The sequence below is a fragment of the Microbacterium sp. R86528 genome (assembly GCF_044596335.1).
GTDB lineage: Bacteria > Actinomycetota > Actinomycetes > Actinomycetales > Microbacteriaceae > Microbacterium > Microbacterium marmarense.
The window spans coordinates 514,182-571,852 of the sequence record NZ_CP138996.1 but is presented as its reverse complement, the minus strand read 5'-3'; the positions used below and the strand labels follow the sequence as shown (position 1 = coordinate 571,852).

Below are 57,671 nucleotides of genomic sequence, written 5' to 3'. Positions count from 1 at the left end.
GGACCGTCTTGCGCGACATCGGCACCGGAAATCCCGATCCTGCGCTCATTCCCGATCTCTCCGCAGCACTCGCCGGTCTTGCGGGCAGGCCGGTGCTCTACGGCGAGCCAGTCATCGACCCTGACCTTGAGCGCTGGGCGCTGCCGTGGATGTCAGAAGCTGTCGGTGAGGCAAAGCCGATGCGGTTGACGATCACGGGCGGCGCGATCGATGCCCTGGAGCGCCTGCTCGCGCAAGCACTTCATCGTGATGATGCAGTGGCCCTCGAAGACCCCTGCTTCTTGTCAAGCCTTCACACCGTGCGATTGGGCGGCTACCGTGCAGTGCCCGTCGCCGTCGACGACGAGGGCATGACGGTCGCCGGTCTGCGTGCAGCTCTCGACGACGGGGTTCGAGCGGTCGTATGCACGCCCCGAGCTCAGAACCCGACCGGAACAAGCCTCACTGCTGAACGCGCGTCAGCGCTTCGCGAAGTGCTGGCCGAGCATCCCTACGTATTGATCATCGAAGACGACCATTTTTCAATGCTCTCGACGCAGCCGTACCACTCGCTCGTCTCAGCGGAGCACCAGCGATGGTCGCTCGTGCGATCCGTGTCGAAGTTTCTCGGCCCCGACATGTGTCTGGCCATCACCGCATCCGACCCGTACACCGCAGCCCAACTGGCGAAGCGGCTAAGTCCCGGTACGACCTGGGTCAGTCACCTGCTGCAACGACTCGCCCACGCACTCGTGACGAGTGATGAGGCACTCGCGATGGTTCGCAGTGCAGCGCAGCACTACGCGGCACGCAACGCGGCCTTCGCCAACATGATGACGGCTCGGGGGGTGCCAGCATCTGCCGGCGACGGACTCAGCCTCTGGGTTGCGCTGCCCGTTCCCGCGCGCGATGTCTCTGACCAGCTGATGCGGCGGGGGTGGTTGGCGCGCACAGGCGACGAGTTCGTGCTGGCGGATGCGGCGGCCAGACGACGCTTGCGGCTCACGGTGCACGACTTGACCGATGATGACGCCGAGCGCCTCGCGACAGACATCGCTGAGTCGATCACCGCGGTGACGGCGCGAAAAGTGGGATGATCGAACGGTGAAAATCCTCTCGATCCAGTCAGCCGTCGCCTACGGTCACGTCGGAAACTCAGCGGCGGTGTTCCCGTTGCAGCGTATTGGCGTTGAGGTGATGCCCGTCTATACCGTCAACTTCTCCAATCACACCGGATACGGACAATGGCGCGGCCCGATGATCAGCCCCGATGACGTGCGCGCTGTGATTACCGGCATTGAAGAGCGCGGCGTGTTCGAAGAGATCGATGTCGTGCTGTCGGGCTATCAGGGTGGCGAGGGCATCGCCGACGTGATCCTCGATGCGGTTTCTCGAGTCAAGCAGGCGAACCCCGAAGCGATCTATGCGTGTGATCCGGTGATGGGCAACGCGAAGTCTGGATGTTTCGTCGCCCCAGCCATCCCCGTGCTCCTGCGCGAGCGAGTAGTGCCCGCAGCTGACTTGATCACCCCGAATCAGTTCGAACTGGGGTACCTCACCGACACCGAGCCGGGCACGCTCGAGTCCACTCTGGCATCGGTCGATCTCGTCCGTGCACGCGGTCCTCGTGCTGTGCTGGTCACGAGCGTTGAGAGACCTGATCAGCCCGCCGACACTATCGAGATGCTTGCCGTTGATGAAAGTGGAGCGTGGATTGTGCAAACCCCGCGGCTGCCCTTGAAAGCGAACGGCTCCGGAGACGTTACGGCAGCCCTCTTCACCGCCCACTATGCGCGTACGAAGAGCGCATCAGACGCGCTTGCGCGCACAGTATCGAGTGTCTACGACCTGCTGGCTCGCACGCATGAGTCGGGCCAGCGCGAACTACAGCTCATCGAGTCGCAGGAGTTCTATGCCGATCCGCGCATGCAGTTCGAAGTGCAACAGGTGCGCTGAGCTCTCAGTCGTTCCACGCGGCGGCGACGGCCTCGCGCACGTCGCCGAGCAGTTGCGGTAGAGCTTTGGTCTTGGCGATGATCGGAAAGAAGTTCGCATCCGTAGCCCATCGCGGCACAATGTGCTGATGGAGGTGCTCATCAACCCCGGCGCCTGCGACGCTGCCCTGATTCATGCCGATGTTGAATCCGTCACACCGCGCTACCTTCCGAAGCACGTTCATCCCGCGCTGAGTGAGCGCGCCGATCTCGGCGACCTCTTCGGGCGTGGCCTGGTCGTAGGTGGCGATATGTCGGTACGGGCACACCAGTAGATGACCCGAGTTGTAGGGGAACAGGTTGAGTAGCACATACGCGGTCTCGCCGCGATGCACGATCAAGCCGTTCTCGTCGCTCTTGTCTGGTGCCGCGCAGAACGGACACTCCTTGCGGAGCACTTCTGGCCCGGCCTGAATGTAGGCCATGCGATGAGGTGTCCATAGCCGTTGGAACTCATCCGGCACACCCGCAAACTCCGCGGCATCCCGAATACCCTCGCCATCCGGTGTCGATTGTTCAGCGCCTTGGGTCACGCGAAATCCTCGGCGGTGTTGATCAGCGTCTTCGCATCGATGACCTCGTTGATGAGACGCACCGCATCAGCAATCGGCACGGCGTTCCGTTGTGTTCCGTCGCGGAAGCGGAATGAGACGGTACCGCCCACGCGGTCTTGCTCACCGGCGATCAGCATGAGCGGAACCTTCTGCGTGGTGTGAGTGCGAATCTTCTTCTGCATGCGGTCGTCGCTGTGATCGAGCTCAGCGCGCACGCCGCCCGTCTTGAGCGTCTCGACGACTTCTTGCAGATAGTCGGCGTACTCGTCGGCAACGGGAATTGCGACGACCTGGGTGGGGGCGAGCCACACCGGGAAGGCGCCAGCGTAGTGCTCGAGCAGGATCGCAAAGAAGCGCTCTACAGACCCGAACAACGCGCGGTGGATCATGATCGGGCGCTTCTTCTGGCCGTCACTGTCGGTGTACTCGAGGTCGAAACGCTCGGGCAGATTCGGGTCGACTTGAACGGTCGACAGCTGCCACGTGCGCCCGATGGCGTCTTTGGTCTTCAGGTCGATCTTCGGACCATAGAAAGCAGCTTCACCGGGAACCTCGGTGAGCTTCAGGCCGCTTGCAAGTGCCACATTGCGGAGAGCATTCGTGGAGTAGTCCCAGAACTCCTCGGTGCCGATCCACTTCTCTTTCTCTTCGTCGCGCATCGAGAGCTCGAGTTCGAAGTCGCTGAGGCCGAAGTCACGCAACATCGAAATGACGAACTCAAGCACACGCGCTGTCTCTGATTCAAGCTGCTCCGGGGTGACGAAGAGGTGTGAATCGTCCTGTGTGAAGCCACGCACGCGGGTGAGTCCGTGCAGAGCGCCAGAGAGCTCGTTGCGGTAAACGGTGCCGTTCTCGGCTAGCCGCATGGGCAGGTCACGGTAGCTTCGCGCACGCTCCTTGAAGATCAGAATGTGCATCGGGCAGTTCATCGGTTTGAGGTAGTAGTCCACCCCGACTTTGGTGATTGCGCCGTCGGCATCGCGCTCTTCATCCATATGGATGGGAGGGAACATCCCTTCCCGGTAAGTCACCAGGTGGTTCGAGGTGAGAAACAGATCTTCCTTGGAGATATGGGGGGTGTACACGTAGGTGTAGCCGCCCTCGATGTGCCTGCGGCGCGCATGCTGCTCCATCTCGCCGCGAATGATTCCGCCGCGCGGGTGCCACACCGATAGGCCAGAGCCGATCTCTTCGGGGAACGAGAACAGGTCGAGTTCTTTGCCGAGCTTGCGGTGGTCGCGCTTGGCTGCCTCTTCCAGCCGCTGCTGGTAGGCGCGCAGTTCGTCTTTGGTGGGCCATGCCGTGCCGTAGATGCGCTGCAGCTGGGGATTCTTCTCGCTGCCGCGCCAATATGCGCCCGCCGTGCGTGTGAGCGCCCAGCCGTTGCCAATCATGCGCGTGCTCGGCACGTGTGGTCCGCGGCAGAGATCCTTCCAGATCGTCTCGCCGGCGCGGTTCACGTTGTCATAGATTGTGAGCTCTGAGCCGCCCACCTCGACGTTCGCTCCTTCGGCCGCTTCTTTCGAGCCGCCCTTGAGTCCGATCAGTTCGAGCTTGAAGGGTTCGTGAGCAAGCTCCGCGCGTGCCTCGTCGTCGGTGACCACGCGACGGGTGAATCGTTGCGCTTCGCGCACGATGCGCTGCATCTCTTTGTCGATGGCCTTCACATCTTCGGGGGTGAAGGGCTGCTCGACGTCGAAGTCGTAGTAGAAGCCATCGGTGATGGGCGGACCGATACCGAGCTTGGCTTGCGGCTTGATGCGCTGCACGGCCTGGGCCAGCACATGCGCCGTTGAGTGGCGCAGGATGCTGAGGCCATCGGGAGTATCGATGGCAACCGGCTCTACTTCGTCTGTTGCTTCGACCGTCGCGGCGAGGTCTCTGAGCTCACCGTTGACGCGCATTGCGACGATAGAACGGTCAGGGAACAGGGCGAAACCATCCGCGGGGTAAGAAACATCAGCAGGAAGGGCGACGTCAGTCACAGGAGTTCTCCAAGGTAATTCGCGATAAAGGCCGCTCAGCTTCGGACACCGACTGTGTCCCGCCCGCTCAGGCCCGCGGTGTTCGCATGCGCGCACCCTGCACGACATCACGCGTGATAGCTGGGCACAACTTCATGGGTCCGATTCTAGTGGCGTGGCGTCCGTGGTGCCTGTCAGCCTCCGTTAAACACAAAAACCCCTGACGAATCAGGGGTTTTCTGCTGTGCGCGATACTGGGATCGAACCAGTGACCTCTTCCGTGTCAGGGAAGCGCGCTACCGCTGCGCCAATCGCGCCTATACAGGCTTTTCAGTTAGAAGCGAGGTGGCGACGGGATTCGAACCCGTGTAAACGGCTTTGCAGGCCGGTGCCTAGCCGCTCGGCCACGCCACCGTGTGGTTTGACCCCACGTGCTGTGATCTCTCCTAGGAGAAAATCTCTACACTCGAGCGGATGACGAGATTCGAACTCGCGACCCTAACCTTGGCAAGGTTATGCGCTACCACTGCGCCACATCCGCATTTTGCACCCTGATTCTCACCCGGGCACTTGGAAAACTTTAGCCCACAAATGCCCGTGCGCAAAACCAGGTGCACTCCGCGCGTGTCTGGCGTCGCGGTTCGGTCAACCCCGCAGCATCCGGTAGTATCGACTCCGGTCCTTTGGGGCTTTTGGGCGATTGGCGCAGTTGGTAGCGCGCTTCCTTCACACGGAAGAGGTCGTCGGTTCGAGTCCGGCATCGCCCACCAAAACGCTCCGCCTTGCGGGGCGTTTCGTGTTCACTCCCCCACCTGCCAGCCGTAACGCTTGCTCAGGGCATGGGCAACGCGCACGAATCTGTCGAGATCCAGTGCGGCGGCTTCTCGACGCATCCCAGCGTTGTGCACGCTGTACACCTGGTCGATGTCGACCCAGGAATCGCGTCCTTTGCTATCCCACGGCCCCGACCCGATGGGCAAATAATCGTGGTCGCCATCATGCGCGCGCGAGGTCAGCTTGACCACGAACACCCGGTTAGCACTCTGGCGGCCGATAACGAGCACTGGGCGATCTTTGCCTCGCCCGTCACGTTCTACGTAGGGAACCCAAGTCCAAACGATCTCGCCGGCGTCTGGGGCACCGTCGCGCGACGGTGCATAGGTGATTGTCAGCGCTTCGCGGCTGGGCACGTCGATCTCGATCGTCGCAGTCGACCCGCTTTGGGCGGGCCCCGCTTGATTGCTCTGAGTGGATGCCTGGCTGCGTGATCGAGATCGCGAAGGCGTCGAAGCGGCTGCGGACTGAAACAGGCGGCGCAGAGCGCGCATTACTCCGAGGCTTCTGCTCACAGCCCAACCCTAGCGAACACGGCGAAGGGCGCCACGGCCGAAGCCGGGACGCCCTTCGCTGTACGCGAGAGTTCGATCGATCAGACGCGCTCGTCGAGGAGGTAGCCCTCTTCGCCGTGCACGACGGTGTCGACGCCAGCGATCTCGTCTTCGTTCTTGATGCGGAAGCCGATGGTCTTGTTGATCGCGAAGCCGATGATGTAGGCAACAACGAACGAGTAGACCAGCACGCCAGCCGCGGCAACAACCTGAAGGATGAGCTGCTCTGTGCCGCCACCGAGGAACAGGCCGGTGTCGATTGCGAAGAAGCCGAGGTAGATCGTTCCGATGAGGCCACCGACAAGGTGGATGCCGACGACGTCGAGCGAGTCATCGAAGCCGAGCTTCCACTTGAGCTCGACGGCGAGTGCACAAACCGCACCAGCAACGACACCGAGTACGAGTGCCCAGCCGGGCGTCAGGTTGGCACATGCCGGGGTGATCGCAACAAGACCAGCAACTGCACCCGAGCCAGCGCCGACCGAGGTGGCCTTGCCGTCTTTGAGCTTCTCGACGACCAACCAGCCGAGGATTGCCGCAGCCGTCGCACCGAGGGTGTTGATGACGATCAGGCCGACAACGGTGTCTTCGGTCCCAAGGGCGCCCAGGCCCTCAGCGCCAGCGTTGAAGCCGAACCAGCCGAACCACAGCAGCGAAGCGCCGAGAAGTACGAGCGGCACGTTGTGGGGCTTCTGGATGCCCTTCTGGAAGCCAATGCGCTTTCCGAGGACGAGCGCCAGGGCGAGAGCTGCAGCACCCGCGTTGATGTGAACGGCGGTACCACCGGCGTAGTCAATGACTTCGGTGGAGAAGCCGAACGAGGTGCCGAGGTTGTAGATCCAGCCACCGCCCCAGACCCATGCGGCCACCGGGAAGTAGACGACCGTGGCGAAGATGCCAGCAAAGATCATCCATGCGCCGAACTTGGCGCGGTCTGCGATCGCACCCGAGATCAGGGCGACCGTGATGATCGCGAAGGTGGCACCGAAGAGTGCGCCTACGAGGTCATCGCTGCCGGCGCTTGCCAGACCGAAGTCTGAGAAGGGGTTGCCGGCGAAGCTCCAGGTGTCGGGGACTGCACTCATGTTGAATCCGTAGAGGATCCACAGCACGCTGATGAGGCCCATTGCACCGAAGCTCATCATCATCATGCTGACGACGCTCTTCGCCTTAACGAGGCCGCCGTAGAAGAACGCCACACCGGGTGTCATCAAAAGCACCAACGCCGACGCAGTGATCAACCACGCGAGATTTCCGCTATCCATCAAATTCCTCATCCATGTCGTTTACCCAAGGTCCTGCGGAAGCCACATAATCGGGTTGCGGTCTTCCAGGTACCCCTAGTGTTGCCAGCCGCGGTTACCAGCGTTGTGCTTGACGTGTTTCGGGTTTGTTACGCAACCCACGCTCAGGTAAACATCAGGTTTCCTCGCGGCGTGAGCGAACTTGGAGTTTTGTCCAGCGGCGTGGATTTCGGATCAAGCGAGAGTAGAAGCGACCAGACGTGAAATGGCTCTGAGGTACTTCTTGCGATACCCGCCTGCAAGCATTTCTTCGGGGAAGACGAGGTCCAAACTCACGCCCGTTGCGCGAATGGGAATCTGGGCATCGTAGACGCGGTCGATGAAGGCGACGAAGCGAAGTGCGGCGGATTGATCATCGAACGGATGCACATCGCGAAGCCCCACCACATCGACTGATTCGAGCAGTCGGATGTAGCGCGAAGGGTGAACGCGTGAGAGATGCGTGATCAACAGGTCGAAATCATCATCTGAAACGAGTGCATGATCGGCGGTTGACGCGATCGACGCGGCATAGCCTTCGGCATCGAGAACTTCGGCGTGCCCATCGACTGCCCGGTGGCGATAGTCGGTGCCGTCAATGCGAATGGTTTGAAAGCTTGCCGACATCGCGTGAATCTCGCGCAGAAAGTCCTGCGCAGCAAAGCGCCCCTCTCCCAGAGCGTTCGGGGGCGTGTTCGACGTCGCCGCGAGACGGGTGCCCGAAGCAACGAGTTCGCCGAGCAGTCTCGTCATAACCATGGTGTCGCCGGGATCGTCGAGCTCGAACTCATCAATACACAGCAGATCCGCGCCACGGAACAGTTCGACCGTGTTCTGGTATCCCATTGACCCGACCAGCGCGGTGTACTCGATGAATGAGCCGAAGTACTTTCTTCGCGCTGGCATCGCGTGATAAATAGCGGCCAACAGATGAGTCTTGCCGACTCCGAAGCCGCCGTCGAGGTAGACCCCGGGCTTCACCTCGGGGGCACGCTTGGCGCGGCGAAAGAACCCTGTCCGTTCGACCGTACGCGCGCCAGCGAAGAGCATCAGCAGATCTTTCGCTTCTTGTTGTGAGGCGAATTGCGCGTCAGCGCGGTACGACTCGAAGGTCGCGGCAGCGAACTGCGGCGGTGGCACGAGGGCCGCAACCATCTCTGCGCCGGAGAGTTCCGGCGACCGGTCTGTCAGTTGAATGGTGCCGGTCGCGGTCGTAGTCATCGTGCTACAACTCTACTTCGCGTGTCGGCTCAGCCATTCATTGATGCTCGACGTCCAGCGCTCTTGGTCGTAGTTCCACAGTTTTGTGTGCCGAGCAACGTCGAAAACCACCAAGTCGACAAGATCCGGGCGAAGGATCGCAAGATCGTGAGACGCATCAGACGGCACGAACCCGTCGTCGTCGCTGTGAAGAATCAGAATGGGATGCTGCAACTCCGAGGCCCGCGAGAGAATATCGAGCTTGTCGAACGGTATTGCTCCCCCGCTGCGTGTGATGGGAGAGGCCCACGGCGTCGAAAGCGCGCCGATCGCAAGATTGCTCACCGCAGTCGGCACGTTGAGCGCGGCGGACTGGTACTCGAGCACGAGTCGCCAGTCGACCACGGGCGACTCGAGAATCAGACCAATGATGTGTTCACGGTGCGCAGAGTTGAGCGACACTTGCAGCGCAATCGCGCCGCCCATCGACCACCCCATGAGCACAATTCGATTCGCGCCGCGGCGGCGCGCGAAGCCGATGGCGGCATCGACATCGCGCCATTCCGTTGCGCCAAGGGCGTAGGTGCCGGAGCGGCTTCGCGGCGCTTCGGAATCATTTCGATATGACACGAGCAAGCAGGAGATTCCGGCCGCAGCGAAAAGGGGGACGGCGCGCAGTCCCTCAGCGCGGGTGGTGCCGCGGCCATGAATCTGGATCACCCAGACGTCGCCGTCGCCGGCGGGGAACAGCCATGCCGGGCAGGGGCCGACCGACGTGCCGATGAGCTCTGGGGTGTAGGGAAGGTGCAGTTGATCGGGCGAGTCGAAGTACCAGCCGCTGAATGCAGCCCGCGGCTGGAGATGCGCGTCGGCGGCGATATGGGTGAGCAGCTTGCGAGTGACTTGCGTCTCTTCTTCGGCAAGCACGGAGCCGAGCTTGACGTAGGTTGCTGAACCGGTCGTGAAGAGACCGTAGCGGCCCGGCAGCTGCGTATCGGGCGTGCGCGCGAGCGTTATAGTCTGCGCCGCGGTATCGAGATCGAGAATTGTCGTATCAGGCACCCGTGCCGCAGGCGTCACCACCCGCCGTGCCATATGGATAGAGGCCACTGCCATCGCGGCGAGCACGCCGCTGAGAGCCATGCTGAGCACTGTCAGCGCGGCTCGGATTCCGGAAAGGAACGTGGGGGATGCGCGGCGCATCGCGGCGCGCCTGGAAGCGACCATCGAGGCATCAGCCTAGTCTGTCCGCGTGGCTGAGCAACGTTCTGGCGAAGGACCGTCGACGTTCGACGATGCGGCCGCGCAGGTTCGCTCGCTTTCATTCCGTGCAGATCTCAGTGTTCGAGAGATTGCTGCGCCCAGCGGATTGGCAACCGACGCACTCGCTATTGCGGGCGATGTGCGGCCCGAGACCGACGCCCTCGACTCGGCTTACGGCACCGGACGCCTCGTGCTTCTTCACGACGAGGAAGGCCCCTCTGCATGGAACGGCGCCTGGCGCATTGTCTGTTTTGCGCAGGCTCCGCTCGAAACGGATATCGGCATCGACCCGATGCTCGCCGACGTTGCGTGGGCATGGCTCACAGACGCACTCTCTTCCCGCGGGGCGGCGTTTCACTCCGAATCGGGCACGGCCACGAAGACACTGTCCAAAGGTTTCGGTTCACTCGCCGATGAAGGCGATGGGGCCCAGATCGAACTGCGCGCATCGTGGTCTCCCCAAGGTGAAGTGACGCCGCACGTGGAAGCATGGGCAGAATTGGTCTGCATGCTGGCGGGTCTGCCGCCGGGTTCTGAAGGGATAACGATGTTGGGATCGCGCAGGTTGCTCGGTGGCTGAGTATCACGTCATAAGCGACGCAGCGGGTCTCGTCGAGGCGTGTGATCTGCTCGCGGCGGGCAGCGGCCCGGTCGCTGTCGACGTCGAGCGCGCTTCGGGATTCCGGTATTCGCAGCGGGCGTACCTGATTCAGGTATACCGACGCGGCGCGGGAGTGTTTCTGTTTGATCCCCCGCCGATCGGCGACTTTGCGCCGTTGAAGCGCGCGATCGGGAGCGTGCTGTGGATTCTTCACGCCGCGAGCCAAGACCTCCCGTCATTGCGGGAACTCGACCTTGAGCCCGAAGAGATGTTTGACACCGAACTGGCAGCACGATTGCTTGGTCATGAGCGGGTTGGTCTCGGCGCGGTCGTTGAGCACACCCTCGGAATCACGCTGGCGAAGGCACACTCTGCGTCGGATTGGTCGACGAGACCGTTGCCGCAGTCGTGGCTGGAATACGCTGCGCTCGACGTTGAACATCTCGTTGACGTCTATGAGGCGCTGGCAGCCGAGCTGGTAGAACAAGACAAAACAGACTTCGCTGCCCAGGAATTCACGGCAGTGCTGCAGCGCCAGCCGAAACCGCCGCGGGATGACCCCTGGCGCCGCCTCAGTGGGCTGCACACGGTGCGCGGTCGAAAGGCATTGGCCGTTGCTCGTTCGCTGTGGACCGCACGTGAAGAATACGCTCGCGAACAAGACGTCTCGCCCGGACGCTTGGTACCCGATCGTGCATTGGTCGCGGCGATTAGAGCAAACCCGACCAGTAAGCAGGCACTCGCAGCGAACAAAGAATTCATGGGCCGCGCAAGCCGCACTCAGCTGGATCGCTGGTGGGCTGCGATCGAGGCGGGTCGTGCCGACGAGAACCCTCCTGCGGAACGGGCCGCTGGCGGCGACTCGCTGCCTCCTCCGCGCGCGTGGGTTGATCGCAACCCCGAAGCGGACGCCCGCCTTAAATGTGCGAGGCCAGCCGTCGAAGCGGTCGCAGAGGGCCTGAGCATGCCTACCGAGAATTTGCTGACGCCCGACACTCTTCGCAGAGTCGCGTGGTCGCCTCCGGAGGAGTTCAGCGCGGAAGCTATTGCGGAGTCGCTTCGCGCGCTCGGCGCACGCGAATGGCAGATTGACCACACTGCACAGACAATTGCGGATGCCTTTGTTGAATCCGTGCAACCAGTGCCAGAGGCTGAGTCACCTGTTTCGTAGGAATCCACTACGAGTTTCAGCACTAAACCGCGCTCGAACCTAGGCTGGCTGTATCCCAACTATTGGAGGCAGAGTGGCCGAGCTTTCGGACGTCTATTTCGTTGATGGAATGCGCACACCTTTTGGTCGTGCCGGCGAAAAGGGCATGTACTGGAATACCCGAGCGGACGATCTTGCCGTTAAGGCGACGATCGGGCTCATGGAGCGAAATGCTGAAGTTCCGGCAGATCGCATCGACGACGTGGCGATTGCCGCGACCTCACAGACCGGCGATCAGGGCCTGACACTTGGGCGTTCCGTCGCGTTGCTTGCGGGTCTGCCGCAGACCGTTCCCGGCTTCGCCATCGATCGCATGTGTGCCGGAGCGATGACAAGCGTGACGACGATGGGCGCTTCGATCGGCGTGGGGATGTACGACCTCGCCCTCGCTGGCGGTGTCGAGCACATGGGTCGTCACCCGCTGGATGGCAGCAACGTTGATCCCAACCCGCGCTTCGTGGCGGAGCAACTGGTCAGCGCCGATGCCCTGAACATGGGTATCACGGCTGAGCGACTGCACGATCGTTTCCCTCACATGACGAAGGAACGCGCCGACCGTTTCGGAATGCTCTCACAGCACAAGGTGCAGGCCGCATACGACGCGGGCAAGTTCCAGGATGACCTGGTCTCCGTCGCCATCAAGGATGCGTCCGGAGCGTGGGGCCTGGCATCTGAAGATGAAGGTCGTCGCCCTCAGACGACGATGGAAGGTCTCGCCGCGCTCAAGACCCCGTTTCGCCCCCACGGGCGTGTGACGGCTGGCACCTCGTCGCCGCTGACCGACGGTGCCACGATGAGCTTGCTCGCCGGTGGCGGAGCTGTCAAAGAGCTCGGCCTCAAGCCGAAGATGAAGCTGGTTTCATTCGCGTTCGCCGGAGTTCAGCCAGAGGTCATGGGTATCGGACCGATTCCCGCAACCGAAAAAGCGCTCAAGAAGGCAGGCCTCTCGATCACGGATATCGGCCTGTTCGAGTTGAATGAGGCATTCGCCATTCAGGTCATCTCGTTGCTCGACCACTTCGGAATCGACGACGAAGACCCGCGCGTGAACCAGTGGGGCGGCGCCATTGCGGTTGGCCACCCACTCGCTGCAACCGGAGTACGACTGATGATCCAGCTTGCGGCCCAGTTCGCCGAGCGCCCCGACGTCCGCTACGGACTGACTGCCATGTGCGTCGGCCTCGGACAGGGCGGCTCCGTTATCTGGGAGAACCCGAACTACAACGGCAAGAAGAAGTGAGCGGCGCAACGATGACCAATTACGCAGAGGTTGACTTTTCTCCGATTCTCGCCGACACCGACGACGAGGTGATCACGCACTCCCCCGTGCGAGACATTCGCCTCGCCTCCGGCAAGGTGCTCGCGCTCATCACGCTCGACAACGGACGCGACCACACTCGCCCGAACACGCTCGGGCCTGCGACGCTGCAAGAGCTGAACAACACGCTTGACGCGCTCAAGGTGCGCGCCGCGGCTGGTGAGATCAACGCCGTGGCCGTAACCGGTAAGCAGTACATTCTTGCCGCTGGCGCCGACCTGAGCGACATCAGCAAGGTGGGCTCGCGAGACAATGCCAAGATGGTTGCCCAGTTCGGCCACCACGTGCTCGGCAAGCTCGGCGATCTCGGGGTGCCTTCGTTCGCCTTCATCAATGGGCTGGCGCTCGGTGGCGGACTCGAGATCGCACTCAACTCGACCTATCGAACGGTGGACGCCTCGGCGGCCGCGATTGCATTGCCCGAGGTGTTCCTCGGGATCATTCCTGGTTGGGGCGGTGCGTATCTGCTGCCAAACCTGATCGGAATCGAGAATGCTCTTGAGGTCGTCATCTCGAACCCGCTGAAGCAGAACCGAATGCTCAAGCCGCAGCAGGCGTTTGAGTACGGCATCACAGATGCGATCTTCCCCGCGGCCAACTACCTTGAGAACTCGCTCTCATGGGCGGATGGTGTGCTCGCCGGCAAAATCAAGGTAGAGCGCAAGAACGAACCAGGAAAGATCGAGCGGCTCACCAAATGGCCGATCGCTATCAAGATGGCGCGCGGCATGCTCGAGTCGAAGATCGGTACCGTTCCGAAGTCACCGTATGCTGCACTCGAGCTGCTCGAAAAAGCTAAGTCGGGCACAAAGGCAGAAGGCTTTGCTCGCGAAGATGACGCACTCGCCGACCTCGTCGTCGGCGACCAGTTCGCAGCATCCATGTACGCCTTCGACCTCGTGCAGAAGCGCGCGAAGCGTCCAGTGGGGGCGCCCGACAAGTCGCTGGCGAAGAAGATCACCAAGGTGGGAGTCATCGGTGCTGGTCTGATGGCCAGCCAGTTTGCGCTGCTGTTCGTTCGTCGGCTGCAGGTTCCCGTGATTATCACTGACCTGGATCAGGCGCGTGTTGACAAGGGTGTGGCCTACATCCACGACGAGATCGGCAAGCTCGAGGCGAAGGGTCGGCTTGACTCCGACTCGGCGAACAAACTCCGCAGCCTCGTTAGCGGCACCACCGACAAATCACTCTACGCAGACTGCGACTTCGTAATCGAAGCCGTTTTTGAAGAGGTGGGCGTCAAGCAGCAGGTATTCGGCGAGATCGAGAAATTCATCGCCGACGATGCCATTCTGGCGACCAACACCTCGTCGCTGTCAGTGGAAGAGATCGGCTCAACTCTCGCTCACCCCGAGCGTCTGGTGGGCTTCCACTTCTTCAATCCGGTTGCCGTCATGCCGCTTATCGAGATTGTGAAGACGCCTCAGACCTCCGACGCTGCGCTCTCGACGGCTTTCGTCACTGCAAAGGGTCTTCGCAAGAACGCCGTGCTGACCGCTGATGCCCCCGGCTTCGTAGTGAATCGTCTGCTTGCCAAGGTGATGGGTGAAGCTGCTCGGGCGGTCTACGAGGGCACTCCCCTGCTCACGGTGGAGAAGGCCTTCGCTCCCATTGGGCTGCCGATGACGCCGTTCCAACTCATCGATCTTGTCGGGTGGAAGGTCGCCGCGCACGTCCAGGACACCATGGCGCATGCGTTCCCTGAGCGCTTCTTCGCCTCGGAGAACTTCCACAAGCTTGCGGAGCTTTCGGAAGTCGTCGACAAGGACAAAGCCGGACGGGTCACCGGCTGGAGCAAGTCAGCCGAAAAGGTACTCAAGGGTGCCGTGGGATCGACCCCCGCGACGGAAGCAGAGATTCTGCGCCGCGTGCAGGATGGACTTGCCCAGGAGATCAAGATCATGCTCGACGACAACGTCGTTGCAGCAGTCGAAGATATCGATCTGTGTTTGATTCTCGGCGCGGGCTGGCCGTTCATTGATGGTGGAGCTTCGCCATACCTCGACCGCGAAGGCGCATCCGAGCGTGTGTTCGGCGAGACCTTTCACACGCCGATGGTGAAGGGCATAGCCCACAGCTAGATCCTGATTGAAATATGGGTCAGTACTCTCGGACAGCAATCCGACAGTACTGACCCATATTCTCGTTTTAGGTCAGTGGCAGCTCAGCGCTTGCGGCCCGTGCAACCGGAATTCTGGTGCCCAGCACCTGCGCGATCACGTCTTGCGCGATCTTGGCGGGTGTGAGGCCAGCATCGTCGAGAATCTGCTCACGTGTGGCGTGGTCGATGAACTCATCTGGCACACCGAGTTCGTCTACGGCCGTATCGACTCCTGCCTCACGAAGAACCTGGCGCACGCGCGTGCCGATGCCCCCGACACGAATGCCGTCCTCGATCGTGATGACCAGCCGGTGGTTGGCTGCGAGTTCGATCAACGAAGCTTGAACGGGAATGACCCACCGCGGATCGACAACCGTTGCGCCGATTCCCTGGGCGCGCAGGCGCGCGGCGACGTCCATCGCGGTATGAGCCATCGGACCTATTCCCACTATCAGCACATCTTGGGCATCAGAGCGAGCGAGTACGTCAACGCCATCGTGCAGGCGTTCGATCGTCGGAATGTCGTTGCTCACCGTTCCCTTGGGAAAGCGAACCACAGTCGGTGCGTCGTTGACGGTCACGGCCTCGCGCAGCTCCTCCCGCAGCCGCTCAGCGTCGCGTGGCACCGCGATGCGAATGTGGGGCACGAGTTGAAGCATGGCGAGATCCCAGATGCCGTGGTGACTCGGGCCGTCGGGGCCGGTAACGCCAGCCCTGTCGAGCACAAACGTCACACCGGCTCGGTGCAGCGCGACATCCATCAGCACCTGGTCAAAGGCGCGATTCATGAAAGTGGCGTACATCGCCACCACCGGGTGCAGCCCACCGAATGCCAGACCCGCCGCCGATGCGACCGCGTGTTGCTCGGCGATACCCACATCGTACACACGGTCGGGGAACCGCTCCGCGAACGGCAGCAAGCCCGTCGGGCGAAGCATGGCAGCAGTCATCGCAATGACATCATGACGCTCGGTGCCCACAGCGAGAAGCTCGTCGGCGAAGACGTCGGTCCAGGCCTGGCTGGTGGATGCTCCGCCGACCGTCCGGCCCGTGATGGGATCGATCTTGCCGACAGCGTGAAACTGATCGGCATCGTCGTCGAGGGCAGGCTGGTAGCCGCGGCCCTTCTCGGTGATCGCATGAACGATGACCGGCGCACCGTAAGACTTCGCCAGCTCCAGAGTCTCGAGCAGCACGGGCAGGTCATGACCGTCGATCGGGCCGAGATACTTGATGTCGAGGTTCGAATAGAGCGCTTCGTTGTTGGTGAAGCGCGACAAGAATCCGTGTGTGCCACCTCTCACCCCACGGTAAACGGCACGCGCCGCAGGGCCGAGTGTGTGGAACAGGCTGTCAGAGCCGCGACGCAAGTTGCGATAGGTATCGGCCGTGCGTACGCGGTTGAGGTATCGCGCCATTCCCCCGATTGTCGGTGCGTAAGAGCGGCCGTTGTCGTTGACGACGATGACCAGATTGCGGTCGTTGTCGTCGGAGATGTTGTTCAGCGCTTCCCAGGTCATTCCACCGGTGAGCGATCCATCGCCCACAACGGTGACGACGTGTCGGTCCTTGCGCCCGGTTCGCACAAACGCACGAGAAACGCCATCAGCCCAACTCAGCGAGCTCGAGGCGTGCGATGACTCGACGACATCGTGTGGGCTCTCAGACCGCTGCGGGTACCCCGCCAGGCCGCCGCGCGAACGCAGCCCGGAGAAGTCCTGGCGACCGGTAAGCAGCTTGTGCACGTACGACTGGTGGCCGGTATCGAAGATGAATGGATCTTGCGGCGAGTCGAAGACCCGATGAAGTGCAATGGTGAGCTCAACCACGCCGAGATTGGGACCCAGGTGTCCGCCGGTGCGCGCCACGTTCTCGACGAGGAACTCTCGCACCTCGGAAGCAAGCTGTGACAGCTGTTCGGTCGACAACGAGTCAAGATCACGCGGCCCATGGATGGACGACAGCAACGACATCCTGGCTCCTCTCTTGGCCCTAAAGGGCGCAATTCAGTCTAACCGCGAGACAACGAAGAGGCCGGGACTTGCGTCCCGACCTCTTCGATGTGTGTTGGTTTGCTTAGACGAGCGAGCGCAGCACGTACTGCAGAATTCCACCGTTGCGGTAGTAGTCAGCTTCGCCGGGAGTATCGATGCGCACTACGGCATCGAACTCCACAGTCGGCTTGCCTTCGGCAGAGAATTCGCTTGGCTTCGCCGTTACGTGCACTGACTTCGGCGTGACGCCTTCGTTCAGCTGCTCAAGACCTGAGATCGAGACGATCTCTGTGCCGTCGAGTCCGAGCGAGGCCCAGCTTTCGCCCGCGGGGAACTGCAGCGGGACGACGCCCATTCCGATCAAGTTTGAGCGGTGGATGCGCTCGAAGCTCTCGGTGATGACCGCTTTCACCCCGAGCAGGCTGGTGCCCTTGGCCGCCCAGTCGCGCGAAGAACCAGAGCCATACTCCTTGCCGCCGAAGATCACGAGCGGCGTGCCCTGGGCCTGGTAGTTCTGGCTCGCGTCGTAGATGAACGACTGCGGACCACCAGCTTGCGTGAAGTCGCGAGTGAAGCCACCCTCTACCTCAGCGCCGTCATTCACTGAACGCACGAGCTGGTTTTTGAGGCGGATGTTCGCGAACGTGCCGCGGATCATGATCTCGTGGTTGCCACGACGTGAGCCGTAGGAGTTGAAGTCCTTGCGGTCAACGCCGTGCTCTGCCAGGTACTGACCGGCTGGGCTGTCTGCCTTGATGTTTCCGGCGGGGCTGATGTGGTCGGTGGTGACCGAGTCCAGCAGTGTCGCCATCACGCGCGCATCTTCGATGTCGGTGACCGGAGTCAGCTCCATCGTCATGCCATCGAAGTACGGGGGCTTGCGCACGTAGGTCGACTGCGCATCCCACTCGAAAACATCACCGGTCGGAGTGGGGAGGTTCTTCCAACGGTCATCGCCCTCGAACACGCTGGCGTACTGGGTATCGAACATCTCTTTGTTGATCGATGAGTCGATCGTTGACTGGACCTCGGCGGCGTCGGGCCAGATGTCCTTCAGGAAGACATCGTTGCCGTCGGAGTCCTTGCCGAGTGCGTCGGTTTCGAAGTCGAAGTTCATCGTTCCCGCGAGCGAGTACGCGATGACCAGTGGCGGGCTTGCCAGGTAGTTCATCTTCACGTCGGGGTTGATGCGGCCCTCGAAGTTGCGGTTTCCGGAAAGAACCGCAGTGACAGCGAGATCGTTCTCGTTGATCGCTGTCGATACTTCTTCGATCAGCGGGCCGGAGTTACCGATGCACGTCGTGCATCCATAACCCACCGTGTAGAAGCCCAGAGCCTCCAGGTCGTCGGTCAGGCCTGCCTTCTCGTAGTAGTCGGTGACGACCTTCGAGCCGGGCGCGAGCGTCGTCTTGACCCACGGCTTCGCCTTGAGGCCCTTCTTCACCGCATTGCGAGCGAGAAGTCCCGCGGCCAGCATGACCGAAGGGTTCGATGTGTTGGTGCACGAGGTGATAGCGGCGATCGTGACAGCGCCGTGATCGAGCGTGAACTTCTCACCATCTTCGAGCGTGACCGCAGACGGCTTCGACACCGACTTCGGTGCGTGGCTGTTGTGGTGGTGCTCGTGCGAGTTGTGCTCGTCTTCCGGCGTGTTGCCGGGCGGGTCGGATGCCGGGAACGATTCCGCACCTTCGAGGTCAACGAGGTCGTGGTCGACCTCGGCGTAATTCACGAGATCGAGTTCGAACTGCTCCTTCGAGCGCGACAACTCAATGCGGTCTTGCGGACGCTTCGGCCCGGCGATCGAGGGAACAACTGTCGACAGATCGAGTTCCATGTACTCGCTGAAGGTGGGCTCCACCGAAGCGTCGTGCCAAAGGCTCTGCTCTTTCGCATAGGCCTCGACGAGCGCGAGGGACTGTTCGCTGCGGCCGGTCAGTCGCAGGTAGTCCACGGTGACCGAGTCGATCGGGAACATGGCGGCCGTCGAACCGAATTCCGGGCTCATGTTTCCGATGGTGGCGCGGTTGGCCAGCGGCACCGAGGCGACGCCGTCGCCGTAGAACTCGACGAACTTTCCGACAACACCGTGCTGGCGAAGCATGTCAGTGATTGTGAGCACGACGTCAGTGGCGGTGACCGCAGCAGGGATCGTTCCGGTCAGTTTGAAGCCGACAACCTTCGGAATGAGCATCGACACGGGCTGCCCGAGCATGGCGGCCTCTGCCTCGATGCCGCCGACGCCCCAGCCGAGCACGCCGAGACCGTTCACCATGGTGGTGTGCGAGTCGGTACCGACGCAGGTGTCGGGGTATGCCTGCAGCACACCACTGTTCGTGCGGTCATAGATGACCTTTGCGAGGTGCTCGATGTTCACCTGGTGCACGATGCCGGTGCCAGGAGGAACGACCTTGAAGTCGTTGAACGCGGTCTGGCCCCAGCGCAAGAACTGGTACCGCTCGCCGTTGCGCTGGTACTCGATCTCTACGTTGCGCTCCAGTGCGTTCTCGCTGCCGAACAGGTCAGCGATCACCGAGTGGTCGATGACCATCTCGGCGGGCGAGAGCGGATTGATCTTGGTGGGATCGCCGCCTAGTTCAACGACCGCTTCGCGCATCGTGGCAAGGTCGACGATGCAGGGCACGCCCGTGAAGTCCTGCATGACGACGCGCGCGGGCGAGAACTGGATCTCGGTGTCGGGGTCTGCCGCAGCATCCCACGAACCAAGTGCCTCAATCTGCGCCTTCGTCACGTTCGCACCATCCTCGGTGCGAAGAAGGTTCTCCAGCAGCACCTTGAGGCTGAACGGGAGCTTCTCGTAACCGGGAACGGTATCGATGCGGAAGATCTCGTAGTCGGTGCTGCCGACCGTCAGGGTGCTCTTGGCACCGAAGCTGTCAACCGTGGACACGTGTGTCTCCTTCGTCGGCGGCGGGAGGCGCCGAAATGAGGCGCATCCCCATCATCCCGCGCTCCTGAGCCCTCGGCTAGTGAGGGTGACCTAAGCGAAGCGACGGATGAATTTATCTTGATGTCAAGATAAATCGTATCACTTGGGTTGCGGCGGATACAGAGCGCGCACGGCGAGCCACGTCACAGCGACCATCGGCGCGAAAAGCGGAAGACCCATAACGAGTTTGGCGGTTCCGAGCGCGGTCGTTGCGCCGGGGTCTCCCTCCAGACTCGCGAAGTAGAGGGGCAGCTGCACGAGCAGCCGTGCCGCAAACAAGCCGGCCCATGCGATGCCGAGCCAGAAGAATGCTCGCCGCTTGCGCTTGTCGGCACGCCATGAAGTGCCGTCTCCCATCAAGAACCCGATCGCAAGACCAATCAACGTCCAGCCGATGAGCGCCGAGACGAGCAACGCTGAGCCGTAGAGAACGTTGGTGATGAAGCCGGGAACGAAGTTGTTGCTGGCTTCGCCGGTAAACGCGGCGAACGCGGCCGCGACACCAGTGGTGACAAGCCCGCCCATTGCGGCGGTGATCGGCTGGCGCGAGACTAGACGCACGACAGTGAACACGCCGGCAGCACCGAGGGAGACGCCGAGCGACAGCCAGAGATTGCCCTTCTGCGTCTCAGGGTCGATGGTGACGGTGTAGAGCACGATGAACAGCAGTCCGGGCAGGACTGATTCGAGGATGCCGCGCCAGCCTCCCATCGCGCCCCACACGACATGGGAAGTGCTCTTGCCTTCGTTCGGGTCTAGACCGGCACGCCTGGCTGCTCCCCCAAGAGCGGCGCCGAAGATCTCCGACGCCGCGGGGGGTGAGGACGCTTCCGCCGACCCCCGATGCTCATCGCCCGATTCGGTGTCTGCGCCGTTCGCGTCACTCATGCGCTGCCGGGGGTCGCCGGCATGCGCAGGGGAATGAGATCTCGCGGCGGCATGGGTGTTCCACCTCGCACGACGACGATGGATCGGAACAGATCCTCGACTTTCGCCGCTGCTTCGACATCTGCCGTTGCCGCGCCTCCGATGACGCCTCGCAAGAACCAGCGAGGGCCGTCTACGCCCACGAAGCGCGCGAGACGCTTGCCACTGGCACCATCAGCACCAGCAACGACGGGGACTTCTGCCAGCAGCTCAGCCCCCAACGGTCCTTGGCGTTCCTCTACTCGCCCGCCCTGTTGACGCACCTGCGCGCGGATCTGTTCGCGCGTCTCGTCCCACAGCCCGGTGGAGCGGGGCGCCGCGAAGGGCTGCACCTGCAGTGTGGAGTCGGCGTAGTCGAGGCCGACGGCGACAATGCGCTTCGTCTGCTCTTCGACCTCGAGGCGCAGATTGAGGCCTTCGCGAGGGAGGATCTTGATGCCGCCGAGGTCGATGTAGGGCCGCACGGGATTGGCCTCAGTCTCGTCGAAAGGACCGTTTGCCGCGCGCAGGGCCGGGGTCAAACCCACGGGGGCGTTTTCGGCAGGTGTGGGATCGGTCATGCCGGGGTTCCCTCTTTCTGATAGCCGGTCGATCCGAAGCCACCTTCGCCACGGATGCTGTCGGGCAAGGTTTCGACCGGGATGAAGTGTGCGCGAGAGACGGGCATCACTATGAGTTGGGCAATGCGATCGCCGACGGCGACGTGAAAAGCGGTGCTGCTATCGGTGTTGAGAAGCGTCACCTTGATCTCGCCGCGGTATCCCGCGTCGACAGTGCCCGGCGAATTGACAACGGTGATGCCGTGCTTGGCCGCGAGGCCGCTTCGCGGCACGACGAATGCGGCATAGCCTTCTGGCAGAGCGATACGAACTCCGGTGCCGACAAGAGCACGAGCGCCGGGAGCAAGCGTCACGGCTTCAGACGCCACTAGGTCGGCCCCTGCGTCGCCGGGATGGGCATACACGGGTGCGTCGGGGGCGATAATGGGAATGTCCACCGTTTCAGTCACCCAACGAGGGTAATGCAGAACTCAACGAGCAGTGCAGGAGTCGGCGATTATCGCGAGCGACTCGGTCCATCTTTGTGGGTGCTGGTGAGCGCCGGAGTTGTCGCACCGATGGCAGCGCTCGTGTTTGCGCCGCTGAACACAACTCTCGCTCTTGTCATCGGAGCAGCGCTGGGATTGCTGACGGTCGTCTTGCTTGTAAGTCTCGCCCCAGTGGTCAGCGTCGAGAACGACGTCTTGCGGGCGGGACGTGCGCACATCTCCACCGAATTGCTCGGAGAACCAGAGGTGCACTCCGGCGAGTCGGCTCGGCATGCCCGAGGTACAGGACTCGATCCTCGAGCGTGGCACCTGATCCGAGGTGGAATAGACGCGGTCGTTGTTGTTCCCAATTTGGATCCTGAGGATCCCGCTCCGGCGTGGGTGATCTGCTCACGCACGCCAGAGCGACTGGCCGCGGCTATTCGCCGAGCACAGCTTACGCGGAGCACTCCAGGCAGATAGCGCCATCGGCGCCGGTGTGATCGAGCTGCGAACGGTGCTTCACAAGGAAGCAGCTCATGCAAGTGAACTCGTCGTCCTGTGCGGGAAGAACGACAACATCGAGTTCGAGGTCTGAAAGATCCGCTCCGGGCAGTTCAAAGCCTGAGGGATTATCAGCATCCTCAGCATCGACCGAACCGGAGAGCTTGTCGGGAACGCGCTCCTTGAGCGCCTCGATCGACTCGCTGTCGTCTTCGGTCTTGTTGCGTGGTGCGTCGTAATCGGTGGCCATGCCTGTACGTCTCAACTTCCGGGTGACTCGGTGTGTATCGGCCCCGTGGGGCGGCGACAGTTTGCACGAGTTTGAGCGAATACGCAAATACGCTTGGCTTTCGCGCCCTGTCACCCACCTAAACTCGCGGCGCACGCACGAAATTCCCGAGGATTTGGACGGCGTGTGTAAGCATTAGGGCGCATACGCAGGGATCGGAGAGGCGTCCGCATGGAACAGCTCAAGGTCATCGGAACAGAAGAGGACAAACTCGTCCTGGCAACCGAGTCAGGCGAAAGGTTTGTGCTCGCCATAGACGACGTTTTGCGCGTCGAATTGCGCAAGGTGCGTCGCGCCCGCGAAGACGAGAATTCCGTTCTGCGCGCCAGCCCGCGCGAGATTCAGTCGCATATTCGCGCCGGGCTTTCTGCTGCCGAGGTCGCTGAGCTTCTCGGCGCTCGCGTCGAGGACGTCGAGCGCTTTGAAGGGCCCGTGCTTGCTGAGCGTGAACACATCGTCGGGCAAGCGCTCGCTGTGCCCGTGTTGATGGGCGGCGACTTCGAACCGAGCGCTCAGCCGACTTTCGGATCCGCCGTGCGGGGCAAGCTTGCTGAAGCCGCCGCGATTGGCGAACGCTGGACCAGCTGGAAGGAGTCCACCGGGTGGATTCTGAAGCTTGAGTTCACCGCGAATGATGTCGATCACGATGCCCGCTGGAGCTTCGATCCGCGTCGCAGCACGCTGGCTCCTCTCAACTCTGACGCGGTGCAGCTCTCTCGCCAAGGATCGTTGCCTGAGGGTCTCATCCCCCGTCTACGTGCTCTAGACGTTGCTCCTGCGAAGGATGACACCCGGTTCGACAGTGGAGCGTTCGGGCCCCGCAAGATGCCCGAAGCAGACCTTGAGGCTCCCGACCTCAGCGAGCCGACGGCAGCCGCAGTTCAAGCCGCAGCGATCAAGCGTGCCGATTCTCCGGCTACCACGTCGGCCGAAACTGCAGACCTGCTTGAAGCTCTGCGTCGACGCCGTGGACAACGCGAACCGTTGCCCGGTGCTGACGAAGATGCTCCGGAGGATCCACCACGTTCGCACGCACCCGTCGCGCTCTTTGATGCGCTCGAGCCTGGCTACGAGGCGACAGTCGACGAAAACGACGACTCCGCGGCGGCGAAACCCTCACATTTCGAGTCTTCGTCTGCGGCAGCCGAGGGCGGACGCCGCAAGGGGCGGTCTTCAATGCCCTCATGGGACGAGATCGTTTTCGGCGCGAAGACCGACGACTAGCTAGCGGAATGCACCGAGCCTGATCAAGGGCACAATGCGCTCTTCGGCGGTCAACGATCCGTGCTGGCCGATCATACGTTGCGGACCTTTGTCACCCGTACGATCGTCGTAGTACGCGATTCCGGCGCGTGGGGCGATCAATACATCGCCGATTCGCTCAATGACTTCGTCGCTCACTGGGCCGAGCAAGCCCGACTCGATGATCTCGGCACGAGACAGCACCCACGAGCGCTCGCTCTCTGAGGCACGCCACCGGGCAAGGACGCTCTCTTGCTGGCCCACTTCGGCATAGACATGAAGCATGCGCGGTTCGCCTCCCACCAGTGAGACGCCGTCGACGAGATCGTCGCCAGCGCCCAGCAGAATGTGTCGGTGGCGAGGCACGTCGATCATGCCGTGGTCGGCCGTCACGACAGCACCAATACCCGGTCTCAGCTGCGCTGCCAGAGAAGCCGCGGCGGCATCCAAGGTCTCGAGAGTTCCCACCCATTCGTCGGACTGCCACCCGTGTTTGTGACCAGCGCCGTCAAGTTCCGGGGCATAGAGGTAAACCAGAGATCCGGGATGCTGATGAGCGATCCGTGCAGCTTCGGCCACTCGTTCGGTCAGGTCGTCGACACCGACGAACTGAGCGCCGGACTGGGTTGCGCGCGTATATCCGGTTGACTCATACTCGCTCTTCGAGACGACGAAGAACGCTCGACCGAGCGACGTCGCCAGCGGGATGGCGCGCTGCCACGACTCGGGTAGCCCGTCTGTCTCCCAACCCCGCAACTGGTTCGCGACCCGGTGCGTGCCGGGCACGCGAGCCTTGTAACCGACGATCCCATGCTCCCCCGGCAGCGTTCCGGTGAGCAGACTTGCCAGGGCGCTCGCTGTGGTCGAGGGAAAGACAGTGCGGGCAACATCTTTCTTGGTCGCCATCGACGCGAGAAACCGCGCGTGGCCAGACCGAGCGGCTAGATTGTGGCTCCCGAGACCATCGATGACGAAAACGATCGCGCTGGTGGCAGGGGCGAACCATGCGGAGTCTGCGCTCAGTGCGCGCGCCATCTCGGGCACAACACCGGTGAGGCTCCGGGCGTGCGGCGGGTCCACGGGTAGGCTGAGAGGCATCTGGGCCAGTCTCGCATATGCGTGCCGAGCCCTCGCCGCACCGCTGTTACCCCGAGGCCACATCGTCAATGCCTGCATCACGCCCTGAATCCGCCACCGCTGATCACGGACGCATCGAGGACGTCGATGTGTCCGCCGAAATGCAGGGTTCGTTCCTTGAATACGCCTATTCAGTGATCTACTCGCGGGCGCTTCCGGACGCCCGCGACGGACTGAAGCCGGTTCAGCGCCGCATTCTTTTTCAGATGGCCGACATGGGCCTTCGCCCAGATCGAGGCCATGTCAAAAGCGCGCGCGTCGTCGGTGAGGTCATGGGTAAGTTGCACCCGCACGGAGACAGCGCGATCTACGACGCGCTCGTGCGCCTGGCGCAGCCCTTCTCTCTGCGCGTGCCGTTGGTCGATGGCCACGGAAACTTCGGATCCCTCGATGACGGCCCGGCAGCCTCCAGATACACCGAGGCGCGGCTTGCGCCCCCGGCGCTCGCGCTGACCGAGAATCTCGACGAAGACGTCGTGGATTTCATCCCGAACTACGACGGCCAGTTTCAACAGCCCGAAGTGCTGCCCGCGGCATTCCCGAATCTGCTGGTGAACGGCGCATCGGGCATCGCGGTTGGCATGGCGACCAACATGGCGCCCCACAACCTGATCGAGGTTGTCGCTGCGGCCATTCATCTCCTTGAGCATCCCGAAGCCACCGTGGAAGAACTCATGGAGTTCGTCCCGGGGCCCGATCTGCCCTCCGGGGGCATCATCGTGGGCCTTGACGGAATCAAAGACGCGTACACGAACGGACGCGGCAGCTTCCGCACCCGCTCGAAGGTTTCGATCGAATCGGTCGGTCCGCGGCGCACGGGACTTGTCGTCACCGAACTTCCCTACCTCGTGGGTCCTGAGCGCATCATCGAGAAGATCAAAGATGCGGTCAACGCAAAGAAGCTGCAGGGCATCGCTGATGTCGCCGATCTCACGGATCGTCACCACGGGCTTCGTCTGATCATCACAATCAAGACCGGCTTTGACCCGCAGGCGGTGCTCGATCACCTTTACCGGCTGACGCCGCTCGAAGATTCATTCAGCATGAACAACGTCGCCTTGGTGGCCGGTCAGCCGGCAACGCTTGGTCTTCGTGAGATGTTGCGCGTTTACCTAGACCATCGCATCAGTGTCATCACGCGCAGAAGCCAGTATCGACTGCGCAAGCGCAAAGAGCGGTTGCATCTTGTCGAGGGCCTGCTGGTGGCCATTCTCGACATCGACGAGGTCATTCAAGTCATCCGCGCATCTGATGACACCGAGCAGGCTCGCGCGAGGCTGATGGATGTCTTTGACCTCTCACAGTTGCAGGCCGAGTACATCCTCGAGCTGCGGTTGCGCAGGTTGACCAAGTTCTCTCGTATCGAACTTGAAGCGGAGCGTGACAGCCTGCTTGCCGAGATCGCCGAGCTGGAGACGCTGCTCGGCAGCGATGCGCTGATTCGTGCTCAGGTCGCCCGCGAGCTTGAGGTCGCGGCAGACACGTATGGCACGCCGCGCCGAACCGTTCTTCTCAACGGCGGACCCGTACAGCCGCGCTCGCGCGCTGCGGCAGCAGCGGCGGAGCTGCAGATCGCTGACGCGCCGTGCCGAGTCTTCCTCTCGGCGAGCGGACGAATGGTGCGCGCCGAGCTCACCCCAGACGTGGCCGCGGGCGGAATCGTGCCACCAGCACGTCGGTCGAAGCACGACGCGATTCTTGCGAGTGTCGACACCACTGCACGCGGTGATATCGGCGCTATCACCACTCATGGTCGTCTGGTTCGCTTCACTCCCGTTGACCTGCCGTCGGTGCCCGGAAACTCTGTGCAGCTGAGCGCAGGAATGCGTGCAGACCAGTACTTGGGTCTGACGGGTGGCGAACGCATCGTATCGATCGTGCCGCTGGCCGACTCCCCCGCGATCGCCATCGGCACAGCTATGGGAACAGTCAAGCGAGTTGCTGCGACCGAACTCGGCGCCAAACACGACATCGAGATCATCTCGTTGCGCGACGGCGACCGTGTCGTCGGGGCTGCGCCCGCCTCTGACGGCGACGAACTGGTGTTCGTAGCCAGCGACGCGCAATTGCTGCGCTTCGACGCATCTTCGGTAAGACCCCAGGGCAAGGCTGCCGGAGGTATGGCAGGAATCCGTCTCAGCGACGGCGCATCCGTGATCATGTTCTCAGTGGTCGGCGCGTCGGCCTTCGATGCGGTGGTGGTCACCGTAGCTGGGGCGACCTCTGCTATCGCAGGCACCGATGCTGGCAGCGCCAAGGTGTCGGTCTTCAGCGAGTTTCCCGCGAAGGGACGCGCGACCGGTGGAGTGCGCGCCCAGCGTCTGCTGCGCGGCGAAGACGCCCTCACGCTCGCCTGGGTTGGATCAGACCCCCGTGCGATCGCCGCTGACGGAGCGACGCGTTCGCTGCCGGAGCCCGGCGCGAAGCGCGATGCCTCGGGCACACCGCTCGACGGCGTGATCGCCTACGTCGGCACCGGAGTTCGCTGACGCAGAGTCAGGCGTCGATTCTGCCGCGCTCCAGGCGGCCCGATGCGTCGATGATGAACTCACGGCGTGGTGCGACCTCGTTGCCCATCAATAGTTCGAACACCGTCGACGAGGCCTCAGCGTCGTCAACTCTCACGCGGCGCAGCAGTCGACCCGAGCGGTCCATGGTCGTAGTGGCCAACTGCTCAGCATCCATCTCACCGAGACCCTTGTAGCGCTGGATCGGTTCTTGCCAGCGCTTGTTGCTCTTGGTGAGCTTAGCCAGGAGCGTCTGCAACTCCTTTTCGGAGTAGGTGTAGATCGTCTCGTTGGGCTTCGAGCCGGGATGCATCACGATGACGCGGTGCAACGGCGGTACCGCGGCGAACACGCGTCCTTCTTCGATGAGTGGACGCATGTAGCGGAAGAACAGCGTGAGCAGAAGGGTGCGAATGTGTGCACCGTCGACATCGGCGTCGCTCATCAGGATGATCTTGCCGTAACGAGCGGCACTGAGATCGAACGAGCGCCCAGAACCGGCACCGATAACCTGGATGATCGACGCGCACTCCGCATTCGAGAGCATGTCGCTGACCGATGCCTTCTGCACGTTGAGGATTTTGCCTCGAATCGGCAGCAGCGCCTGATACTCGCTGTTTCGCGCCAACTTTGCCGTCCCGAGCGCCGAGTCACCCTCGACGATGAACAGTTCGGATTCCGCCACGTCACTTGAGCGGCAGTCCACGAGCTTCGCCGGCAGAGATGATGACTCGAGCGCGTTCTTGCGACGTTGCGTCTCTTTGTGCGCTCGTGCTGAAACACGGGCCTTCATCTCAGACACGACCTTCTCGAGCAGCTGAGAGGCCTGGGCCTTGTCATCACGTTTCGTCGAAGCGAACCGAGCGGTGAGCTCACGCGTCACCACGTTTGCGACGATCTGACGCACGGCGGGGGTGCCAAGAACCTCTTTGGTCTGGCCTTCAAACTGCGGTTCGGGAATGCGCACGGTGAGTACCGCACTGAGACCAGCGAGAATATCGTCCTTCTCGAGCTTGTCGTTGCCCACCTTCAGCTTGCGAGCGTTCTGCTCTACCTGGGTGCGCAGAACCTTCATCAGCCCGGCCTCAAACCCTTGTTGGTGAGTACCGCCCTTGGGTGTCGCGATGATGTTCACGAACGAGCGCGACGTGGTCTCGTAGCCGATACCCCATCGCACGGCGATGTCGACTTCGCATTCGCGTTCAACCTCAGTGGGGACCATTGCGCCGCTCGGTTGCAATACGGGCACTGTTTCTTTGAAGGTGCCAGTGCCGCTCAACCGCCACGTATCGGTCACCGCGGTGTCGGGAGCGAGAAACTCCGCAAACTCCGAAATACCGCCGTCGTAGCGATAGCTCGTCTCGATCGGCTCGTCGGTGCGCGCGTCACGGATGACGATCTCGAGGCCAGGTACAAGAAAAGCGGTCTGTCGTGCGCGCTGCTCTAGTTCAGTCAGCGTGAACGCTGCATCTTTAGTGAAGATCTGGCGGTCGGCCCAGTACCGAATCCGTGTGCCCGTCACGCCCTTGGGTGCACGCCCCTTCAGCTTCAGCTCCGACGCATTCTCGAACGGTGTGAAGGGAGAATCCGGTGCGTTGCCGTCGAAATTGCCGGGTTCGCCGCGGTGGAAAGACATCGCCCACGTCTTGCCGGCGCGATCCACCTCGACGTCAAGTCGTTCCGATAGTGCGTTCACGACTGATGCTCCGACGCCGTGCAATCCACCCGAGGCCGCGTAAGAGCCGCCGCCGAACTTGCCGCCGGCATGCAGCTTCGTGAAGACCACTTCCACGCCGCTCAGTCCGGTGCGTGGTTCGATATCCACGGGAATGCCTCGAGCGCGGTCGCGAACTTCTACGCTTCCGTCGTCATGCAGAATGATCTCGATATGAGACCCGTGGCCCCCGAGTGCCTCGTCTACTGAGTTGTCGATGATCTCCCACAGGCAGTGCATGAGCCCGCGCGAGTCGGTCGAGCCGATGTACATGCCCGGCCGTTTGCGGACGGCTTCAAGGCCTTCAAGTACCTGGAGGTGATGGGCGGAGTACTCGGAAGTCACAATCATCGAGCCTATCCGCGGTGTGCGCCAGGATGCCGCAGACACGCTCCGTGGCGACTTCGGCGTACGCGCTGAGCGAAATAAGGCGGTTTCTGGGCGATTGCGGGCATCGTCTAAGCCAGGGCGTGGTTGTATTTCATGACAGCTACATCGCTCTACGCATATGAGGAGGCACCGAGATGACTACGCTATCGACCCCAGAGGCCGCCGTCCTCGAACACCGCCTGACCGCGTCGGACCGCTGTGATTCATGCGGCGCTCAGGCCTACATCGCCGCCGAAGTGAACGGCAGCGAGCTGCTTTTCTGCGCTCACCACGGGCGCAAGTACGAAGAGAAGCTTCGCGCGATCGCCACCTCATGGCACGACGAGACAGCACGCCTGCACGAGGCTGTTTAGCCTTTCTATTCCCCTGAGTACACTCTGGGGATGAGTGGAGACACGCGTAGCGCGATCTCTTCGCCGATCGTGTCGATCGCTTCGGCGAGATCTGTCGGGGACGCTTCCTGGAGATCACCTGGACCGTAGATGCGAACGGTATCGCCGACGCGCGCGTCAGGCCATTTCTCAACGACCGACTGGGAGTCTCCGACGCTCAGCAGCTTTCGAGAACCAGCTGGCGTGCCGACTCGCACCAGGCCAGCGAGCGGTGATGCAAGACCATCAAGACTTCCGATGTTGACGGTTACGCTCTTCTCACCAACGGCGGTGACGTCCGCCTCAAGCCGAGATACCACGGTGAGGCCGAGCGCCTGTTCGGAGGCACCACCTGCCGAGCGGATGCCGTAGCAAAAGGCTCCCACTCTGACGAGGTCGTACCGAAACTCTGGTCTTGCGAAGGCCGCGGCGCTCGCAGCCAGATGGCGCACGCTGATGGCTAGTCCGGCCGTCGCTGCTTTCGCGAGGGCGTCCTCATACAGCCTGCGCGACTCATCGTCTTCATCGTTCGACGCTTCGGCAATGTGGCTCCACACCCCCACTACGTCGATCGACCCGGATTGTTCCAGTCGCGCGGCGTGCGCGACGAATGTGGGCCAGTGCTCAGGCCGGATGCCATTGCGGTGGAGGCCGGTGTCGATCTTCAGATGCACGCGCGCTACCTGGCCCGCCGACGCTGCAGTTGCCGCCACTTGTTCCAGGAGCGCGGCGTCGCCGATTCCTACTTCGAGTCGTTCGCTGATGACAGCGTCGACGTCTGTCTGCGAGCCAGCCATCCAGACGAAGATGCGGGCGCTATCTCCCAACGTGGCTCGAACCGCACGACCAGTGCTCACATCGAATGCGCCGAACCAGCTGACGCCCTCTTGCGCAGCCCGGCGCACCACAGGAGCTATCCCATGTCCGTAGGCGTCATCCTTCACGACCAACATCACTTCGGCGGGACCGACAACGGTACGAACACGGCTGAGGTTGCGCGCAAACGCGTTCAGATCGACGTGCAGGCTAGCGGTCACAGCGAAATCTCCCGAGCCGCGCGCAAGCCGACCATGGTCACAATCTCGTTTGCGCGCAGGCCGCATGCCTGCGTCCACTCCGCCAAAGAAGGGTCGCCGGCACGAGGGTCGCCGAAGAACACGGCGCGGTCGCCTCGTGCGACGTCCGCACTCCCGAAATCGACCACGCACACGTCCATGGCTACTCGTCCGACGACGGGATGGACGTCAGTGCCGATTCTCACGCTGATGCTGCCACCGAGGGAACGAACGACACCCTGCGCGTAGCCCCCCGTGACCAGAGCGATGTGCGTGTCGCTCGTAGCGCGAAAAAGATAGCCGTACGACACCCCTTCGCCGGTGCGCAGCCGCTTGGTGCTCAGCACGGTCCCATGCAGGTGCAGTGCCGGGATGCAGGCGTCGTCACCACCGGGTAGCCCGAAAAGCGAATACGGATCGAGGGTGCCGTCGTCGCTGGGGAGGATCGCGGCTGCTGCCAGCACCTCGGTGACCATCGGCGCGCCATGGCCCCAGGCATCCGCATCCAGTATCGATCGCGAGTACGCGCGGTCACCCGCGGCGTACGCGCGACGGGCGTTGTGAACCAAGGCTTCGCGAGACACCCGCGCCGTAGGGCCGCTGGAGGACGCCCCATGTGCTGACACGGGACCGTGCCCAGGGTTCGTCGAACTCACGCCGTCTAGACTATCGGGGTCCCCCAGTTTCTACCTCGGAGTATGCATGCCTTCTCAGCGCCTCGGTCTGAGCGACCGCCTTCGCTACCTTGTTGCTCGCGCGCGTCGAATAGATGTCGGCTCAGTGTTGGAGCGTGCCAAGGAAGCGTCGGAACAGCACGGCAAATGGACGCCCCGCATCGTGATTGACATGCTTTGGTCTGCAGGATTCAACAATGTTGGTTTTCAGGACTACATCGACTACGACTTCGCGATTCTGACGCGCTCAGAGCGAGCGACCTATATGACGCACCCGGTGTCGAACCAGCTGTCGCAGAAGTACGATCACCCCGACTACCGGTACATGTTTCAAGACAAGGTCGAGTTCAACCGCGTCTTCAGCGACTTTTTGCTACGCGACTGGATGGTCGTCACCGACGGGAACGCCGACGAAGTGCAAGCTTTCGTGACCGCTCAAAAAACGGTTGTCACGAAAGAACCAGTAGGTCAGGCGGGAACCGGCGTTCATCGGTATCACGCGGCGGAGATCGCTGACTGGGCTGAGTTTCACCGCGGACTGCTCGAACGCGGAGAACTGTTGATCGAAGAGGTGATTCGGCAGCACGAAGATCTGGCCGCTGTCTGCCCCGGCACCGTCAACACGACGCGGGTGACGGCATTCTTCGATGGCCGCGAAACCCACATACTTGCGATGGCGCAGAAGTTCGGTCGCGGCGCTGTCAGCGACCAGATGACCTTTGGCGGTTTCTATACGATGCTGGGCGAGAACGGTCATTCGATGGGCCCCGGCTACGATTCGCATGCGCACGTGCATGTGAAGCATCCCGATAGTGATTTTGTGATCGCCGACTTTCAGCTGCCCATGATCGACGAGGTCAAGGCGTTTGTCGACCAGGTAGCACGCGTCGTGCCACAAGTGCAGTACGTCGGATGGGACATCGTCGTGACCCCCGACGGCCCGGTACTCGTCGAGGGCAACTGGGGAGCGGGCGTGTACGAAAACAAGCCCAGCGTCACCGGAATTCGCACGGGCAACAAGGGCCGCTATCGAGCGGCAATCGGCTTCTAGACCCAGACAGAAATCTCCCGCTGCGCGTATCGCAGCGGGAGATTTTCTATACCGCGGCTAAACAGCGCGAATCACGCCGAGCGGCGTGGACTGATGGCCCTGGCCAAGCGGGTTGTCCTTCAAAATCGACACGAGCCGCTTCTCGGCGGTCTTGTCCAATGTGGAGCCGAGAATGTTTCCACCAAGATCATTGATGTCAACCACAGCGACCTCGCAGACGCCGCCAACGATCGACTTGAGATGGCGAGCAACTTCGTTTGGACGTTCGGGCCCCAGCACGACCGCCTGATTGTAGGGCGGGATGGTACCGCTTGTGGGTCCATCAATGGCGCGTGCCTTGTCGCCTGCGATGCGATAGAAATCGCCCTTGCGACCGAACAGCTTCGTCACGGCCGAAACAGCCGCGGCAAACAGGATCCGAACGGTGCCACACTCGCGTAGCGCCATTTCCATAGTCTCAGGCATGCCGAGACCAATGCCGTATGGAGTGCGGGTCACGTACTTCGAGAGGAAGAGTGCTAGCTTGCGTGGCGTGATTTCGTCGATCGCGAACGAGCGTCCCTGTGTGATCGCCACGATCTTCTCCGTGACGAACAGAATGTCGCCTTCGCGAACGACACTCGTGGCGTACTCGGCGATGAACTCGTCGAGATCATCACCGGGCATGACAACGCGCGTGCGAATTGGGATGCGTGCAAACGACATCCCATCGATGTCGACTGTGAGCGCCTTGCCGGCGTTAGCCTCACTCACTCGAGGTAGTCCCGCAATGACTGCGACCGGCTCGGGTGGCGCAACTTCGCCATCGTCTTCGATTCGATCTGGCGAATGCGCTCACGAGTGACACCGAACGTGTCGCCGATCTGGTCGAGAGTCTTGGGCTGTCCATCGCCCAGACCGAAGCGCATACGAATCACGCCCGCCTCACGTTCAGACAGCGAGTCGAGCAGCGACTCAAGCTGACGCTGCAACATGGTGAAACCCACTGCATCGGCGGGAACTACCGCTTCGGTATCTTCAATCAGGTCGCCGAACTCACTGTCGCCGTCTTCACCCAGCGGCGTGTGCAGAGAAATCGGCTCGCGACCGTACTTCTGCACCTCAACAACCTTCTCGGGGGTCATGTCGAGTTCGTGGCTGAGCTCTTCGGGCGTCGGTTCGCGACCGAGATCCTGCAGCATCTGACGCTGCACTCGTGCCAGCTTGTTGATGACTTCGACCATGTGCACGGGAATGCGAATGGTGCGCGCTTGGTCGGCCATTGCGCGGGTGATCGCTTGACGGATCCACCAGGTGGCGTAGGTCGAGAACTTGAAGCCCTTGGTGTAGTCGAACTTCTCGACGGCACGGATGAGCCCGAGGTTTCCCTCCTGGATCAGGTCGAGGAACTGCATCCCGCGACCGGTGTAGCGCTTTGCCAACGAGACGACGAGACGAAGGTTCGCGCCGAGAAGGTGGGACTTCGCGCGCTGACCGTCGCGGGCTACCCACTGGAGGTCGAGTCCCAGCTGGCCGGTCCTTTCAGACGGTGACATCTGCGCGAGCTTGTCTTCAGCGAACAGACCCGCTTCGATGCGCATCGCCAGCTCGACTTCTTGCTCCGCATTCAGGAGCGGAACTTTACCGATCTGCTTGAGGTAGTCCTTGACGGGGTCGGCCGTCGCACCGGTGATCTGGGTGGAGTAAACCGGCACATCCTCGTCGTCACTCGATGAGATGACGATCGCTCCGGTGGGCAGAGGTTCAGTGAACGCCGGCTTGGTGTTCTCTTCTTCCTCGTCTTCTTCTGCTGCAGGTGGCGCTTCTTCAGCCTCTGCGACAGGATCAGCAGCCTTGCGCCCGCGCTTGGCAGGAGTCTTCGCGGCCGCTTTTGCCGGAGCCTTAGCGGCTACCGGCGCATCTGCCGCAGCTTCGACGTCGTCGTCGACCTTCGTGCTCGCTGCCTTTTTCACAGGAGCCTTCTTCGCAGCAGCCTTCGCAGGGGTGCGCTTTGCGGCAGGCTTGCGAGCGGGCGCCGGAGCTGTCTCGACAGCTTCCTGTTCGGTGTCCGTCGCAGCCTTTTGGGCAGTTGTCTTCGCGCCTGGAGTCACGTTTAGCCTTTCACCGACGGGCACGAGCCGCACGCCCTCGGTATTCTTCGGACACTAGTAAGACCCTTGTCAAGTCCTCAGCCACGCGCGGAACGCGAACCTATCGGATTGACAACGGGTCAGAGTGTCTATTGTCTCACACATGTGCGGCACCTCTTGCAATTTCGCCGCTATTGTGCCTTTTGCATCTCGCCGAGTCCTGGAGACCGCACGAGACAGTCTGCAACGCGCGACGTGGCGCGAAGATTCCTCAGAGCCCGCGCTTGTCGTCTTCACCCGGAGGGCGTGATGCGAGAAAACGCTCCAACTCCGCGCCGAGTTCGTCGGCACTGGGCAGATCGCCCGTGTGAATAATCGGAGTCGCGTCGGTCGACCCCGCCATGTAGGCGTCGTATCGATCTTCCAGCCCCGAAACCATGCGAGAAAGCTCTTCGTTGTCTTTGATCTGGTCGCCCACCTTGGCGAGATAGTCGCGGTTGGCCTCGCGCAGGTCGTCACCAGCGAACACAAGCCCCGTGGCGATGGAAAGACTGTCGAGCGCGGCCATCGCGGCGGCGGGATAGTCGCTTTCGGCAAGATAGTGCGGCACGAGCAGAGCGAATCCTGCCACGTCGTTGCCAGCCTCAGCCAGGCGCAACTCGAGCAAGTGTGCTGCTGTCGCGGGGACTTGCGTGTGAGGTTGCCACACTGAGTGCGCTTTGGTCAGCTCCTTGCGCGTGCCGCTGACGGTCGTGCCGATTGGCCGGGTGTGAGGCACCGGCATCGGGATGGCGTGAACCCATGTCGCCGACGAGGTTTCGTAGGCGCCCGCGAAATCAACGACAGCTTCGGTGAATGCATCCCAGCCGAAGTCGGGTTCGTAGCCCCCGAGCAAGAGGAAGGGCTGGCCCAGAGTGTCGTGCACGAGCGACAGTTCAAGCCGCGGTGCACGATAGTCGGTGAGATGGTCCTGGTCGAAAGAGATCATCGGGCGTCGAGCTCGGTAGTCAAGAAGAGCGTCGTTCGAGAAGACGGAGACGGGGGTGCCGTCGAGCTCGTCACGCATGTAATCGAGCGTTTGACTCACCGCGTTGCCCGCATCGGCGAAGCCGGTGAGGGTGATGATGAGGGGAAGACCGGCGGGTACAGGCGGTGCTGAACTCGCGCGTTCAAATATGGGACCGGACGAAGGCATATCACCATCGTACGAGGCGTCGTCTACGCGTGGGTCGGGCACGTCCCGCTCACAGCGAACACATCGTCCCTAGGATGGAGAGCATGTCGTACCCCGACCTTGAATATTCGACCGAGTCCATCCGAGACACCGCCGCCGATGCGATCGTTCTGGCCCTTCCGCCGCTCGATACAGATCCGGCTCCTGACCTGGCCGAGTGGCCAGGTCTTGCACAGTCTCTGACAGCCATCGGGTTCACCGGTGCGCCAGGTGTGCTGGTGCGTGCCTACGCACCCGATGCCACCGCACTGCCGCTCGCCGTTGTCGGCACAGGCACGAATCCGGATGCCGCGAAAATGCGCGACAGCGTCGGCGCGGCGTTTCGTGCGCTCGTCGGTTTTGAGAAAGTCGCCCTCGCCTTTCCCCTCGCCGATGAGGCGCTCTGGTCGGCTGCAGCCGAAGGCGCTGCTCTCGGCGGATACCGTTTCGACGGGTACAAGAAGGCTGCCAAGAAGTCACGAGCCTCGCTTGTCACCTTGCACCTGGCGAGCATTCCCGACGAGACCGAAACCGCGCGTGTGCTTGCGAGCGCTGACGCCGTCGCCCTCGTGAAAGATCTCGTCGCGACTCCGGCGGAATGGCTCGGTCCTGCCGACTTCGCCGAGCACGCGACGCAGAGCGTTGCCGGCCTGGATGTTTCCGTACAGGTTTTCGATGAGGCGGCCCTCAAAGACGGCGGCTTCGGCGGCATCCTCGGTGTGGGGCAAGGGTCTGATCGCCCGCCACGGCTGGTGCGATTGGAGTATGCGCCGGCAGACGCCGAGCGACATGTCGCGCTCGTTGGTAAAGGTATCACGTTCGACACCGGCGGACTCTCGCTCAAACCTGCATCTGGCATGGTCGGCATGAAGTACGACATGTGCGGAGCTGCAACAGCGCTCGCGGTGCTGCGCGCCGTCGCCACGGTTCACGCGCCGGTCAAGGTCACCGCATGGCTCTGCATTGCCGACAACATGCCCTCGGGTCGAGCCACTCGCCCGGGTGATGTGCTCCGCATCGCGGACGGCACCACCGTCGAGGTGCTCAACACTGATGCCGAAGGACGCCTGGTGCTGGCTGATGGCCTTGTGGCGGCGAGCCGGGAGCATCCGGACTTGATCGTCGATGTCGCGACCCTGACTGGCGCTGTGACGGTTGCGCTCGGTACAAGGCACGCCGGCGTCATGGGTGACGACACCGCGGTCGCCGACTATCTGAAAGCTGCCGCCGACGTGAACGAACTAGCGTGGCAGCTGCCCCTCCCCGAACACATGGTTGACGAGCTCGATTCACCGATCGCGGATCTGCAGAACGCGAAAATCGGCGATCCTGCTGGTGGCACGATGTTCGCGGGCCTGTTCCTGCGTCATTTTGTCGGGCGAGTGAGCGATCAAGACGATGCTGCACGCATTCCTTGGGTGCACGTTGACATCGCGGGTGTCGGCATGAACAAGGGTGCCGGGTTCGGCTTTACCGACAAAGGGGCGACCGGAGCTTCTGTGCGAAGCCTCTTTCACTACGTCACGGGAGCAGCGAACTGATGGCGGAACACACCTTCGACGTCGTGATTCTGGGCGGCGGAAGCGGTGGCTATGCGGCAGCGATTCGCTCGGCTGAACTCGGAAAATCCGTCGCGGTGATTGAGAAAGACAAGCTGGGTGGCACGTGCTTGCATCGCGGCTGCATCCCCACAAAAGCTCTCCTTCATTCCGCCGAGGTCGCTGACACGGCTCGTGCCGCCGCCGACGTAGGCGTGCGAGCAACTTTCGATGGAATCGACGCGCAGGCGGTGCGTGCATATCGCGAGGGAATCGTCGCGAAGAAGTTCTCAGGACTTGAAAGCCTCATCAAGGCTCGGGGTATCACTGTCATCGCGGGCGAAGGGCGCCTCGTTGCTGCAACATCAGTCGGCGTCGACCAAGACGTCTATCACGGTGCCGACGTCATCTTGGCGACCGGATCGCAAAGTCGGTCGCTACCAGGACTCGATATCGCTGGTCGCGTTCTCACGAGCGAACAGGCCTTGGCGCTGGAGGAGATTCCCCAGTCAGTCATCATTCTTGGCGGCGGTGTCATCGGCGTGGAATTCGCCAGTGTCTGGCGCTCGTTCGGTGTCGATGTGACAATCATCGAGGCAATGGATCATCTCGTTCCCAACGAGGACCTCGCAGCTAGCAAGGCTCTCGAGCGCGCCTTCCGGCGCCGCGGTATCAAGTCGTCTCTGGGCGTGCGTTTCGCGTCATCTGCCCAGACTGATGATGGCGTCGCGGTGAGACTCGAGAACGGTCAAGAGTTCGCGGCGGACTATCTCTTAGTGGCCGTTGGCCGGGGGCCGGTTACCGCCGGGCTCGGCTTCGAAGACGCTGGTGCCACGCTCGATCGGGGTTTCGTCGTCACAGACGAGCGCCTGCGAACCGGCGTCGATCACCTTTGGGCAGTGGGCGACATCGTTCCCGGGTTGCAGCTTGCTCATCGCGGCTTTCAGCAGGGAATACTCGTCGCCGAGCAGATCGCTGGCCACACTCCCCCGTTGGTCGCGGACGTGAACATCCCCAAGGTCACCTACTCGCATCCTGAGGTGGCTTCGGTCGGCTTTACCGAAGCTCAGGCCATCGCAGACCACGGCGCAGACCAGATTGCGTCTTTCGAGTACAACCTGGCCGGCAACGGCAAGAGCCACATCCTCGGTACCGCCGGAATCGTCAAGGTCGTCCGAATCAAGGACGGCCCTGTGCTCGGCGTGCACATGGTCGGCGACCGCGTCGGCGAACTCATCTCCGAGGCGCAGCTCGTGGTCGGCTGGGAAGCTCATCCTGAAGACATCGCACCCTTTATCCACGCACATCCCACCCAAAGCGAGGCTCTGGGAGAGGCATTCTTGGCTCTCTCGGGCAAACCGCTTCACGCGATCTGACGATCGTGGTCGCAGTCGTCACTAAGCTAGAAAAGAATTCCATCTTGAAGGAGACATCGTCATGAGCACTTCCGTGGTCCTCCCCGCTCTCGGAGAGAGCGTTACCGAGGGAACGGTCACCCGCTGGCTCAAGCAGGTCGGCGACACGATCGAGGTGGACGAGGGACTCCTCGAGATCTCCACTGACAAGGTCGACACCGAAATCCCGTCACCTGTCAGCGGCGTTATCGAAGAAATTCTCGTCCAAGAGGATGAGACCGTCGAGGTCGGCGCGGTTCTCGCGAAGATCGGTGATGGCTCGGGGGCTTCCGAGGCGCCCGCTGCTCCGGCCGCTGAGTCGGCACCGGCTGAAGAGGCACCCGCTGAAGCTGCGCCGGCTGAAGCTGCGCCCGCTGAGGCAGAATCGACTGAAGCTGCGCCGGCTGAAGAGGCTCCTGCGCAAGCACCTCCCGCAGCGTCTGGCGGCAAAGACGTGGTCTTGCCCGAACTCGGAGAGAGCGTCACTGAAGGTACCGTCACTCGTTGGCTGAAGCAGGTCGGCGAAGACGTTGACGTCGACGAGCCGTTGCTCGAGATTTCTACCGACAAGGTTGATACCGAGATCCCGTCGCCTATCGCCGGGGTGCTTCAGGAGATTGTCGTCGGGGAAGACGAGACAGTTGAGGTTGGCGCGGTCCTCGCGCGCATTGGCGATTCCGCGCCCGCGGCGCAACCTGAGCCCGAGGCTGCTCCGGCTGCCGAAGCGAAGCCCGAGCCCGAGTCAAAGCCCGAGCCTGACGCGAAGCCTGAGCCCGAAGCGAAGCCCGAGCCCGAAGCGAAGCCTGAGCCCGAGGCGAAGCCTGAGCCCGCCGCCCCGAGCGCTGCTCCCGCTGCTGCTGCGCTCGCTGACGACTCAGACACCGTCGCATACGTGACTCCGCTGGTTCGTCGATTGGCACAGCAGCAGAACGTCGATCTCGCTTCCGTAACCGGAACCGGCGTGGGAGGGCGTATTCGCAAAGAAGACGTTCTCAAAGCCGCGGAGGCAGCATCTGCGCCCGCCGCGACTGCCGCAGCTCCGAGCGCGCCCGAACCGGCGCCGCTTGAGGTTTCGCCGTTGCGCGGCACCACACAGCCCATGTCGCGTCTGCGCAAGGTTCTTGCCGAGCGAGCGGTCGCTTCGATGCAGTCGACAGCGCAACTCACTACCGTTGTCGAGGTTGACGTCACAAAACTGGCCAACTTCCGTGACCAGGTGAAGGGAGACTTCCTCGCAAAGACCGGCGACAAGCTGTCATTCCTCCCCTTCTTCGCGTTGGCGGCAGCTGAAGCACTTCAGGCTTTCCCGATCGTCAACTCCACCGTTGACGGAGACAAGATTGTCTACCCGGCGAGCGAGAACCTGTCGATCGCGGTCGACACCGAGCGCGGTCTACTCACGCCGGTCTTGCGTGATGCCGCTTCGAAGAACCTCGCAGAGATCGCTCACGAAGTCGCAGACCTCGCGGCTCGTACGCGCGACAACAAGTTGAAGCCCGACGAGCTCGGTGGCGGGACGTTCACTCTGACCAACACCGGCTCGCGTGGTGCGCTGTTCGACACGCCCGTCGTGTTCTTGCCGCAGACGGCGATTCTCGGCACGGGAATCGTCGTGAAGCGTCCGGGTGTGGTGTCGGTCGATGGGAAGGACGCCATTTCGGTGCGCTCCTACGTCTACCTCGCACTTTCTTATGATCACCGTGTTATCGACGGTTCGGATGCAGCGCGCTTCCTTGGTGCTGTGAAGGCACGCCTCGAGGCGGCTTCGTTCCAGGGATCCCTCGGAATCTAGTCATCGTGTGAATGGCTACTGCTCGGCGTCATACACGTCGCGCAGTAGCCATTCGTCGTTTCTGCGCTCGATGACAACGATCTGAGACTCGCCACTGCGCGCTTCGACCTGCACGACGGCGACTCCCCCATACTCGTCGATCAACGTTTCAGAGCGTTGATCGGAGGGCAGATCGATCACTCCGGCTGGCGGCACAAATCCGCTCTCGACGGCGAAGGCAGTTTCGCAGCCGTCGTCACCTTCACAGTCGGCTCGCCGGGTGAGCAGAGAATCGACAGCCGTTGCGATGTCGGTGTCGGTGCGTGCACCGGATGACTCTTTCTCGTCGGCAGCATCGTTTTCTGGTGCCGGCGACTCAGTCGGTGACACGCCTGGATCCGAGTCCTCCGAGACCATGGCGGTAGCGCTCGGCGATGGCAGCTCGGCGGTCGCCGGTGCTCCAAGTTCCGTTGGCCAGAACATTCCCCCGGCGAGCACTGTCGCGGTCACTGCTGCGGCGACGAGCCAGGGTGCGCGTTTACTGGTTGAGCGCCGGGAGGTTGTCAACCAGCGCCACACCACGGTGGTTGCGCGTGAGAAGGTGTCGGCGAGGTCTGCATCGACATGGCGAGCGAGACGCTCAGTGAGTCCGCGGGAATGAGGCGTCAAGATCTCATCAAACGTGGTCGCAGTGTGGCTGGCGAGATCTCTCGCTTTGCGTGTGCTCCCGATTGCAGAGGTCGCAAGTGCGCTTGACTCTGCAATCGTGAAGAGCAGCTCTTCTGCGCGGTCGTATTCGCGTTCATTCTCGACGGCACCATCGAGCGCGACAAGCGCCTCTGCCCACACCGGGCCCGCGGCATCATCTTCGGAGATGGCGCGGATCAGCGAGAGCGAATGTTCCCATGCCATCTGAGTGGATGCGCCGGCGGCAAGCACCGGGCGACCAGATTGCGTGAGCCACCACTGACCGGCCACGGCGGCGCTGTCCGTCACCTCGCTCAGTCCGCGTACGATGCTGACCGCCAGAGTCACGCGCTCCCCTTTTGTCAACGCAACGCCGAGATTCTGGCGGCGTGCAACGAAGTCCTCGACACGCTCGGTGAGCACGGGCATCGCCACGTCGTGACCATCACTGCGCCTCACGATCGCAAGAGGTGTGACGAGGTGACCATCAGGATCAGCGGACCAGCCATCCCATTGCTCAGGCAGAGACCGAGCATCGATCAGCACGCACGTGTCGCCCGACTCCACGGTGGTGAGCATTCCGCCGAACGGAGCATCATCGCCCGCTCGCACGGGTCTGATGCCGCGATATGGCACACTCAACGCGGTGCGGGGCGTCGACGGGTCGGTAGGCATATCGGTCATCACCCCACACTTGCGCGCGTCCAACGGCATCGGATCGGCAAGAGTCGAGGTGTGCGCAAGTCAGGAGGGCTGAGTGTCGGGGAGGAGTAGAACGGCGCGGCGACAAAGTAGGCTGTAGTTCATGTCCAGCCGCAGTTCAGTTCCCGAGAAGCGTCCCGGTTTCTTCTCACAGCTTCGTACGCTCTACTCGTTCACTCAGAAGTCATTCCGGTGGCTCCCGTTCTTGCTGATCGCGATCATTCTGATTGGCGTCGCTGCAGGCGTGGGCGTCGGATTTCTGATTCCGCCGGTCGCAGTGTGGAGCCTGATCTTGTGGGGCATCACCGGCCTCATGCTCGGAGTTCTGGGCGCGCTTACCACGATGACGCGTCTGTCCACACATGCGATGTACCGCAAGATCGACGGTATGCCCGGAGCAACGGGACATGTGCTCTCGACGTCTCTCGGCCGCAAATGGCAGGCCAGTGAGGCTCCGGTCGGGGTGAACCCCAAGACGCAGGAAGCGGTCTATCGTACTGTCGGCCGCGGCGGTGTAGTTATCGTCGGTGAAGGCAATCGCAGTCGACTCACGCGACTCGTCGGCGATGAGCGCTCCAAGGTCAAGCGCGTCGCTTCGGGAGTTCCCATCACGGTGTTCTATGTCGGACACGGCGACGACGAGGTCACGATCGCAAAGCTCGCATCCGCGATCAAGTCTCTCCCGAAGGCAATCGACCGCACCACGATGGCGGCAGTCATCAAGAGAATTGATTCGGTATCGCAGTCGAAGTCATCGCTGCCGATCCCCAAGGGCATCGACCCGACAAAGGCTCGCGCTCCTCGACCTCGCTGAGCGCTAGTCGCTCGTTCCGGCGCGACGCATAGGAATGTGCGGAATGTCATCTTCGACGAACGGTTCCCCCGATTGCGAGAAACCAAAGCGTCCGTACCACTCGCTCAGATGAGTTTGCGCGTCGAGCACTACGGGCGCTGTGGGGCGAAGCTCGGCACATCGTCCAATGGCGAGACGCATCAAACGAGCAGAGTGCCCGAGTCCGCGTGCGCCGGGCGACGTTGCAACACGCCCGATGCGCATCTCTGTCGGCTCGCACAGGATTCGCAGCGTCGACACCACCTGATCGGAGTCTTCGATCCAGGCAAGCTCTGCGCCCGGCTCGATATCTCGTCCGTCCAGTTCCGCGTAGGCGGCCTGCTGTTCGACGACAAAGACACTCACGCGAAGCCACAGGATGCGATAGATGGTTTGCGGGTCGATGTCTGCAACCGGAGCGCAATGAATAGCTATGGGCACCATTCGACGGTACGCCATCGAACGACGAGGCTCCTGTAGGTCGATCCAGCACACGCAACTCGCACCTATCGTGCAGCGGACGCATGGCACCCTGGGATGAAACGCAGCGCGAGAACGAATAACGACGGAGGTGGGGCGTGAGAGCATCTTTGGTCCTGCTCAATGTTGTGATCACGGCCTCACTCACGCTGGCATCGGTCGCCGGCGCGGCGACGCTGGCACCGGATGACGCGGAAACAATCACACCGACACCAGGTGTCGCGGCGACCGCGACGCCTGTGCCAGAAGTCGCCGAGACTGCTGAGCCTTCCCCGACCCCTACGGGCGGGTTAGAGACCCCTACCCCTACGCCCAGCACCACCTCCGAGCCGACGTTCACCGCAACCGCGACGCCCACGTCAACCGCGACGCCCACCGCGAGCCCGACAGCCACCTCCACCCCCACGGCAACGCCCACTCCCACACTCGTTCCCGCCGTGCCGCCGTCAGTGGCCACCTCGACGACATCGTGGCTCACGGTGCTCATCGCAGTCGGGGTGCTTGCGGCAGCGCTGATCATCTTCATCGTTCTCGTGCGCCGTGCGCCGCGTGCAGTCCCAGCAACGTCTGCTGCTGTGCTCCCGGGGGCCAAGGACGAGTCGGCAACCGTTGTCGTAGACGCGATGGCTGCAATGGGACAGGCCATGGTTGACAGCGGCTATTCGGTAGGAATGGTTCGCACCGCGATGATGGACATCGCCGCGGTGAATGGACACCCCGAAGCGGAGGTCATCGTCCTCCCGACTGCGTTGATGCTCTCGGTGAATGACGACGGCCGCGCCATCACCAGAGTCGTCAGCGCCGGAGACTCGACATTTCTGCTGCACCAGGTTGCGGCGGTAGACGCGCTCGTGCGGCGCGCTCGCGCGCAGCACGGCGCTGCCTCGCGGCTCGCTGACGAGGTGTCGATGATCCGTGTCATGCCGCCCTCGTTCACTCATTTTCAGCGCGTGCTCGCCTACTCGGCGTTGTCTGCGGGAATCTCTGTGCTGCTGGGCGCATCGTGGCTCGGGGTGCTCCTCGCCGTAGTGCTCGGGGTCGCGGTGGGACTGCTGCTGCTGTTTTCTGAGCAAGTGCCTACCAGCTACCGCGTGCTTGTCAACGTCGCCGCTGCCTTTGCGGTCGGCGTCGTGGTGCTTCTGGTCGCGCGAACGTCGTCAGACATTGGAGTGTTGGCGACGGCAATCGCTCCCCTGGTCATTCTGCTGCCGGGGGGCCTGCTCACGACAGCGGTGATCGAGCTTGCGACAGGCCACATCATGTCTGGCGCTGCCAGAGCAGCCGCCGGAGCGATGCGCTTGTTGCTTCTAGCGGTCGGCATGGTTGCGGCAGCCGCCCTCATCGGAGTGCCTTCGTTCACGCTCACCGGTGACGCGTCTGGGGTGAACTCGCTCGCGCCATGGATCGCGGTTGCCGTGTTCGGCATTGGAATATCCGTGTATCAATGCGCAGACCGATCATCGATTCTTTGGATACTGCTGGTGCTGTACGTCGCGTACGGCGCACAGGTTCTCGGAGACATCTTCTTCGGTGGCGTGCTTTCTGCCCTCATCGGCGCTGTAGCCATGGTTCCCGTCGCTGTCACCGTGGCACGACAGCGCACCGGCCCGCCCGCCATCGTGAGCTTCTTGCCAGCCTTCTGGCTGCTCGTTCCCGGGGCGCTCGGGTTGGCGGGGGTCGCGGCGGTGCTCGGCGGCGACTCGAGCGGGGTCGACACGATCGTCACAACAGTGGCCACGATGATCTCCATCGCCTTGGGCGTCTTGATCGGCCTGGCGCTCACGAACATTCCGCGCCATATGCCTATTCGCGGCGCGGCTGAGCGCACTGACCTCAACGCATCGACAGATGCGATCGCTTCGACGAGCGAGCGTTACGCAACGGATGAACCGTAACGCAACGCCGACCACAACTCAGCGCCGCACGAGCACCGTGCCTGCGAGTTTGTCGTGGAAGCCTCTGTGATCGGCATCCCAAACAACGGCGGGAATCACAATGACGAGCAGCAACGTGCGCACGATAGGACGCCAAAGTCCGACCCATGCCCCATCGACGCGCCTCAGCGTAAGGCCGAAGAGGCGGTGGCCGGGGCTTGACTGCATGGTCGGCAGAAAAAGCACCTGAAGCACCGCGAACACGATCAATGGGTAGAAGAGGGTTATGCCCGCGTCGGCTGGCAAGGCAAACTGGTCGTACCCGAAGAACGCGGCGATGATCGTTGCCGCAATGTAGTCGACAAACAACGCACCTACGCGGCGTCCGAGCTTGCCGATCGAGCCGCGTCCGTCGCTTGGCAGGCCAAGACGCTCGCCGGGAAATGTCTCAGGACTCGCGCTCATGCGACAAGCGTATCCAGGTGCCTGTAACATGCACGAAACAATGTGGTCACTGGTGGGCAACGCCTTACCGGTACCTTTCAGGAAGGTCCGCGTTTAGCGCGGCGATCCCGAAGCCCTACCTCTGGAGCGTTAATGTTCAAAGATTCATCCGAGGTCCTGAAGTTCATCAAGGACGAGGACGTCAAGTTCCTCGACATCCGTTTCACGGATCTTCCTGGCGTTCAGCAGCACTTCAACATTCCCGCATCGTCTGTCGATGAAGAGTTCTTCACCGTCGGTCAGCTGTTCGATGGCTCGTCGATCCGCGGCTTCGCCAACATCCACGAGTCCGACATGCAGCTCATCCCTGATGTCACGACCGCCTACCTCGACCAGTTCCGCGACGCGAAGACGCTCGTCATGATCTTCGACATCTACAACCCGCGCAATGGTGAGATCTACCACAAGGACCCGCGCCAGGTTGCCAAGAAGGCCGAGAAGTACCTTGAGTCGACGGGTATCGCAGACACGGCATTCTTTGCGCCCGAGGCCGAGTTCTACATTTTCGACGACGTGCGTTTCGAGGTCAAGCAGAACTCCAGCTTCTACTCGGTCGACTCCGAAGAAGGTGCCTGGAACTCAGGTCGCGCAGAAGAAGGCGGAAACCTCGGAAATAAGACGCCCTACAAGGGTGGCTACTTCCCGGTCAGCCCCGTCGACAAGACCGCCGACCTGCGCGACGACATCACCCTCAAGCTGATTGAGGCTGGTTTCGTGCTCGAGCGCTCGCACCACGAGGTGGGTACCGGTGGTCAGCAGGAGATCAACTACCGTTTCGACACCATGGTGCACTCGGCTGATGACATCTTGAAGTTCAAGTACATCGTCAAGAACACCGCTGAGCTGTGGGGCAAGTCCGCTACCTTCATGCCCAAGCCGCTGTTCGGCGACAACGGTTCTGGTATGCACGTGCACCAGTCACTGTGGCTCGACGGAAAGCCGCTCTTCTACGATGAGCAGGGCTATGGCGGTCTCTCCGACACCGCGCGTTGGTACATCGGCGGGCTGCTGAAGCACGCTGCATCGGTACTCGCATTCACGAACCCTACGATCAACTCCTACAAGCGTCTGGTCAAGGGCTACGAGGCCCCGGTCAACTTGGTCTACTCGGCCGGAAACCGTTCCGCCGCGGTTCGCATCCCGATCACGGGAAGCAACCCCAAGGCAAAGCGCATCGAGTTCCGCGCACCGGATGCTTCGGGTAACCCGTACTTGGCCTTCGCCGCCCAGCTGATGGCTGGACTTGACGGAATCAAGAACCGTATCGAGCCGCACGAGCCCGTCGACAAGGACCTCTACGAGCTCCCTCCTGAGGAAGCAAAGAACATCCCTCAGGTTCCGAACTCGTTGCTCGACTCGCTCGAGGCGCTTCGCGAAGACCACGAGTTCCTGCTTGCCGGAAACGTCTTCACTCCTGAGCTCATCGAGACGTGGATCGAGTACAAGATCGAGAACGAAATCAAGCCGATCGCTGCTCGTCCGCACCCGTTCGAGTTCGAGTTGTACTACGGCGTCTGATCTAGAGCGCTGAACGATGGGCCCCGGGAAACCGGGGCCCATCTTCGTGTTCGCTACCCGTAGAAAAGCTTCTCGAAGACGCGGCGCGAGCGGCGCGCGGTTGCGAGGTAGTCTTCTTCGACGCTCGTGGCAGAGCGCGGCGGATAGCCCAACAGTCGCCCGATGCCATCGAGCCGCTTGCGATCGGCTGGCAGCACATCGCTGGTCTGACCAGAGAGCAACGTGTTCGCAGAACGCAGTCGGCTCGAAAGCCGCCATGCTTCTCCGAGTCGCTGTGCAGCAATCTCGGGAATGAGCCCGGCGGCACTCGCTGCCTCTAACGTTGCCTGCGTCGAGGTGGTGCGCAGTTCGGGGTGGTCGTGACCGTGCTCGAGCTGAATGATCTGACACAGCCATTCGACATCACTCAGTGTGCCCGGGCCGAGCTTCAGATGACGCGACGGATCCACGCCTTGCGGCAGCCGTTCATTTTCTACTCGTGCCTTGATGCGCTTGATCTCACGCAAACTCTGCGGATCGACCGCGGCAGGATAGCGCACCTGGTCGGCCAGCTCCATGAACGCGGTGATCAGCTTGACGCTCCCGGCTACGCCGCGAGCACGCAACAGTGCCTGCGCCTCCCACGAGAGCGACCAGCGGCGGTAGTACTCGGCGTACGAGTCCAGTGACCGCACGAGCGGTCCGTTGCGGCCCTCGGGCCGAAGGTCGGCGTCAAGATCCAGTGGCAGTCGGTGATCTTCCGAGTGCTTGCGAAGTTCAGAGACGATCTTCGTTGAAAGCGCGTGCGCACGCTCTGCGGAGACATCGTTCGCGCGATACACGTACATCACATCGGCATCTGACCCGAAGCCGAGTTCTGCACCCCCGAATCGGCCCATCGCGATGATCGAGAAATCCAACGAGTCATCTTCGGGCGGAACCACCTCGCGTCGCACCGCGCGCAGTGTCGCTTGAATGGTCACGTCCGTGATGGTCGTGAGCGCGGCAGCGACTTCTTCGATCGTGATGTCGCCACCGATGCCAGCCATGGCTGTGCGCAGCAGCTCACGCCTGCGCAGCGCTCTCACGGCGCGCATGGCGTCATCGATGCGTGTGTGACGCGTCTGAATAGCACGCGCCTCTTGCTGTAGTGCCGTCCCAGTGCGAGGTCGAAGCGCTGCCGGATCGTCTAGCCACGCGGCCGATTCCGGTATCCACTCCATGAGCTCGCCGACGTAGTGCGATCCCGACAAGGCGTACGACAGCGACTCCGCTGCGCCTGAGGAATCTCGCAGCATCCGCAGGAACCAATGGGTGTCACCGAGTCGTTCGCTCAAGCGTCTGAACGCGATGAGACCGTAGTCGGGATCGACGCCATGCGCGAACCAACGGATCATCACGGGCATGAGATGGCGCTGGATTGTCGCCTTGCGGCTGAGGCCCGTGGTGAGCGCGGCGATATGCCGCAGTGCACCTGCGGGATCCACGAACCCGATTGCCGCCAGTCGATCGCGAGCCTGGTCGGTGGACAGAACCCGTTCTTCGGCTGGCAAGGAGGCAACGGCAGACAGCAGCGGCCGGTAGAACAGCCGCACGTGGATTTCGCGAACCTCGCGCTTGACTCGCTCCCATTGATCCCAGATCTTGGGGCCGGTCTCGGCAAGTTTGGTCGCGCGCGCGAGTATTCGCAGGTCACTGCGATCCTCCGGCATCAGATGCGTGCGGCGAAGGTGACGCAACTGCACGCGGTGTTCAAGTAGGCGAAGAAACCGGTAGTGATCAGAGAATGTGGATGCCTCGGCGCGCCCGATATAGCCCTGTGCGACCAGTGAGTCGAGTGCGTCTAATGTACTGCGTTGGCGAATGCGCTCATCTGACAGACCATGCACGAGCTGCAGAAGCTGCACCGTGAACTCGATGTCTCGGATGCCACCGGGGCCGAGCTTGATCTGCAGCGGCACCTCTTCGGGTGGGATGTGTTCCGTTACCCGCTCTCGCATTCGCTGTACATTGTCAACGAAGTTCTCGCGCGCAGCGCTGGTCCAGATCTTAGGCTGAACGGCATCGACGTACGCGGCCCCCAGCTCAGCATCCCCCGCTATCGGACGGGCTTTGAGCAGCGCTTGAAACTCCCAGCCTTTCGCCCACCGGTCGTAGTAGGCCAGATGAGAGTCAAGAGTGCGCACAAGGGCGCCCTGCTTTCCCTCTGGTCGCAGATTCGCATCCACCTCCCACAATGGCGGTTCGATCTCGATACTCGACACACCGCGCATCGTCTGCAAGGCCAGGCGTGTGGCGATATCGACGATCTTGCTTTGGCCGAGCGACTCTTCAGCCTCAGCATCTGCGCCCGCGACGAAAATAACGTCTACGTCGCTGATGTAGTTGAGCTCGCGTGCCCCGGTCTTGCCCATGCCGATGATCGATAGCTGCGTCGCGGCGACATCGGCGCGCGGGAACAGACCAGCGCCCGCCGCTCCCCCAGAGATCCGCGTGCGAGCCACACACAGCGAAGCCTCTAGAGCGGCCCCCGCGGCGTCTGCAAGTCGTGAGGACACCGCAGCGACCTCATTGATAGGTGAATCGCTCAAGAGGTCGTACGCCGCGATCTGCGCGAGGATGCGGCGATAGCGCACACGCAACGCAACCCATGAAGTTTCAGAGCCGTCGGGGGCGAAGCCGTCTTTCGCCGCGACGGACTCCAGCATCGAGGCGAGCACTCCTTGGCTACTCGGAAGGGCGCCGAACGTGTGGATCTGACCGATCTCTTCGGGATGCCGCAGATAGAACTCGCCGAACCCGGTAGACGCCCCCAACAATGCCCAGAGCGTTCGCCAACCGTGGGCGCTCTGCCGCAGTGCCCGCACCGGAGCAGCATCCCGTCGGACGATCGAGACGAGCGCGCTGATAGCACCGTCTGGATCTGCCGCAACAGCGACGTCGCTGAGCAACTCGTCGCGTGTGAGTCCGGTTTCTACACTGAGCTCTTCCAGGTACTTTTCGGCGTCTTGAAGATCGCCAAAGCCGAGCCGTGCAAGTGGCGTGAGTGAAGAGCCGGGGCGTTCGCTGGGAGCCATACGTCAGCCGTGTGGCGTCAGAGCATCTCGAGGTTGCTCTTGAGCTCGTACGGAGTCACCTGCGAACGATACTCCTGCCACTCCTGACGCTTGTTCAGCAGCACGTAGTTGAATACCTGCTCACCGAGCGTCTCGGCGACCAGTTCTGACTCCTGCATGAGCTCGAGGGCATGATCGAGACTCGCGGGCAGTGGATCGTAGCCAAGCGCGCGCCGCTCCGAGTCGGTGAGTGACCAGACGTTGTCTTCTGCCTCGGGTGGGAGCTCGTATTCTTCTTCGATTCCCTTGAGGCCTGCTGCCAAGAGGAGTGCGTAGGCCAGGTAAGGGTTTGCCGCCGAGTCGAGTCCGCGGTACTCAACACGCGACGATCCGCCCTTGTTGGGCTTGTACATCGGCACGCGCACGAGCGCGGAGCGGTTGTTGTGACCCCAGCAGATGAAACTCGGAGCCTCGTCGCCGCCCCAAAGTCGCTTGTACGAGTTCACGAACTGGTTGGTCACCGCTGCGATCTCGCCAGCGTGCTTCAACAGTCCCGCGATGAACTGGCGACCAACCTTCGAAAGCTGGTATTCGCCACTCTCGTCGTAGAACGCGTTGACATCGCCCTCGAAGAGCGACATGTGGGTGTGCATACCGCTGCCGGGCTTGCCACCCAGGGGCTTCGGCATAAACGTCGCATACACGCCCTGTTCGATCGCGACCTCTTTGATGACCGTGCGGAAGGTCATGATGTTGTCGGCAGTAGCGAGCGCGTCTGCGTAGCGAAGGTCGATCTCGTTCTGGCCCGGTCCACCTTCATGGTGGCTGAACTCGACCGAGATACCCAGATCCTCGAGCATGCGCACAGAGCGCCGCCGGAAGTCGTGCGCCGTTCCGCCTGGCACGTTGTCGAAGTACCCAGCTGAGTCGACCGGCTGCGGACCTTCCGGCCCGTACGACGACGACTTCAGAAGGTAGAACTCGATCTCAGGGTGCGTGTAGAAAGTGAAGCCGGCGTCAGCCGCTTTCGCCAACGCACGCTTCAGCACGTGACGAGGGTCAGCAACCGCGGGTTGACCGTCGGGAGTCGTGATATCGCAGAACATGCGTGCGGTGGGGTCGATCTCACCGCGCCACGGAAGCGTCTGGAACGTCGTCGGGTCTGGGTGGGCCAGCAGATCGGATTCGTACGACCGCGTGAGTCCCTCGATGGCAGAGCCATCGAATCCAAGGCCCTCAGTGAAGGCACCTTCAACTTCCGCCGGGGCGATCGCCACCGATTTCAAGGTGCCGATCACGTCTGTGAACCACAGACGAACGAACTTGACTCCTCGCTCTTCGATTGTCCTCAGAACGAAGTCACGCTGCTTGTCCATCGCATCCTCTCCAGTGCCGGGCGCGGCCATAGCCAGACTACTGGTCGCACGCGGCGAAACCTGACACTCAGGCAGAACCCCAGTTGTCTTCCTTGGACTCTTCGTCAGCCCACGCGCGTGAGCGCGCCTTGAGAACCTCAGGAGCGGCCGCTGCCTCGTCGGGTGTATCGAACGGCCCCGCGCGGTCAATGGCGGGCGACTCGAAGCCCTTCTCCACCTCGCCCGTTTTCAGGTTGTACCAATACTTCTCGTTGTCACCGGTCATCGTGGATCTCCTCAATGAAGCGGGTTTCCGCAGCTACCGTCATCCTAACGACCCGCGTTCAGCCGATGGGGCGCTCGATCGATAGGCTTACTCCATGGCATCTCAAGGGACCCGTGCGGTCGGCGTAGATATTGGCGGCACGGGGATCAAAGCAGGAATCGTCGACCTCGACCGTGGCGAGCTGATCAGCGACCGGGTCAAAGTTGCGACGCCTGCCGGGGCGGAGCCCAAAGATGTTCTCGCAGCCGTTACGACAGTGCTCGGCATTCTTGAGGTTGAAGATGCGTCGATTCCGCTGGGGGTGGCTTTTCCCGCAATTGTGAAGAACGGCCGCACTTTGTCTGCTGCGAACGTCTCTGACAAGTGGATCGGGTTCGAGGCAGAAAAGTTCTTTGAAAAAGGGCTAGGCAGAGACATCCACTTCGCCAATGACGCCGATGTCGCGGGCGTCGCTGAGCTGCGATACGGCGCAGCCAAAGGGCAGCAAGGATTGACGATCCTGACCACGCTAGGCACCGGCATTGGCTCAGCCCTCTTGTACGACGGCGTTTTGGTCCCTAACTCAGAGTTGGGCCATGTGCACCGCCCAGGCCACAAGAGCGACGCCGAAGCGTACGCCGCCTACTCGGCGATGGAGCGTGAAGAACTCTCGTGGAAGCAGTGGGCGAAGCGTCTGCAGTGGTACTACGGGCACATCGAGTTTCTGTTCAGCCCAGACCTGCTGGTCGTCGGCGGTGGAGTGTCCAAACACTCGAAGCAGTTCTTGCCGTTACTCGATCTCAAGACGCCGATCGTTCCCGCGGTGCACCGCAACAACGCCGGCATCATCGGCGCGGCAGCGCTCTCGCTCGGCTGACATCAGGGGCGCAACGGTCTCGTCACGTCGGTGATCAAGGGCGAATGGGCCGGCCTGTACGCCGGGTTCTGTTCGGGGGCTTGGCGCCCCTCTGATGACCATCTATCTCGGCGACACGTTGCCGTGCCGCTCTAGCGGCCTACCCGGGGACTCGGCGAGCCGCGTCAACATCCCCTGTCTGGCCTTGCTCCGGGCGAGGTTTACCTTGCAGACCGTGTCACCACGATCTCGGTGGTCTCTTACACCACCGTTTCACCCTTACCGGGCGCGCCCGGCGGTCTATTTTCTGTGGCACTGTCTCGCGGATTGCTCCGGGTGGGTGTTAGCCACCGCCCTGCCCTGTGGAGCCCGGACGTTCCTCGGCGCGAAGCGGAGAACCGCTCACGACGTGATCATCCAGCCGACCCATTCGCAACAGTGATCCTATCTGGGTCGTGAGCGGACTGAGAGTCTCAGTCCTTCGCAGCGGTGTCTGCGATGCTCACATCGAGCGGAAAATCTAGCCGGAACTCGCCAAACAACAGCCGACCGGCTGCTTCGGCGGACGCTTGCACTGCTTCGGCGGCAGCGGTCGCTTGCGACTCGTGTGCATGTACGATCACCTCATCGTGCAAGAAGAATGCCAGGTGCGCTCGCCTATCGAACACTGTGCCAGACGCAGTCGCTCGTTCGCCGGAGGGAGCCGGAGGCAAGCGATCCAGCCTCGAGCGCAGATCTCCTAGCCACGCCAGGGCCCACTCGGCGGCCGTGCCCTGCACAATGAAGTTCCGCGTGAATCGACCGCGGTCTCGTGCCCAACCTCGTGCACGGGCAACGTCGGCCTCAGACGCGCCTGAGTCGCTTGCCTGTGCTTGGGCAACCTGCCACTGCGATGACGGCGGTGCACAGGTGCGACCCAGCCAGGTCGCGACTGTACCGCCGTCTTCGCCGGTTCTCGCCGCGCCGTCAACGAGAGCCATTGCCCGGGGATAGCTTCGCCGCAGACGCGGCACCAGCCGGCCAGACTCCCCCGACGTCGCGCCGTACATCGCGCCGAGCATGGCGATCTTGGCTTCTGGGCGGCTTGCGATCGTTCCCGAATCGACGATTCCTGCGTAGAGGTCACGGCCGAATGCCGCGTCGGCTAGGTAGTTGTCCGCCGCCATTGCCGCGAGCACGCGCGGTTCGAGTTGCGCTACATCGGCGACGACGAGCTTCCACCCTGGATCGGCACGCACTGCACTGCGCAGCTGACGTGGAATCTGCAGGGCTCCCCCACCAGAAGACGCCCAGCGCCCGGTGACCACTCCACTCGGCACGTAAACGGGACGGAAACGCTCGTCATGCACCCACTCGTCGAGCCATGCCCATCCGTTGGCCGACAGCAGGCGTGTCAGCTTCTTGTACTCGAGCAGGGGCGCAATGACCGGATGTTGCTGCTCGGCAAGCTCCCACCGGCTTGTCGATTCCACCAAGACACCCGCGCGATGCAACGCGCGCAGCAGCTTTGGCTGCGAATCTAGGCTGACGGTGTTGTCGCCGAGAAGCTCGTGGATCTGATTCCTGAGCTGAAGGATCTGCGTGGGAATGCCAGTGGTCGTGTCAGGGGTGCCAAGACTCTCGTGCAAGATCTGCTCATGAGCTGCGCGACTCCATGGCAGGCCAGCCACTTGAAGCTCAGCCGCGACGAGCGCGCCCGCCGACTCGGCCGCCGTGAGTAGCCGCAATCTGTTGGGATCTGTGCTCTGTGTAATCGCGGCTTGTTGGCGCGCGAATTCCGCGACAGTCTCATCGGCATCGGTGGGCAGTGCACTTCGTGAGGTGTCGGAATCCCAGTCAAAGAGCGCAGGTGCACGGAGCGGACCTGCCTCATACGGCAGCGCATGCCAGCGAGATGCTGCCCGCAGCGGTGCAGCATCCACTACCAGATTCGAAGCTTCTAGAACGAGGTGTGAGAGTCGAAGATCGTGACACCGCGAAACTCGAATGCCGGCTTGGAGCAGTCGCGGATACCACCGCGGCGTGTCGTTCCATACCCAACGTGGTGAGAAGGCTGACTCTCGGTCGATCACCCAGCCCGGAAACTCCGCTGCGCTCAAATCGACGCGTTGCAGGGCGGCGCCGGTGGCATCGAGCACAACCGCGAGTACGCGCTCGCCAGATGTGCCGAGCGCTACCCAGCCGTGGCGGGCGGAGTCAGAGACCGGAGTCCTCACCGCGCACCAGAATGCACCCGCACTCAGGGCAATGCACGACGGCGTCAGGCGCAGCCGCGCGCACTTTCTGCAGGTCGGTGCCAGACAGCACCATGTTGCACGCGCTACAGGTGCGTCGAACGAGTTCGCCCGCGCCGTTGTCACGCTGCGAGATACGGTCATACAGCGCCAGCAAGTCGTCGGCTACGTTTTGCGCGACAGCCGTGCGGTCTCTCGTAGCAGCCTCGAGCTCGGCGGTTGCCTCTGCAACGTGCCGCTTTGCCCCCGCACTCAATTCGGCGCCTTCAGCGTTGGTGGTTGCGATGAGCGACTCCTGCTCGGCGACGGCGGCCTCTGCGGCCTCGAGTCGCTCCATCACCAGAATTTCGCCGTCTTCGAGTTCGCTCTTGCGGCGTGCGAGAGATTCAAGCTCGTGCTCTAGCCCGGCAATCTCCTTCGTATTGCTCGACACCGCGAGACGCCCGGTGTCGCGTTCTCGACGAGCGTCGACTACTTCGACGTCGGATTCGATTCGAGACAGCTCGGTGCGCAGATCATCGCGAACTCCGAGCCGAAGCGCCAACTCTTGCGAAAGCACCTGGCGCTGCGCCAGCAGCTCTTTGATGCGCGCGGCCTGAGGGGCATTCGCGCGGGCATGCTCGGCGCGACGAATTCGAGCGTCGAGGTCGGAAACCTCAAGAAGGAGGCGCTGGTTTGCGGGGCTGGCATTCACGGATCAAACCTAACCGACACGAGGGCTTCCGCGTGAAAGCCGGCTCTAACGTTGGCTGGGCGCGGCGACTTGCACCGTCACTCACCAAGGTGCGTGAGATACCGAATCACGCCTGCAGTGGGCCCTGCCGGGATCGAACCGACGACATCCACGGTGTAAACGTGGCGCTCTACCAGCTGAGCTAAAGGCCCTTCCCCATCAGTCTACGAGACTCAGCCCCGAATCAGCGAAACGAGCACATCTGGCCGCGAAACGCAGACATCTGGGCACTTCGGAATCGGCTCCCGACACTCAAACTCGCTAGGCTTATGGTTGGCGCTTTGTGTGAGTCGAACAATGTCCACACCGCTTCGATAGTGATTCCCTGGCACGATCTGCCAGACGACGAAAGGTCTTCTGTGACTGTCAACGATCAGGATCCATACTCGCAGGCTCCCCTCGATAGCGATCCCGATGAAACTGCCGAGTGGCAGGAATCCCTTCAGCAACTCGTGCAAGCTCGTGGCCACGGCCGTGGGCGCGAGATCATGCTGAGCCTGCTCCACACGTCGCATGAGCTTCAGCTCAACGTGCCCCAGGTGCCAACCACCGACTACATCAACACGATTGCGCCTGACAACGAGCCTGATTTCCCGGGTGACGAAGAGATCGAGCGCCGCTATCGCCGTTGGGTTCGTTGGAACGCGGCACTCACCGTGCACCGCGCTCAGCGCCCCGGCATCGGCGTTGGCGGACACATCTCGACGTATGCGTCTTCGGCGTCGCTCTACGAGGTTGGCTACAACCACTTCTTCCGCGGCCTCGACGATCCGGACGGCGGAGACCAGGTCTTCATCCAGGGTCACGCATCCCCCGGCACGTACGCGCGATCGTTCCTCGAGGGAAGACTTACCGAGAACCAGCTTGATGGGTTCCGCCAGGAAAAGTCGAAGGCTCCTGATGGACTGCCGTCGTACCCGCACCCGAGGCTCATGCCCGAGTACTGGCAGTTCCCCACCGTTTCGATGGGACTTGGCCCCATCAACGCCATCTATCAGGCGATGACGAACAAATACCTCACCAACCGAGGCATCAAGGATGTCTCCGATTCGCACGTTTGGGCATTCCTCGGCGATGGCGAGATGGATGAGGTCGAAAGCCGCGGGCAGCTTCAGGTAGCCGCCAACGAGGGCCTTGACAACCTGACCTTCATCGTCAACTGCAACCTGCAGCGCCTTGACGGACCCGTTCGTGGAAACGGCAAGATCATCCAGGAGCTTGAGAGCTTCTTCCGGGGCGCGGGCTGGAATGTCATCAAGGTCGTCTGGGGCCGCGGTTGGGATCAGCTGCTCGCGAAGGATGACGATGGCGCACTCGTGCGTCTGATGAACAGCACCCCCGACGGAGACTTCCAGACCTTCCGTGCTGAAGACGGCGCGTACATTCGAGAGAACTTCTTTGGTCGCGACGAACGTACCGCCGCCCTGGTCAAGGACTGGAGCGATGACCAGATCTGGGGCGACCTTCGTCGTGGTGGGCTGGACTACCAGAAGGTCTACGCGGCCTACAAGAACGCCCGCGAGCACAAGGGGCAGCCGACGGTCATTCTGGCCAAGACAATCAAGGGCTATGGGCTCGGTCACCACTTCGAGGGGCGCAATGCGACGCACCAGATGAAGAAGATGAGTCTGCAGGACCTCAAGCACTTCCGCGATTCGATGCGGATTCCGGTCTCAGACGCACAGCTCGAAGAAAACCCATACGAGCCTCCGTACTACAACCCCGGACCCCAGGACGAGACGATCCAGTACATGCAGGAGCGACGTCGTGCCTTGGGCGGGTTCCTGCCCGAGCGCCGCACACATCACGTCGGTCTGCAGTTGCCCGGCGATGCGACCTACGCGCTTCCGAAGAAGGGCTCCGGCACGCAAGAGATCGCCACGACGATGGCGTTCGTTCGACTGTTGAAAGACCTGTTGCGAGC

At 62.1% G+C, this 57,671-nt stretch carries 46 protein-coding genes, 5 tRNA genes and 1 other RNA gene (2 of these 52 cut by a window edge); 20 read left to right on the top strand and 32 right to left on the bottom strand.

Annotated elements, in window-relative coordinates:
- Positions 1–1,076: the 3' portion of an aminotransferase class I/II-fold pyridoxal phosphate-dependent enzyme gene (locus SJY18_RS02815; RefSeq protein WP_396668317.1), read on the top strand. It extends 268 nt beyond the left edge of the window; only the last 1,076 of its 1,344 coding nucleotides appear in the window; the start codon falls outside the window, past its left edge; the stop codon is at positions 1,074–1,076.
- Positions 1,077–1,083: 7 nt separating this feature from the next.
- A complete protein-coding gene (gene pdxY, locus SJY18_RS02810; RefSeq protein ID WP_337337934.1) occupies positions 1,084–1,935 on the top strand; it encodes a pyridoxal kinase PdxY in 852 nt (283 codons plus the stop codon).
- Positions 1,936–1,939: 4 nt separating this feature from the next.
- Here pdxY and SJY18_RS02805 read toward each other — a convergent pair whose 3' ends face one another.
- The 5 genes from SJY18_RS02805 to SJY18_RS02785 all read right to left on the bottom strand — a co-directional run bounded on the left by SJY18_RS02805 (position 1,940) and on the right by SJY18_RS02785 (position 5,032).
- Entirely contained in the window at positions 1,940–2,506 is a 567-nt protein-coding gene (locus tag SJY18_RS02805; RefSeq protein WP_396668316.1) for an HIT family protein, read from the bottom strand.
- Complete coding sequence (gene thrS, locus SJY18_RS02800; protein WP_396668315.1) at positions 2,503–4,512, bottom strand: threonine--tRNA ligase; 2,010 nt, start codon at positions 4,510–4,512, stop codon at positions 2,503–2,505. The genes SJY18_RS02805 and thrS overlap by 4 nt, the downstream gene beginning before the upstream one ends.
- A gap of 224 nt (positions 4,513–4,736) precedes the next feature.
- Positions 4,737–4,808 (bottom strand) — tRNA-Val (locus SJY18_RS02795).
- Positions 4,809–4,834: 26 nt separating this feature from the next.
- Positions 4,835–4,905 (bottom strand) — tRNA-Cys (locus SJY18_RS02790).
- 55 nt (positions 4,906–4,960) lie between these two features.
- A tRNA-Gly gene (locus SJY18_RS02785) sits at positions 4,961–5,032 on the bottom strand.
- Positions 5,033–5,185: 153 nt separating this feature from the next.
- Between SJY18_RS02785 and SJY18_RS02780 the strand changes: the two genes are divergently transcribed.
- Positions 5,186–5,261: transfer RNA gene (locus tag SJY18_RS02780), tRNA-Val, on the top strand.
- A 30-nt stretch (positions 5,262–5,291) separates the two neighbouring features.
- Here the strand turns inward: SJY18_RS02780 and SJY18_RS02775 are convergent.
- The 4 genes from SJY18_RS02775 to SJY18_RS02760 all read right to left on the bottom strand — a co-directional run bounded on the left by SJY18_RS02775 (position 5,292) and on the right by SJY18_RS02760 (position 9,589).
- Entirely contained in the window at positions 5,292–5,840 is a 549-nt protein-coding gene (locus tag SJY18_RS02775; RefSeq protein WP_396668314.1) for a type II toxin-antitoxin system PemK/MazF family toxin, read from the bottom strand.
- Positions 5,841–5,920: 80 nt separating this feature from the next.
- Positions 5,921–7,144, bottom strand: a complete 1,224-nt coding sequence (locus tag SJY18_RS02770; protein ID WP_337337937.1) for an ammonium transporter — start codon at positions 7,142–7,144, stop codon at positions 5,921–5,923.
- Between the two features lie 213 nt (positions 7,145–7,357).
- Positions 7,358–8,383 carry a cell division protein ZapE gene (gene zapE, locus SJY18_RS02765; RefSeq protein WP_396668313.1) on the bottom strand — a complete coding sequence of 342 codons (1,026 nt, stop codon included), beginning with the start codon at positions 8,381–8,383 and terminating at the stop codon, positions 7,358–7,360.
- 12 nt (positions 8,384–8,395) lie between these two features.
- Complete coding sequence (locus tag SJY18_RS02760; RefSeq protein ID WP_396668312.1) at positions 8,396–9,589, bottom strand: alpha/beta hydrolase family protein; 1,194 nt, start codon at positions 9,587–9,589, stop codon at positions 8,396–8,398.
- A gap of 25 nt (positions 9,590–9,614) precedes the next feature.
- On the opposite strand from SJY18_RS02760, the gene SJY18_RS02755 reads away from it, so the two are divergent.
- The 4 genes from SJY18_RS02755 (at position 9,615) to SJY18_RS02740 (ending at position 14,835) form a co-directional block, all read left to right on the top strand.
- Complete coding sequence (locus tag SJY18_RS02755; RefSeq protein WP_337337940.1) at positions 9,615–10,205, top strand: DUF3000 domain-containing protein; 591 nt, start codon at positions 9,615–9,617, stop codon at positions 10,203–10,205.
- Complete coding sequence (locus tag SJY18_RS02750; protein WP_337337941.1) at positions 10,198–11,397, top strand: ribonuclease D; 1,200 nt, start codon at positions 10,198–10,200, stop codon at positions 11,395–11,397. The genes SJY18_RS02755 and SJY18_RS02750 overlap by 8 nt, the downstream gene beginning before the upstream one ends.
- Before the next feature lie 73 nt (positions 11,398–11,470).
- A complete protein-coding gene (locus tag SJY18_RS02745; RefSeq protein WP_337337942.1) occupies positions 11,471–12,676 on the top strand; it encodes a thiolase family protein in 1,206 nt (401 codons plus the stop codon).
- A gap of 11 nt (positions 12,677–12,687) precedes the next feature.
- Positions 12,688–14,835: a 3-hydroxyacyl-CoA dehydrogenase NAD-binding domain-containing protein gene (locus SJY18_RS02740; protein WP_337338412.1), complete on the top strand. Its 2,148-nt coding sequence runs from the start codon at positions 12,688–12,690 to the stop codon at positions 14,833–14,835.
- 67 nt (positions 14,836–14,902) lie between these two features.
- Here the strand turns inward: SJY18_RS02740 and dxs are convergent, their stop codons facing one another.
- The 5 genes from dxs to dut all read right to left on the bottom strand — a co-directional run bounded on the left by dxs (position 14,903) and on the right by dut (position 21,735).
- Positions 14,903–16,828: a 1-deoxy-D-xylulose-5-phosphate synthase gene (gene dxs / locus SJY18_RS02735; RefSeq protein ID WP_337337943.1), complete on the bottom strand. Its 1,926-nt coding sequence runs from the start codon at positions 16,826–16,828 to the stop codon at positions 14,903–14,905.
- Between the two features lie 103 nt (positions 16,829–16,931).
- The gene (gene acnA, locus SJY18_RS02730; RefSeq protein WP_337337944.1) at positions 16,932–19,760 is read right to left on the bottom strand and encodes an aconitate hydratase AcnA; all 2,829 of its coding nucleotides are present in this window, start codon (positions 19,758–19,760) and stop codon (positions 16,932–16,934) included.
- Positions 19,761–19,898: 138 nt separating this feature from the next.
- Complete coding sequence (locus tag SJY18_RS02725; RefSeq protein ID WP_396668311.1) at positions 19,899–20,687, bottom strand: DUF3159 domain-containing protein; 789 nt, start codon at positions 20,685–20,687, stop codon at positions 19,899–19,901.
- Positions 20,684–21,286: a DUF3710 domain-containing protein gene (locus SJY18_RS02720; protein WP_396668310.1), complete on the bottom strand. Its 603-nt coding sequence runs from the start codon at positions 21,284–21,286 to the stop codon at positions 20,684–20,686. Before SJY18_RS02720 ends, SJY18_RS02725 begins: the two co-directional genes overlap by 4 nt.
- Positions 21,283–21,735 (bottom strand): dUTP diphosphatase, encoded by a 453-nt coding sequence (gene dut, locus SJY18_RS02715; protein WP_396668309.1) that lies wholly within the window; start codon positions 21,733–21,735, stop codon positions 21,283–21,285. The genes SJY18_RS02720 and dut overlap by 4 nt, the downstream gene beginning before the upstream one ends.
- A gap of 12 nt (positions 21,736–21,747) precedes the next feature.
- Here dut and SJY18_RS02710 point away from each other — a divergent pair, with 12 nt between their 5' ends.
- Entirely contained in the window at positions 21,748–22,236 is a 489-nt protein-coding gene (locus SJY18_RS02710) for a DUF3093 domain-containing protein (RefSeq protein WP_396668308.1), read from the top strand.
- Here the strand turns inward: SJY18_RS02710 and SJY18_RS02705 are convergent.
- On the bottom strand, positions 22,211–22,507 hold the full coding sequence (locus tag SJY18_RS02705; protein ID WP_337337949.1) for a DUF4193 domain-containing protein: 297 nt from the start codon (positions 22,505–22,507) through the stop codon (positions 22,211–22,213). The genes SJY18_RS02710 and SJY18_RS02705 overlap by 26 nt on opposite strands.
- A 210-nt stretch (positions 22,508–22,717) precedes the next feature.
- Between SJY18_RS02705 and sepH the strand changes: the two genes are divergently transcribed.
- Positions 22,718–23,770, top strand: coding sequence for a septation protein SepH (gene sepH, locus SJY18_RS02700; RefSeq protein WP_337337950.1), 1,053 nt, complete (start codon positions 22,718–22,720; stop codon positions 23,768–23,770).
- On the opposite strand, the gene SJY18_RS02695 is transcribed toward sepH, so the two are convergent.
- Entirely contained in the window at positions 23,771–24,886 is a 1,116-nt protein-coding gene (locus tag SJY18_RS02695; protein ID WP_396668307.1) for an alkaline phosphatase family protein, read from the bottom strand.
- 68 nt (positions 24,887–24,954) lie between these two features.
- Here SJY18_RS02695 and SJY18_RS02690 point away from each other — a divergent pair, with 68 nt between their 5' ends.
- Positions 24,955–27,414, top strand: a complete 2,460-nt coding sequence (locus SJY18_RS02690; protein WP_396668306.1) for a DNA topoisomerase (ATP-hydrolyzing) subunit A — start codon at positions 24,955–24,957, stop codon at positions 27,412–27,414.
- 7 nt (positions 27,415–27,421) lie between these two features.
- On the opposite strand, the gene SJY18_RS02685 is transcribed toward SJY18_RS02690, so the two are convergent.
- Positions 27,422–29,497: a type IIA DNA topoisomerase subunit B gene (locus tag SJY18_RS02685; protein ID WP_396668305.1), complete on the bottom strand. Its 2,076-nt coding sequence runs from the start codon at positions 29,495–29,497 to the stop codon at positions 27,422–27,424.
- A gap of 173 nt (positions 29,498–29,670) precedes the next feature.
- On the opposite strand from SJY18_RS02685, the gene SJY18_RS02680 reads away from it, so the two are divergent.
- Positions 29,671–29,889, top strand: a complete 219-nt coding sequence (locus tag SJY18_RS02680) for a hypothetical protein (RefSeq protein WP_337337954.1) — start codon at positions 29,671–29,673, stop codon at positions 29,887–29,889.
- A 5-nt stretch (positions 29,890–29,894) separates the two neighbouring features.
- Here the strand turns inward: SJY18_RS02680 and SJY18_RS02675 are convergent, their stop codons facing one another.
- A complete protein-coding gene (locus SJY18_RS02675; RefSeq protein ID WP_396668304.1) occupies positions 29,895–30,944 on the bottom strand; it encodes an alanine racemase in 1,050 nt (349 codons plus the stop codon).
- Entirely contained in the window at positions 30,941–31,618 is a 678-nt protein-coding gene (locus tag SJY18_RS02670) for an alanine racemase C-terminal domain-containing protein (protein WP_396668303.1), read from the bottom strand. Before SJY18_RS02670 ends, SJY18_RS02675 begins: the two co-directional genes overlap by 4 nt.
- Positions 31,619–31,664: 46 nt before the next feature.
- On the opposite strand from SJY18_RS02670, the gene SJY18_RS02665 reads away from it, so the two are divergent.
- Positions 31,665–32,687, top strand: a complete 1,023-nt coding sequence (locus SJY18_RS02665; protein WP_396668302.1) for a sugar-transfer associated ATP-grasp domain-containing protein — start codon at positions 31,665–31,667, stop codon at positions 32,685–32,687.
- 57 nt (positions 32,688–32,744) lie between these two features.
- On the opposite strand, the gene SJY18_RS02660 is transcribed toward SJY18_RS02665, so the two are convergent.
- The 3 genes from SJY18_RS02660 to SJY18_RS02650 form a co-directional block, all read right to left on the bottom strand.
- On the bottom strand, positions 32,745–33,440 hold the full coding sequence (locus SJY18_RS02660; RefSeq protein WP_396668301.1) for a coenzyme F420-0:L-glutamate ligase: 696 nt from the start codon (positions 33,438–33,440) through the stop codon (positions 32,745–32,747).
- Positions 33,437–34,777, bottom strand: a complete 1,341-nt coding sequence (locus tag SJY18_RS02655; protein ID WP_337337959.1) for an RNA polymerase sigma factor — start codon at positions 34,775–34,777, stop codon at positions 33,437–33,439. Before SJY18_RS02655 ends, SJY18_RS02660 begins: the two co-directional genes overlap by 4 nt.
- A 250-nt stretch (positions 34,778–35,027) precedes the next feature.
- Positions 35,028–35,951, bottom strand: coding sequence for a proteasome assembly chaperone family protein (locus tag SJY18_RS02650; protein ID WP_396668300.1), 924 nt, complete (start codon positions 35,949–35,951; stop codon positions 35,028–35,030).
- A gap of 83 nt (positions 35,952–36,034) precedes the next feature.
- Between SJY18_RS02650 and SJY18_RS02645 the strand changes: the two genes are divergently transcribed.
- The 3 genes from SJY18_RS02645 to sucB all read left to right on the top strand — a co-directional run bounded on the left by SJY18_RS02645 (position 36,035) and on the right by sucB (position 40,693).
- Complete coding sequence (locus SJY18_RS02645; protein WP_396668299.1) at positions 36,035–37,510, top strand: leucyl aminopeptidase; 1,476 nt, start codon at positions 36,035–36,037, stop codon at positions 37,508–37,510.
- Positions 37,510–38,883, top strand: a complete 1,374-nt coding sequence (lpdA, locus tag SJY18_RS02640) for a dihydrolipoyl dehydrogenase (RefSeq protein WP_396668298.1) — start codon at positions 37,510–37,512, stop codon at positions 38,881–38,883. The genes SJY18_RS02645 and lpdA overlap by 1 nt, the downstream gene beginning before the upstream one ends.
- A 61-nt stretch (positions 38,884–38,944) precedes the next feature.
- On the top strand, positions 38,945–40,693 hold the full coding sequence (gene sucB / locus SJY18_RS02635) for a 2-oxoglutarate dehydrogenase, E2 component, dihydrolipoamide succinyltransferase (protein ID WP_396668297.1): 1,749 nt from the start codon (positions 38,945–38,947) through the stop codon (positions 40,691–40,693).
- A 15-nt stretch (positions 40,694–40,708) separates the two neighbouring features.
- On the opposite strand, the gene SJY18_RS02630 is transcribed toward sucB, so the two are convergent.
- Complete coding sequence (locus tag SJY18_RS02630) at positions 40,709–42,043, bottom strand: hypothetical protein (protein WP_396668296.1); 1,335 nt, start codon at positions 42,041–42,043, stop codon at positions 40,709–40,711.
- 121 nt (positions 42,044–42,164) lie between these two features.
- Here SJY18_RS02630 and SJY18_RS02625 point away from each other — a divergent pair, with 121 nt between their 5' ends.
- On the top strand, positions 42,165–42,875 hold the full coding sequence (locus SJY18_RS02625) for a DUF4191 family protein (protein WP_337337965.1): 711 nt from the start codon (positions 42,165–42,167) through the stop codon (positions 42,873–42,875).
- Between the two features lie 3 nt (positions 42,876–42,878).
- Here SJY18_RS02625 and SJY18_RS02620 read toward each other — a convergent pair whose 3' ends face one another.
- Positions 42,879–43,334, bottom strand: coding sequence for a GNAT family N-acetyltransferase (locus SJY18_RS02620; RefSeq protein WP_396668295.1), 456 nt, complete (start codon positions 43,332–43,334; stop codon positions 42,879–42,881).
- A 137-nt stretch (positions 43,335–43,471) separates the two neighbouring features.
- Here SJY18_RS02620 and SJY18_RS02615 point away from each other — a divergent pair, with 137 nt between their 5' ends.
- Positions 43,472–45,268 (top strand): threonine/serine exporter ThrE family protein, encoded by a 1,797-nt coding sequence (locus SJY18_RS02615; RefSeq protein WP_396668294.1) that lies wholly within the window; start codon positions 43,472–43,474, stop codon positions 45,266–45,268.
- An 18-nt stretch (positions 45,269–45,286) separates the two neighbouring features.
- Here the strand turns inward: SJY18_RS02615 and SJY18_RS02610 are convergent, their stop codons facing one another.
- Positions 45,287–45,712 (bottom strand): RDD family protein, encoded by a 426-nt coding sequence (locus SJY18_RS02610; protein ID WP_396668293.1) that lies wholly within the window; start codon positions 45,710–45,712, stop codon positions 45,287–45,289.
- Positions 45,713–45,844: 132 nt separating this feature from the next.
- Here SJY18_RS02610 and glnA (SJY18_RS02605) point away from each other — a divergent pair, with 132 nt between their 5' ends.
- Positions 45,845–47,269 carry a type I glutamate--ammonia ligase gene (gene glnA / locus SJY18_RS02605; RefSeq protein WP_337337969.1) on the top strand — a complete coding sequence of 475 codons (1,425 nt, stop codon included), beginning with the start codon at positions 45,845–45,847 and terminating at the stop codon, positions 47,267–47,269.
- 53 nt (positions 47,270–47,322) lie between these two features.
- On the opposite strand, the gene SJY18_RS02600 is transcribed toward glnA (SJY18_RS02605), so the two are convergent.
- The 3 genes from SJY18_RS02600 to SJY18_RS02590 all read right to left on the bottom strand — a co-directional run bounded on the left by SJY18_RS02600 (position 47,323) and on the right by SJY18_RS02590 (position 51,945).
- Positions 47,323–50,325, bottom strand: coding sequence for a bifunctional [glutamine synthetase] adenylyltransferase/[glutamine synthetase]-adenylyl-L-tyrosine phosphorylase (locus SJY18_RS02600; protein ID WP_396668292.1), 3,003 nt, complete (start codon positions 50,323–50,325; stop codon positions 47,323–47,325).
- Between the two features lie 17 nt (positions 50,326–50,342).
- Positions 50,343–51,680, bottom strand: coding sequence for a type I glutamate--ammonia ligase (gene glnA, locus SJY18_RS02595; protein ID WP_396668871.1), 1,338 nt, complete (start codon positions 51,678–51,680; stop codon positions 50,343–50,345).
- 67 nt (positions 51,681–51,747) lie between these two features.
- Positions 51,748–51,945: an SPOR domain-containing protein gene (locus SJY18_RS02590; protein ID WP_337337972.1), complete on the bottom strand. Its 198-nt coding sequence runs from the start codon at positions 51,943–51,945 to the stop codon at positions 51,748–51,750.
- A gap of 94 nt (positions 51,946–52,039) precedes the next feature.
- On the opposite strand from SJY18_RS02590, the gene ppgK reads away from it, so the two are divergent.
- Complete coding sequence (gene ppgK, locus SJY18_RS02585) at positions 52,040–52,801, top strand: polyphosphate--glucose phosphotransferase (protein WP_337337973.1); 762 nt, start codon at positions 52,040–52,042, stop codon at positions 52,799–52,801.
- A gap of 41 nt (positions 52,802–52,842) precedes the next feature.
- On the opposite strand, the gene rnpB is transcribed toward ppgK, so the two are convergent.
- From rnpB to SJY18_RS02565, 4 genes are all read right to left on the bottom strand, one after another.
- Positions 52,843–53,209, bottom strand: an RNA gene (gene rnpB, locus SJY18_RS02580) — RNase P RNA component class A.
- A gap of 44 nt (positions 53,210–53,253) precedes the next feature.
- Complete coding sequence (locus SJY18_RS02575) at positions 53,254–54,996, bottom strand: bifunctional 3'-5' exonuclease/DNA polymerase (RefSeq protein WP_396668291.1); 1,743 nt, start codon at positions 54,994–54,996, stop codon at positions 53,254–53,256.
- Positions 54,977–55,708, bottom strand: a complete 732-nt coding sequence (locus tag SJY18_RS02570) for a C4-type zinc ribbon domain-containing protein (protein ID WP_337337976.1) — start codon at positions 55,706–55,708, stop codon at positions 54,977–54,979. Before SJY18_RS02570 ends, SJY18_RS02575 begins: the two co-directional genes overlap by 20 nt.
- Positions 55,709–55,826: 118 nt before the next feature.
- Positions 55,827–55,899, bottom strand: a tRNA-Val gene (locus tag SJY18_RS02565).
- Positions 55,900–56,106: 207 nt separating this feature from the next.
- On the opposite strand from SJY18_RS02565, the gene aceE reads away from it, so the two are divergent.
- Positions 56,107–57,671 carry the 5' portion of a pyruvate dehydrogenase (acetyl-transferring), homodimeric type gene (gene aceE / locus SJY18_RS02560; RefSeq protein WP_396668290.1) on the top strand. 1,165 nt of this gene lie beyond the right edge of the window, so only the first 1,565 of its 2,730 coding nucleotides appear in the window; it begins with the start codon at positions 56,107–56,109; its stop codon lies beyond the right edge, outside the window.

Excerpts from the sequence above, each read along its gene's own strand:
- SJY18_RS02645 (WP_396668299.1), top strand. The coding sequence starts at position 36,035 with ATGTCGTACCCCGACCTTGAATATTCGACCGAGTCCATCCGAGACACC.
- SJY18_RS02705 (WP_337337949.1), bottom strand. The coding sequence starts at position 22,507 with ATGGCCACCGATTACGACGCACCACGCAACAAGACCGAAGACGACAGC.
- SJY18_RS02650 (WP_396668300.1), bottom strand. The coding sequence starts at position 35,951 with ATGCCTTCGTCCGGTCCCATATTTGAACGCGCGAGTTCAGCACCGCCT.
- dxs (WP_337337943.1), bottom strand. The coding sequence starts at position 16,828 with ATGTCGTTGCTGTCGTCCATCCATGGGCCGCGTGATCTTGACTCGTTG.
- SJY18_RS02720 (WP_396668310.1), bottom strand. The coding sequence starts at position 21,286 with ATGACCGATCCCACACCTGCCGAAAACGCCCCCGTGGGTTTGACCCCG.
- SJY18_RS02680 (WP_337337954.1), top strand. The coding sequence starts at position 29,671 with ATGACTACGCTATCGACCCCAGAGGCCGCCGTCCTCGAACACCGCCTG.
- SJY18_RS02695 (WP_396668307.1), bottom strand. The coding sequence starts at position 24,886 with ATGCCTCTCAGCCTACCCGTGGACCCGCCGCACGCCCGGAGCCTCACC.
- sucB (WP_396668297.1), top strand. The coding sequence starts at position 38,945 with ATGAGCACTTCCGTGGTCCTCCCCGCTCTCGGAGAGAGCGTTACCGAG.
- zapE (WP_396668313.1), bottom strand. The coding sequence starts at position 8,383 with ATGACTACGACCGCGACCGGCACCATTCAACTGACAGACCGGTCGCCG.
- ppgK (WP_337337973.1), top strand. The coding sequence starts at position 52,040 with ATGGCATCTCAAGGGACCCGTGCGGTCGGCGTAGATATTGGCGGCACG.
- SJY18_RS02760 (WP_396668312.1), bottom strand. The coding sequence starts at position 9,589 with ATGGTCGCTTCCAGGCGCGCCGCGATGCGCCGCGCATCCCCCACGTTC.
- SJY18_RS02630 (WP_396668296.1), bottom strand. The coding sequence starts at position 42,043 with ATGACCGATATGCCTACCGACCCGTCGACGCCCCGCACCGCGTTGAGT.
- SJY18_RS02710 (WP_396668308.1), top strand. The coding sequence starts at position 21,748 with ATGCAGAACTCAACGAGCAGTGCAGGAGTCGGCGATTATCGCGAGCGA.
- SJY18_RS02685 (WP_396668305.1), bottom strand. The coding sequence starts at position 29,497 with ATGATTGTGACTTCCGAGTACTCCGCCCATCACCTCCAGGTACTTGAA.
- SJY18_RS02610 (WP_396668293.1), bottom strand. The coding sequence starts at position 45,712 with ATGAGCGCGAGTCCTGAGACATTTCCCGGCGAGCGTCTTGGCCTGCCA.
- SJY18_RS02590 (WP_337337972.1), bottom strand. The coding sequence starts at position 51,945 with ATGACCGGTGACAACGAGAAGTATTGGTACAACCTGAAAACGGGCGAG.
- SJY18_RS02625 (WP_337337965.1), top strand. The coding sequence starts at position 42,165 with ATGTCCAGCCGCAGTTCAGTTCCCGAGAAGCGTCCCGGTTTCTTCTCA.
- SJY18_RS02740 (WP_337338412.1), top strand. The coding sequence starts at position 12,688 with ATGACCAATTACGCAGAGGTTGACTTTTCTCCGATTCTCGCCGACACC.
- SJY18_RS02665 (WP_396668302.1), top strand. The coding sequence starts at position 31,665 with ATGCCTTCTCAGCGCCTCGGTCTGAGCGACCGCCTTCGCTACCTTGTT.
- glnA (WP_337337969.1), top strand. The coding sequence starts at position 45,845 with ATGTTCAAAGATTCATCCGAGGTCCTGAAGTTCATCAAGGACGAGGAC.
- SJY18_RS02770 (WP_337337937.1), bottom strand. The coding sequence starts at position 7,144 with ATGGATAGCGGAAATCTCGCGTGGTTGATCACTGCGTCGGCGTTGGTG.
- SJY18_RS02600 (WP_396668292.1), bottom strand. The coding sequence starts at position 50,325 with ATGGCTCCCAGCGAACGCCCCGGCTCTTCACTCACGCCACTTGCACGG.
- glnA (WP_396668871.1), bottom strand. The coding sequence starts at position 51,680 with ATGGACAAGCAGCGTGACTTCGTTCTGAGGACAATCGAAGAGCGAGGA.
- sepH (WP_337337950.1), top strand. The coding sequence starts at position 22,718 with ATGGAACAGCTCAAGGTCATCGGAACAGAAGAGGACAAACTCGTCCTG.
- SJY18_RS02690 (WP_396668306.1), top strand. The coding sequence starts at position 24,955 with ATGCCTGCATCACGCCCTGAATCCGCCACCGCTGATCACGGACGCATC.
- lpdA (WP_396668298.1), top strand. The coding sequence starts at position 37,510 with ATGGCGGAACACACCTTCGACGTCGTGATTCTGGGCGGCGGAAGCGGT.
- SJY18_RS02725 (WP_396668311.1), bottom strand. The coding sequence starts at position 20,687 with ATGAGTGACGCGAACGGCGCAGACACCGAATCGGGCGATGAGCATCGG.